Origin of the sequence: Micromonospora sp. NPDC023737 (genome assembly GCF_040639715.1) — a bacterium.
Lineage (GTDB): Bacteria > Actinomycetota > Actinomycetes > Mycobacteriales > Micromonosporaceae > Micromonospora.
In genome coordinates this window covers 171,907-226,955 of sequence record NZ_JBFAAL010000002.1, presented here as the reverse complement: position 1 = coordinate 226,955, position 55,049 = coordinate 171,907, and the positions used below count along the sequence as shown (strand labels likewise).

The following is a 55,049-nucleotide window of genomic DNA, read 5'->3' as shown; positions in this document are numbered from 1 at the left end:
GCTCGGCGACTGCGCGGGCGGCCGTCTCGGTGGCGGCCTCGACCATCACCCGGACCAGCGGCTCGGTGCCGGAGGGGCGCAGGAGCACCCGCCCGGTGCCGCCCAGCTCGTTCTCGGCCCGCTCGACCTCGGCACGCACGGCCGGCGCGGCGGCGCCGACGGTACGGTCGCCGACCGGCACGTTGATCAGCACCTGCGGGAGCTTGGTCACCACGGCGGCCAGCTCGGCCAGCGAACGCCCGGTGGCCGCCATCCGCGACATCAGGTGCAGACCCGTCAGAACGCCGTCGCCGGTGGTCGCGTACGCGGGCATGACGATGTGCCCGCTCTGCTCACCGCCGAGGGCCAGCCCGGACGCGCGCAGCTCCTCCAGCACGTACCGGTCGCCGACCTTGGTCTCGACCAGCCGGATGCCCTCGGCGGACATCGCCAGCCGCAGCCCGAGGTTGCTCATCACGGTCGCGACGAGCGTGTCGTCGGTGAGCGTCCCGGCCTCCCGCATGGCGAGCGCGAGAATCGCCATGACCTGGTCGCCGTCGACCTCGTCGCCGTCGGCGGTCACCGCCACGCAACGGTCGGCGTCGCCGTCGTGCGCGATGCCCAGGTGCGCGCCGTGCTCGACCACCGCGGCGCGCAACGCGTCGAGGTGGTTGGATCCGCAATCGTCGTTGATGTTGAGCCCGTTCGGCTCGGCGTGGATGGCGATCACCTCGGCGCCGGCCTCCCGGTAGGCGACCGGAGCGACCTCGGCGGCTGCGCCGTTCGCGCAGTCGACCACGACCTTGATCCCGTCCAGCCGGTGCGGCACCGTCCCGACCAGGTGCTGCACGTAGTGGTCGGCACCATCGAGCAGGTCGTGCACCCGCCCCACGCCGGCACCCACCGGACGGTCCCAGGCCGAGGTGGCGTTCGCCTCGATCGCGGCCTCGATCTTCATCTCGATCTCGTCGGGGAGCTTGTGCCCCCCGGCCGCGAACAGCTTGATCCCGTTGTCCGGCATCGGGTTGTGCGACGCGGAGAGCATCACGCCCAGGTCGGCCTTGGCCTCGGCGGTCAGGAACGCCACCGCCGGGGTGGGCAGCACACCGACGCGGATCACCGTGGCACCGGCGCTGGTCAGGCCCGCGACGACGGCGGCCTCCAGCATCTCGCCGCTGGCCCGGGTGTCCCGGCCCACCACTGCGACCGGCGGATGACTCCGATCGGTCTCGGCGAGAGTGTGTGCCGCGGCGACGGCCACCGCGAGCGCCAGCTCGGGTGTGAGATCCACGTTCGCCCGTCCGCGGACGCCGTCCGTACCGAACAACCGACCCATACCCGCCAAACCTCCGATGACGCGGCCGACAGAGAAGAAGCGAAACGGCCGGCCCACCTCCCGTCGAAAAGGAGGCGGACCGGCCGTCCGTCAGACGTACAACGCGCGACTGCTGGTCAGCGCTTCGAGTACTGAGGAGCCTTGCGGGCCTTCTTGAGGCCGTACTTCTTGCTCTCCTTGACCCGGGCGTCCCGGGTCAGGAAGCCGGCCTTCTTCAGGGCCGGGCGGTCGTCCGGCTCGTTGACGATCAGCGCCCGGGCGATGGCCAGCCGGAGCGCACCCGCCTGGCCGGTGATGCCGCCACCACGCAGGTTGGCGATGACGTCGAACGCCTCCGGCTTCTCGGCGGTCACCAGCGGATCCTTGATCAGCTGCTGGTGCACCTTGCTCGGGAAGTAGGCCTCGAGGTCGCGGCCGTTGCAGGTGATCTTGCCGGTGCCCGGCACGATGCGGACCCGGACGATGGCCTCCTTGCGGCGGCCCACGGTCTGGATCGGGCGGTCTCCACGAGGCGCGCGGGCGACGGGCGCCGGCGCCTCGGTGGCCTCGGGGGCGACCTCGGTGGCGGTGATGTCGGTCATGCTGATTCCTTCGCCCGCGCTCACTGCGCGATCTGCTTGATCTCGAACGGCACCGGCTGCTGGGCGCCGTGCGGGTGCTCGGCACCGGCGTAGACCTTCAGCTTCTTGATGAGCTTACGGCCGAGCTTGTTGTGCGGCAGCATCCCCTTGACAGCCAGCTCGATGGCCCGCTCCGGACGCTTGGTCAGCAGCTCGTCGTAGCCGACCTGCTTCAGACCACCCGGGTAACCGGAGTGGCGGTAAGCGATCTTCTGCTGACGCTTGTTGCCGGTCAGCGCAACCTTGCCCGCGTTCACGATGACGACGAAGTCGCCCGTGTCGACGTGCGGCGCGAAGGTCGGCTTGTGCTTGCCACGCAGCAACGTGGCGGCGTGGGTGGCCAGGCGGCCCAGCACGACATCAGAAGCGTCGATGACGTGCCACTGACGCTCGATCTCACCCGGCTTCGGGCTGTACGTACGCACAGGTCTACCTTGTCTCGTCGTCGGTCTGGGGTCCGCGCGCCGGGTCACCAGGCGCGCACGAACGACCAAGCGTACCTGATGCGGCACGCCTCTGGATGTCGTACAACAGCAGGCAACGATACCCGGCGCCCGGTGGGCTGGTCAAAGCGGGGTCCCGTCGACGTGCCCTGCGCGAGTCACGGCCCGACCGAAGTCATGACCGGGGACACACCCGCGGCCGGTTCGCACAGCAGCTTACCCGCAGCCGACGGGGTGGGCTCAGAGCTGTTGCAGGATGCGGAGCGCCCGGCCGACCCGGCGCATCGTGTCGATGTCCGCGACGTCCACGCACTCGGTGAACCACTTCTTCATGGGCGAGGAGAGGCGGTCGGGCATCACCACGTAGCCGCCCATGGACACGGCGAGTGGTGAGTCGCGCAGCAGCGCCTGCTCGACCACCTCGGCCACGATGACGATGGGCACCTCGGTCGAGTTGTAGACGTCCGAGCTGATCACCAGCCCGAGCCGTTCCCGGGCGCCCTCGATGCGCCAGACCTCTCCCCTACGCAGCACGCGGTCGCCCGCGGAAAAGCACGTCGTCGACCATGCCCACCTCACGTGCGTCGGCGAGGGCGGCCGATTCGAGATCCATTCCGGCACGGCCGACGGCCGCGGCGTGCTCGGTGAAGACCTCCCGCAACGCCTTCTCCCGGGCGGCCTGGTCGATCCACGCGGAGAGCGACATGCCCTCGCGCTTGGCGAACCGGCGCGCCTCCTCGATCGTCTCGTCGGAGAACGACAGCGTCACCTTGGCGGTCATGCCGCTGAGATTACCCATCGGTATGACCATCAGTCATCCCCACTGGCACGGGTCGACGAACCGGGCACCGCCACCCGCGTGGCGATCCCGGGAACGGACCGGTCGAAACGCGAGCCGGCGCGGGCCCGCCGGACGGCCCGAGCCCGGCCCGACGCTGCCGCGTCGGGCCGGGCGGTCGCACGTCGGAGGCACCCCGCCGCCTCACCCGACCGGCGTCGGGAAGCCCCGGCCCTGCTCGGCCTGGAGCCGCAGCATGGCGTGCTCGGTGACGGTGACCAGCACGTGCTTCACCGAGTCACGCCGCCGGGCATCCGTCATGATCAGCGGCACCTGGGGCGAGATCGCCAGCGCCTCGCGGACCTCCTCCAGCTCGTACCGGGGCGCACCGTCGAAGCAGTTGAGCGCGACCACGTACGGCAGGTTGCGGTTCTCGAAGTAGTCCAGCGGGGCGAAGGCGTCGGTGATCCGGCGGGTGTCGACCAGCACGGCGGCACCCACCGCACCCCGGATGATCTCGTCCCACATGAACCAGAAGCGGGTCTGACCCGGCGTACCGAAGAGGTACAGGATCAGATCCTGGGCCATGGTGATCCGGCCGAAGTCCATGGCGACCGTGGTGGTCTCCTTGCCCGGCACCTTGGACGGATCGTCGATCCCGACGCCGGCCGCGGTCATCACCGCCTCGGTCCGCAGCGGGGTGATCTCCGAGATCGAGCCGACCAGTGTGGTCTTGCCGACCCCGAACCCGCCCGCGATGACGATCTTGGCGGAGACGATCCCGCGGCTCTGCTGACCCCCGGCGGGGTCATAGCCTGCGAAGTCCACTTAGCACCCTTCCAAGCAGTTCCATCCGCTCCTCGAATCCCTCGGCGGGAGCAGCAGTGTTTAGCGTCAGCAGGCCCTCGGCCACCATGTCGGCGACGAGCACCCGGGCGACGCCGAGCGGCATCCGGGTGTACGCGGCGATCTCCGCCATCGACTGCGCCCGGCCCTCGCAGACGGTGGCGATGCGGTGCTTGTCGTGGCCGGCGAACCGGGACTCGGCGGCCTGGGTGGGCGTGGCCATCAGGACCGCCTCCAGGGCGATCTCCTGCCGAGGCTCCGTACGGCCGCGGGTGACCGCGTACGGTCGCACCAGCGCACCGCGCGGGTCACGCCGGGGTTCCATCCGCGATCACCTCCTCTCCGTACCGGCGCCTGGCGGCCCCGGTCCCTTCCTGTCACGTCGTGTGCGCGCGGCCGTCGCGCCCCAGGGTTGTGAACGCACCGCGCCTGCGGCTACGAGCGCACCGCGTCACGCGGCAGCGGTACCAGCGCGGCTCCGACCCGCTCGACCAGCAGAGCCATCTCGTAGCCGACCTGGCCCACGTCGCAGCTGCGGGCGGCCAGCACGGCCATCGACGAGCCGTCGCTGATCGACATCAGGAACAGGTAACCGCTGTCCATCTCGATGACGGTCTGCAGCACGCCTCCGGCGCTGAACATCCGGGCGGCGCCCTCGGTCAGACTCACCACGCCAGAGGTGATCGCGGCGAGCTGGTCCGCCCGGTCCGCGGGCAGGTCCCGGGAAGAGGCGAGCAGCAACCCGTCGGCGGACACTGCCACCACGTGGGCGATACCCGCCACGCTGTCGGCGAAGTTGGTGAGCAACCAACCCATGTCCTGAATGGCCGCTGGCCTGTTCATCGGGTCTCCTTGTCGGAAGTGTGGTTCTGGTCCGTGCCGGCCGACCGGCCGCGCTGCACACCGCGGTGGTAGGCCGACAACAGTCCACGTACGTCGTCCGGGCTGCGCCGGGTGCGCTCCCGGCCGCCGCGGGAGGGTTCGATGCCACCCGGCACGAGTTGTGCCTGCGGCACCCGCTTGGGCAACCCGGAACGGGTGGTCCCGCCGTCCGTCGGCTCGGCCGCCCGGCTGGCGCGCGACCAGCCCTCGTCGGCCGCCGTCCGCCAGGCGTCCGCGGCGGACGCGGTCGGCGCGGCGGACGCCGCCGGTGCGGTCGGCGCGGCGGACGCGGCCGGCGCGGTCGGCGCGGCCGGCGGCGGCGTGTACGAGGGAGGTGGCGGCTGCGACGCCGCGGCCGTGTTGCTGACGCCGGGGGTACGGGTGGGCAGCGGCGCGGTCGGGCTGGTCGTCGCGGACGCCGTCTCGGCCGACGCCCGGGCGCCGAGCGCGGCGGCTGGTGGCTCGTCGAACTTCGGACGGGTGAAGATGGCCGTGGTGTCGTTGCCGTGTGACCGGAACCAGACCGCCTCCATCTCCCGGAAGATCGGGGCCTCCGCCGTCGGCTCGGGGGCAGCCGCGATCGGTGCCGGGGACGGCGCGGCCGGTGCGGCCGCGGGCGGCATGGCGGATGGCGCCGGCGGGGCCGCCGGCGCGGCGAACGACCCGAGCGGTGCCTGCGGGGCGGGCAGGTCGGTGGCCTCGGCTCCCGGCGCACGTCGGGGCAACGGCGCGAGCGTCGGGTGGGCGGCGGTCGGGCTGTCGGCGGCGAGACCGCCCCCGGTGTACGGCCGGGCCGACGGCGTGGTCAGGCCACCGGCGTTGACGACCGGCGCGCTCTCCCTGGCGTCCACCGGCGACTGCCACGGTGCCGGGGCGGGCGTGCTGGTGCGCCACTGATCGGGCAGCGTGGCCGCCGAGGTGAGGGCCGCGGGCGGCTCGGCGAGCGCGACCGGCGTGTGCGGTGCCCGTTCGACCGCCATCGGCTGACGCGGGCGCGGCGGGGTGAGCGCCTGATCCCGACCACGCAGGCTGGGCAGCACGACGGTGGAGTTCGGCAGCGTCACCTGCGCGACGGTGCCGCCCTCGACGTTGCGACGCAGCTCGACGCGGATTCCGTACCGCGAGGCCAGGCGGCTCACCACCGCCAGACCCATCAGCCGGAACGCCGCGACGTCGACGGTCGGCGGTGCGGCCAGTCGGCGGTTCAGCGAGTCCAGCTGCTCGTCGGTCAGCCCGAGTCCACGGTCCTCGATCTGGATCAGCACGTAGTCGCGGATCCGGCGGCCGTCGGCGACCACGACGGTGGTCGGCGGCGAGAACCGGGTGGCGTTGTCGAGCAGCTCGGCGACCAGGCGGACGACGTCGTTGACGGCGTGCGCGGCGACCGAGATATCGGTGTCGACCGTGCCGAACTCGATGCGGTTGTAGAGCTCGACCTCGGACTGGGCGGCGCGGAGCACGTCCACCAGCAGCGCGTCGTCACGACGCGGCACGGCCGAGTCGGCGCCGGCCAGGACCAGCAGGTTCTCGTCGTTGCGGCGCATCCGGGTGGCCAGGTGGTCCAGCTCGAAGAGCTGCGCCAACCGCTTCGGGTCCTCCTCGCCACGCTCGATCGCGTCCAACTCGCCGATCATGCGGTCGACCAGGGTCTGACTGCGGCGGGCCAGGTTGAGGAACATGGCCGAGACGCTGGTACGCAGCGCTGCCTGCTCGGCGGCGACCCGCACCGCTTCCCGGTGCACCACGTTGAAGGCGGACGCCACCTGCCCGACCTCGTCGCGGTTCGACAGGTTGATGGGGTCCCGGACCTGCTGGACGATCTCGTCGACACCGCCCTCGCCGACGCTGCCCATGTTCTGCAGACGCGCGACGGCGTCGGGCAGGTCGTGGTTGGCCACCGAGAGGGCGCCCTCGCGAAGCCTGCGCAGCGATCCGTTGAGCGACCGGGCCAGCACCACGGCGAGCGTGATCGCGATGACCAGGGTCAGCAGGACCAGCACCGACTCGAGCACGGCCTGCTGGATGACGTCCGAACGCAGCTGCTCGGTCTGGGCGACGAGCGAGTGCTCCAACTGCATCTCGGCCCAGCGCATCAGGTCGTTGACCGCACCGATGGCGGCGGTGGCGTCCTGCGCGGTGACCAGCGGACGCTGGCCCACCGAGCGGGTGATGTCGGCCGCCACCCGGTCGGCGAGGCCGACCGCGTCACCGGAGACGGTGCTGTTCACCAGCGCCCGCTTCTCGGGGTCGGCGGCCAGCGAGAAGGCGATCAGCGCCTCCTGCTGGCTGGTCAGGGTGGCCACGAACGAGGAGAACTGCTCCTCGTCGAGCTGTCCGGCGCTGAGCGCCGAGAAGGCGACGGCCTCCTCCTCGGCCACCGAGGACTTCGCGCGGGCGAACGCGGCGACGGCGCGGCGGCTGTCGGAGATGCGCTCGCCGCCGGGAAGCTGGGCGAGTCCGTCCCCGTACGCGACCAGGTCGTCGAGGATCACGCCGTAGCGGAGCATCGCCTCGGCGACCGCCATCTGCCGGCGGTCCACGACCTCCTGCCGGGTGCTGTCCAGCGTGTCCAGGTGGGCGTCGATGGCGACCAGCCGGTCCCGTACCGCCGCCGGCACGTCGCCGATCCGCTTGCGCTCCGCGCGGTACGCATCGACCCGCTGCTGCGTCTGGCGTACGCGCAGGTTGTACGCGTCCGCCTGCCGCTGCGGGGCGGCCAGGTACGCCGCCGCGGCCATCCGTTCGAGGTGCAGGTCCTGGGTGAGGGCGGAGACGTCGACGCCGAGCTGGGTCAGTTCCCGAGCCTGGGTGGCCTCGTACGCGCCCTGACCGACCGAGACGAGCCGGACGGCCGCCAGCGCGACCACCGCGGCGACAGGCACCACCAGGATCAGCGCGAGCTTCGACCGGATCCGGACGTCACGCAGTCGGGGCATTCGCCGACGGGCCGGCCGAGCTTTCGCACGGTTTCCGGGCAGGGTCGTCGGTCCGGTGCTCACGACATCGCCTCCGTCGTTTTTTCCACGCCTGAAAGCCCGAACCGTGCCGGGCGCGATGCGCGGCGGCACGCGCGGCACGGCCGCGATTTCATCAGAGACGCTCCTGTTTGGGAAGCCGCAGGCGGGCAGATATGGGTCGCACCGCGCGGAACCCGTGTTCCGGTCAACTGATACCTTCAATTCCGCAAGCCCGTGAACTGGGCATGTAACTCCAGTGTGGTCACACGTGTATGGAACGTGACCGTTTCCAAACGTCGCTTGGCCCCACGATGTGGGATGGCCGTCCCGAAACGGCGGCCGATGCCCGCGCTTGACCACAGCGCTCGCCGTTGGCAAGGTTTTGCAGGCCTCGTGCACACCGTACGGCACACTCTTCCCGTCTCTCCACTGAGGACGGACTAGCTGCGGCGACCGGGCAGCCCCCGCGCCCGCACCTGGAGGACGACTTGAGCCCCATCCGCTCCACGACCATTGCGGCTCTCGCATCCGTCGTACTGGCCGGCACACTCACGGGTTGCCAGTTCGGCACGGAGAACGCGACGGCGAGTCCGATCGTGATCGCCGCCGACCTCGAACTCTCCGGCGCCGCCGCTCCCGTCGGGAAGGCGTACCAGCGCGCCCTGAAACTGAAGGTCGATCAGCTGAACTCTTCGGGTGCCCTGAACGGCCGGCAAATCAAACTGACGGTGAAGGACAACCGCTCCGACGCGAGCGAATCGCTGCGCAACATTGGCGACTTCAGCAACGATTCCCAGGTCAGCGCGATCATCATGGGCGGCTGCAACGAATGCGCGATCGGCGCGGTGCGGACCATCAACGAGAAGAAGATCCCCACCATCGCCCTCGCCACGTCCAGCACGGTGGCCAACCCCGTGGCGGACCGCCGGTACGTGTTCAAGCTCGGCCCGAACGCCGCCGACAGCGCCTCCGCCCTCGCCGGTGAGCTGAGCCGCAAGGGCGTCCGCAAGGTCGCGATGCTGTACAGCGCGGACGACTACGGTCGCGAGGGGCTCGCCGCCCTGCAACGCGAGCTGGACAAGGCGTCGATCAAGTTGCCACACAAGGCATCGGTCAAGGTGACCGACACCGATGTGAGCCAGCAGGTCCAGTCGCTCGCCTCCCGCAAGCCCGACGCGCTGGTCATCTGGACCCCGCCGGAGCAGGCCGCGCTCGCCGCCACGGCGTCGAAGCAGGCTCACTTCACCGGCTCGCTCTACTTCGACGCCGGCGCCGCCGGAGACCTCTTCCTCGGCGAGTCCGCCCAGGCCACCGAGCGGGCCACGATGATCTTCACCCAGACCATGGCGATCGACGACGTGATCGCCACGACGCCGGCCAAGGCCTCTCGCCGCCAGTGGTTCCAGGACTACACCGCCCAGTTCGGTGGCTACAACGGCGCCTCGTCGTTCGCGGCGGACGCGGTGCAGCTCATCGTGGACGCGCAGACGCGCGCCGGCGGCCCGGCCGACGAGGTGAACCGGGACGGCATCCGGGACGTGCTGGAGACCTCCCAGCTGGACGGCCTCTCCGGCCCGATCCGGATGACTCCGGACAACCACTCGGGGCTCATGCCGCAGGCGCTCACCACGCTGGTGGCGCGCAACGGGCGGTGGCGCCTCGCCGGTTGAGGCGGTGCGGTGTGGTCCGCCGTACCCGGCCCGGACGGTCGGGCTCGGACCCTCTGCCGGGGACGGCGGACCACACCGTGGTGCGGATCCAGGTGGTCAACGGTCGGCGTAGCGGTCAGCGGCTGCTCGTGGTCTCGCGGACCCAGGGAAGGGCGACGCGCTCGATCACCACGAGGGCGCTGTAGAGCAGGATGCTGGCCAGCGCGACCAGCATGATCGCCGCCCACGCGGTGGCGGTGTCCCCGACGCCCGCGTACTGCTGGATGGCGTAGCCCAGGCCACCCTCGCCCGCCTGGAACTCGCCGATCACCGCGCCGATCGCGGCCAGCGGCATGCCGACCTTGAGACCGACGAAGATCTGCGGCAACGCGGCGGGGAACCGCACCTTGCGGAACGCCTGCCAGCGCGAGGCGTTCCAGGAGCGGACCAGCTCGGCGAGGTCGGCCGGCGTGGTGGTCAGGCCCGTCGCCGTGGAGAGCACGATCGGGAAGAAGCAGAGCAGGAACACCATCGTGAGGATGGGCTTCTGCCCCCAACCGAGGGCGACCACCAGCAGCGGCCCGAGTGTGATCTTGGGCACGGCGTTCACCGCGACCAGCAGCGGCGTAAACATCCGCTCCACCAGCCGCGACGAGGCGAGCGCCAGCCCGAGCAGGATGCCGGCCGCCACGGAGAGCGCGAACCCGATGAGGATCTCCAGCGTGGTGTCGCCGGTGTACTCCAACATCTGGGCAGGCTTGTCGACGAACGCGGTCAGCACGTCCCCCGGAGGCGGCAACGCCGCCGGGTGGACCAGCTCCAGCCGGGCGGCGAGCCACCAAACGGCGAGAGCGATCAGCAGACCGACCGTGGGCAGCAGCGCCGTCCCCGCCCCCGCGGCCCGTACCCCGGCCGTCACGCGTCGACCGGCAGTCGGTGCGGTCTCCGCGGTCTCGGGTTCGGTCAACGGCTCGGCCGACCGGACCTCGGTCATGGTCTCCTCCTTCGGGTCGTCCGGCACCGGGCCGGAACGCGAGTCGGGGTGCGCCCCGCCGGAGTCCGGCGAGACGCACCCCAGGCCGCTGCGCTGATCAGGCCTTCGGCGTCAGGCTGAAGTCGATGATCTGCTCGGGCGTGATGTTCTGCTTCAGGGTGCCGGCGCCCTGAAGGATCGCGATGCTCTTGGCCACCCGGCCGCTGTCCAGCGTGCCCAGCGCGGTGCCGGAGTTGCTCGACCGCACGTAGCCGGCCATCAACTGCAGCTCGGCGGCCGCCGAGTCGACGTTGGTGGCGGGCACGTTCTTCTGCAGGATCTTCGCCGCCTCCTGCGGGTTGGCCAGGCTGTACTCCAGGCCCTTCATCAACGCGGCGGTGAACTTCTTGACCATCTCCGGCTTCTCCTTGGCGATCTTCGCCGAGGTGATCAGCACGTTGCCGTAGAGGTCCTGCATCACGTTGCTGTACGGCAGCAGGACGGCCTTCTTCTTCGCCACGCCCTCGATCGTGGGCTGACCGACGACGAACTGGCCGATGCCGTCGACCTGGCCGGTCGCGAGCGTCTGGATCAGGGTCTGCGCGTCACCGTTGACCCAATGCACCTTGGCCGGGTCCACGCCGGCCATCTTCGCGTACGTCGGGAAGAGGTTGCGGACGACGGAGCCGGGGGTGTCGGCGAGCTTCTTTCCCTCCAGGTCCTTCGGAGAGGCGATGGCCTTGCCGTCGAGCGTGGCGATGGCGGCCATGGTGCGCTGCTGGATCGCGGCCACCGCGACGAAGTCCTTGGCCTGGCCGTTGCCGAGCTGCAGCAGGCCACCGGTCAGGTCGATCGGGCCGAAGTCGGCCTTGCCGCTGACGATGGTCTGGATCACCGCGCCGGTGCCCTGACCGGGCTTGATGTCGACGTCGAAGCCGGCCTCGGAGAAGAAGCCCTTCTCCTTCGCGACCCAGGCGTACGCGTCACGGCCGAAGTTGCCAAAGGAGGTGAGGTAGGTCACTTTCTGCTTTGATCCACCGCTGCCGCCCTTGGCGTCGTCGGACGAGTCCGAACCGCCAGAGCAGCCGGCGAGCAGGGCGAGGGTGGTGGCCAGCGCGGCCGCGGCGACCGTACGGGTCAGCCTTCTCATCAGTGCACCATGTCCTTTCCGACCGGGGCCGGCCGGCCGCCGGAGGGGTTGTCTCGGGACGCCGGCGAACGGGGGGCAGGCCGGCATCACCGTCTAGAGGGGACTCTTTCGCGGGCACAGCGTACGAGAACCCCACCTTTGCGCCGCCAGGCGTGCCGCGTTGCGGTACGGAAACAAACTGGTGTCCACCCCGGACGGTGTACGCGCCGCGACGACGAGCTAGCCTGTGGCGGATTTCTGACCGTCCACTCAGGGAGGCGTGCGGGAGATGATCCGACTGTCCGGGGTGTCCCGCACCTTCGACGGCCGCTCCGGCCGGGTCGAGGCGCTGCGCGGCATCGACCTCGAAGTGGCCGAGGGCGAGTTCGTGGCGATCCTCGGCCGCTCCGGCTGCGGCAAGTCCACCATGCTGCGGCTGATCGCCGGCCTGCTACCGGTCAGCGCCGGTGAGATCACCGTCGCGGACACGCCGGTCAGCAAGCCCCGGCAGGACATCGCGATGCTGTTCCAGAAGCCGGCTCTCCTGCCGTGGCGTACGGTGCTCGACAACGTGCTGCTGCCGGTCGAGATCTTCGGCTGGAGCCGGGCGAAGTACCGGGATCGGGCCCGACAGTTGCTCGACCTGGCCGGGCTCGCCGGCTTCGAGAAGCGCTTGCCGCACGAGCTCTCCGGCGGCATGCAGCAGCGGGTCTCGCTCTGCCGGTCGCTGATCGGCGAACCCCGCGTGATGCTCATGGACGAGCCGTTCTCCGCCCTGGACGCGCTCACCCGCGAGGAGCTCTCCGGTGAACTCCAGCGGGTGCACATGGAGAACGCCTCGACGATCGTCTTCGTCACCCACTCGATCGACGAGGCGGTGCTGCTCGCCGACCGGGTCGTGGTGCTGAGTCCCCGCCCCGGCCGGATCCGCAAGGTCGTCGACGTGGACATCCCCCGGCCGCGCACCCTGGGCCGCAACGCGCACCTCGCCGACGTCGCCCGGGTCAGCGCGGACCTGCACGAACTGTTGATGGAGCGGGAACATTCGATGACCGCCGACGCGAGCGGACGATGACCATGCGGGTGACCGTTTTCACCGAGCCCCACCGGGGCGCCAGCTACGACGACCAGCTCCGCTTCGCCCAGACCGTCGAGGCCTGCGGGTTCGAGGGCTACTTCCGCGCCGACCACTACCAGTCCATGGGCGCCGACCCGGGATTGCCCGGCCCGACCGACGCCTGGCTGACCCTGGCCGCCCTCGCCCGGGAGACCAGCCGGATCCGGTTGGGCACGCTGGTCACCTCGGCCACCTTCCGGTTGCCGGGGCCGCTCGCGGTGATGGTCGCCCAGGTCGACCAGATGAGCGGCGGCCGGGTCGAACTGGGCATCGGAGCCGGCTGGTACGAGCGGGAGCACCTCTCGTACGGCATCCCGTTCCCGCCCGTCGGCGAGCGCTTCGACCGGCTGGAGGAGCAGCTCGAGGTGATCACCGGGCTCTGGCGGACCCCGGTCGGCGACTCGTACAGCTTCACCGGCGACCACTACCGCCTGGTCGACGCCCCGGCCCTGCCCAAACCGGTGCAGGTGCCCGGGCCCCCGGTCATCCTCGGCGGTCGCGGCCCGAAGCGGACGCCTGAGCTGGCCGCCCGCTACGCCGACGAGTTCAACATGCCGTTCAAGTCCGTCGGGGAGACCGCCCAGGCGTACGACCGGGTTCGCGAGGCCAGCGACCGGGCCGGCCGGACGGAGTCGGGCCGGGCACCGCTGGTGCTCTCCGCCGGCATCGTGGTGGCGGTCGGCCGCACCGAGGCGGAGGCCGAACGGCGCGCCGCGCCGCTGCACGTGGCGAGCGCGCTACCGCCGGAGGACGCGCTGATCGGCTCACCCGCTCAGCTGGTCGACCGGATCGGCGAGTTCGCCGCCATCGGGGCCACCCGGGTACACCTGCGACTGATCGGCCTCGCCGACCTCGACCACCTCGAGCTGATCGCGAGTGACGTGCTCCCCCAGCTGAACGGAGTGGACGGATGAGCGACGGAATCGAGCTCGGCCCGGTCGGTCAGGAGGTCGTGTACGAGAACGACCGGGTCCGGGTCTGGCACATCCGGCTCGAACCGGGTGAGTCGCAGCCGCTGCACCGGCACGACCACCCGTATCTGGTGGTGGCCGTCCAGGGCGCGAAGAACGTGGTGCAGACGATCGACGGCACCCGGATCGACGCGGACGAGCCGACCGGCGGTGTGGTCTACCGGGACCCGGGCGCGGTGCACATGCTGACCAACGTCGGGAATACGACTTATCTGGCTCGGCTGGTCGAACTCAAGTAGACGCGCCGGGGCACCACCGTCACGCTGCGCGGCGTGCCGGTAGCGATCCGGCGCACCAGGTGCGTAACGTGCCCGATATGGCCATTCGGACCTGGGGCAAACTGCTGCTCACGGCGCTCGGGGTGAGCGTGCTGGCCGGGGCGGGCCAGCTGGGCCTCGCGTACGGCCTCGGCATCGTCCGGCTCACCGGCTCCTTCACCGGCTCGACGGTCAACCAGTGGCCGGCCCAGCTCACCTGGGTCGGCTGGTTCGCCGCGAACGCCGCCGTGGCCGGCGCGGTGCTGACCGAGCGCCTCGCCCGCCGCGACACCGAACCGGCCACGACCGGCCGCGTCCTGGCCGTCGGCACCGCCGCCGCGCTGGGCGCCTTCGTCGTGGCACCACTGTGCATGCAGCCCGCCCGGGCGGCGGAACTCGTCTCCGTCGACCCGGTCTTCGCGGTCGGCATCTGCGCCGTCCTCGGCGCGGTCGTCGGTGCCGGTGCGGCGATCGCCGTACTGCTGACACCGCCACTGGGCTGGAACATCACGGCGGTCGCCGGCGGCGTCTGGCTGCTCGCGCTCATCTCCACGCTGCCGTCGCTCGGCGCGGCCGGGCCGCTGCGCACCGCCCGGCTCGGTGTCCTCGAGCCGACCTGGCTGAGCGCGGACGAGGCACAGCGGCTTTCGCTGTTCCTGCTTCCGCTCCTCGCCCTGCTCGCCGGAGCGGCGACCGCCGCGCTGGCCCGTTGGCGGGGCCAGGCCCCGCTCGTGAGTGGCGCGACCGGGGTGGCCGGGCCGGTGCTGGTGGCCTTCACCTACCTGACAGCCGGTCCGGGCGATGCGGTCGACCGCTACCAGACCACGCCCTACTACGGTGCGCTGATCGCGGTCGCCGCCGGTGTTCTGGGTGCGGCCGCCGCCGCCCTGCTGCGCTGGCCGGTCAGCACGCGTACCGCCGGCGCGCACGCGCTGTCGCCGGCCGCCGCTCCCCGCCCGCTGCCGGCCGGCCCGACGACGCTCGCCGACGTGACCGGCAACGCCCGGTCGACCGGTGCCACCTCGGCCGCCGGCCCCGCCCACACCGTCCCGGCCGCGGGTCCGGCCGCCACACCGCTGACGGTCGCATCGACGCTCGGCCGGCCGGCCGAGCCCCGTGAGGCACCCGCCGCGACCGAGGACCTCGCCGTCGAACCCGGTGCCGCCACGGCGGCTGTCCCGACGGTGGTGGCCGCCGCCGCAGAACCCGACCGTCCCGCCGGTCCGGGTTCGACCGACGGTCCCGCGAGGGTGACGCGGCAGCGTACCGGTGCGGAGCCGGCCGCGAAGGCGGTCATCGACGACGACGCGCCGATGCCGGCCGAGCCGGCTGCCTCGGCCCGGCCGGCGTCCGTCGTCGAGTCGGTGGCCACGGCTCGGGTGACGCAGCGGAAACGGGCGACGGACGAGCCGACGCCCGTGATCGAGGCCGCAGATGAAGCGGGGTCCTCGACCGGTCCGGAGTCCGTGGGCCGACCGCCCGAGGCGGAACGCGCGGCGACCGAACCCATCGGTCAACCGGCCACCCCCGCACCCGCACCGACACCGGCACCCGCCGGGCCGACGTCAGCCGGCGAACCGGCCGTTCCCGCATCCGGCGAGTCGACGCGAGCGCCGAAGTCCCGACGTATCCGCAAGGCCCGGCCGGCCTCGGTCACGACGCCGAACGCGGCAACCGCGCAGGGCGATGACCCGGAATCGCGGGCCACCGCGGCGCGGGATGCGGGCCCGGCCCCGGACCTGCCCGAGCCGGCCACGACAGACGTCGACGGGGCGGGCGTCGACCCGTCGGCGCCCGCCGCCGACCCGGTCGCCTCGTCGTCGGGCGACGAGGAGGCGGCATCCAGCGTCGGTCGACCCCACGGTGACGAGGAGGCGGCGGCCACGGTCGACCGGCCGCACGGCGACGACGGCCCCACACGGCGGCCGGACGCAGCGGACCCTGTAGCCGTGGACGACGGCCCGACGACCGCCCCGGCGGGCGAACCGGAGCCGGAGCGGCAGGACGGTTCCGGTGCCTGGCCGATCGAGGCGGCCTGGCCGGTCCCGCGGCGCACCCGTTCGGACGGCACCGAGGCGGCCCGCCCGCCGGTACCGGCGCAGCCGTCCGACGCGATGCCCCGGGCGCGGCACCGCGCTCCGCTGCCCGACCTCAACCGGGCAGCGAGCTGGGAGGCGCTGGCCGGCGCCCGGCGCGCCGGCCCGGTGTCGACCGACGCGCCCGGCACCACACCGGATTCGGCGTCGGCCGACGCGGCGCCGGCCACCGACGAAGCCGTCGTGGCGTCCGAGGCGACCATCGACCACACCGCCGCAGCACCTGACGTTCCCGAGCAGTCCGCCGGGCGTGCCCGGGGGCGGCTCGGACTGTTCCGGCGTAACCGGCCCCGCGTCGACGCGGAGAGCACGGCCGAGGAGCCGTTGCCGGCGCAGGAAGAGGAGTACGTCGACTGGGTGAACGGCCTGAGCCGACCGCTCCGCGACAACGAGCCCGACCAGGAGAGCGGCCGCCGCTCGCTGCGCTCGTCCGGCCGCCACCACCGGAGCTGAACCCGCCACCCCCGGATGGGGTCGTCGCTGTGGACGGCGACGACCCCACCCGGGGGACGTACGGCCGGGACGCGGAGGGCCAGCCCCGGGCGGCTCAGGCCTGCGGCAGGTACACCCGCCCGCCCGAGGAGACGAACTCCGCCGACTTGTCCTGCATGCCGCGTGCGGCGTACTCCTTGAGGTCCTGGGTGATCTTCATGGAGCAGAACTTCGGGCCGCACATCGAGCAGAAGTGCGCGGTCTTCGCCGGCTCGGCCGGCAGCGTCGCGTCGTGGTACGACCGCGCGGTCTCCGGGTCCAGCGCCAGGTTGAACTGGTCCTCCCAGCGGAACTCGAACCGCGCCTTGGAGAGCGCGTCGTCCCACGCCTGGGCGCCGGGGTGCCCCTTGGCCAGGTCGGCCGCGTGCGCCGCGATCTTGTACGCGATGACGCCGGCCTTCACGTCGTCCCGGTCGGGCAGCCCCAGGTGCTCCTTGGGGGTGACGTAGCAGAGCATCGCGGTACCGAACATGCCGATCATCGCGGCGCCGATGGCCGAGGTGATGTGGTCGTACGCCGGTGCGATGTCGGTGGTCAGCGGCCCGAGCGTGTAGAACGGCGCCTCGTGGCACCACTCCTGCTGGAGGTCCACGTTCTCCTTGATCTTGTGCATGGGTACGTGACCCGGGCCCTCGATCATCACCTGGACGTCGTACCGCCACGCGACCTTCGTCAGCTCGCCGAGGGTCTTCAGCTCGGCGAACTGCGCCTCGTCGTTCGCGTCGGCGATCGAGCCGGGGCGCAGACCGTCACCGAGGGAGAAGGTCACGTCGTAGCGCGCGAGGATCTCGCAGAGCTCCTCGAAGTTCGTGTAGAGGAAGTTCTCCTCGTGGTGCGCGAGGCACCAGGCCGCCATGATCGACCCGCCGCGCGACACGATGCCGGTCACCCGGTCGACGGCCATCGGCACGTACGGCAGCAACACCCCGGCGTGCACGGTCATGTAGTCAACGCCCTGCTCGGCCTGCTCGATGACGGTTTCCCGGAACACCTCCCAGCTCAGCTTCACCGGGTCGCCGCCGACCTTCTCCAGCGCCTGGTAGATCGGCACCGTGCCGATCGGCACCGGCGAGTTCCGCACGATCGCCTCGCGGGTCTCGTGGATCCGCTTGCCGGTGGAGAGGTCCATCACCGTGTCCGCACCCCACCGGGTGGCCCAGGTCAGCTTCTCCACCTCCTCGGCGACCGACGAGCTCACCGCCGAGGTACCGATGTTCGCGTTCACCTTGACCAGGAACGCCTTGCCGATGATCGCCGGCTCGCACTCCGGGTGGTTCACGTTGAGCGGCAGCACCGCCCGGCCGGCTGCGATCTCGTCCCGGACGAACTCCGGTGCCACACCCTCCCGGATCGCCACGAACTCCATCTCCGGCGTCACCACACCCGCCCGGGCGTACGCGAGCTGCGTCGGCCGGCGGCCGTCCACACCGGCGAGCGGGGTACCGGCTCCCCGCACCGGGGCGACGTCGCCCCGCTCGGCGATCCACGGCCCGCGCAGCGGCGCGAGCCCCACCTCGGGGTCGGATCCCGGCCCGGACGTGTCGTAGAGACGGACCGGAGGATTGTCGCCGGTCAGCGTCACCTCGGCGAACGGCACCCGGATCTCGGGCCGGGCCCCCTCCACGTACACCTTGCGTCGTGCCTGCATGACACCCTCCCTGGTGCTCAAGCGGACCATCCGAAGTGGTCCAGCGGGCCACGTCCCGCGCCCAACTTCCAGTGCCGCGCGCCGGTCAGCGCGCGGCTCACGTACTCCTTGGCGGCGGCGACCGCGGTCGGCACCGGATCGCCCAGCGCGAGGCGGACGGCGATGGCCGCCGAGAACGAACAGCCGGTGCCGTGCGTGTGCCGGGTATCGACCCGCGGCCCGCGCAGCAGGGTGGTCACCCCGTTGCCGTACAGCACGTCGACCGCCTCACCGCCGTCGAGATCGCCGCCGGTGACCACCACGTGCGCCGGGCCGCCAGCGGCCAACGCCGTCGCGGCCGTCACCATCTCCTCGACCGTGGTCACCGGGCGTCCGGTGACGGCCGCGGCCTCCGCGCAGTTCGGCGTCGCCACCTCGGCGTACGGCAGCAGCCGCTCCACCGCGGCGACCACACCGAGCGCGTGTCCGCTGGTGGCGACCAGCACCGGGTCGACGACGAGATGCGGCAGCCGGCCGGCCCGAGCTGCCGCGGCGACCGCGTCGGCGACGGCGGGCGTGCCGAGCATGCCGGTCTTGACCGCGCCCACGGTGAAGTCGGTCAGCACGCTCTCGAGCTGATCGGTCACGGCGGTCGGCGGCAGGGGTAGGACGGCGTCGACGCCCCGGGTGTTCTGCGCGGTCACGGCGGTGAGGACACTCGTGCCATACGCGCCGAGCGCCGCGAAGACCTTGAGGTCGGCTTGGATGCCCGCTCCCCCGCCGGAGTCGGATCCGGCGATGGTGAGGACTGTTCTAGGCGTCACTGCTCTCCCCCGGTCGTCTCGGTCGAGGGCTGCGGCCGACCGTGCCGGCTTCGCGGCACCGGGGTGGCCGCCTCTTCGAAGGCGCTGCTCGACGAGGTGATCGGCTGTCGTCGGGCCGCCCTGTCGGCTGCCTCGGTCAGCGTGGTGGCTGCCTTCCGGGGGTCGTCGGAGCGCATGATCGCGCCGAGGACGGCGACGCCGGTGGCGCCGGCCCGGATGCAGGCGGTGACCTGCTCGGGGGTCTCGATGCCGCCGAGGGCGAGGGCCGGGACCGGGCTTCGTCCGATGAGCGCGGCGAGCCCGTGCGGGTGCAGGGGCGGGCCGTAGCCGGGTTTGGTGCGCGTCGGGTGGACGGGCGAGATGGTCACGTAGTCCTCGGTGGTGAGCCGGAGCAGCTCCGCCTCGTCGTGGCAGGAGCGGCCGACCAGCCCGACGCGCGGTGGTGGGTACGGGCCGGCGGCGGGGAGGTGCACGGCGTCACCGTCGAGCGGGTCGGGTCCGGCGACGAGGAGGGTGCCGTGGACGTCGGCCAGGATCGCCCGCAGCTCGGCCGCGAGCGCGGCGCGCTCGGCGCGCGGCAGGTCCTTCTCCCGCAGCACCACCCAGCGCACTCCCCCGGCGACCGCCGCCGCGACCACCTCGGCGAGCGGTCGGCGCGCCTCCATCCGATCGGTGAGCATCACGACTCCGGAGGGCAGGTCCGACCCCCCATCGACCGGGACGCCCGGCGACGAGCCGGTCACAGGTCCGGCCGTCCCTCGTCCGGAGTGGAGGCGAGGGCGTGGTGGCGGCGCGGGATCCGGCCGGCGCCGGCGGCGAGCCGGCCGGCCTGCACCGCGTACCGCATCGCGGTGGCCATCGCCACCGGGTCGGCGGCCCGGGTCACCGCGCTGGCCAGCAACACGGCGTCGCAGCCGAGCTCCATCGCCAGCGCCGCCTCGGAGGCGGTGCCGATACCGGCGTCCAGGATCACCGGCACGTCCACGGCCTGCCGGATCAGCCGGATGTGGTGCGGATTGCTGATGCCCAGCCCGGACCCGATCGGCGCGCCCGCCGGCATGACCGCCGCACAGCCCACGTCCGCGAGCCGCCGGGCGAGCACCGGGTCGTCACTCGTGTACGGCAGCACGGTGAACCCGTCGGCGACCAGCTCCTCGGCGGCGCGCAGCAGCTCCACCCCGTCCGGAAGCAGCGTGCGCTCGTCGCCGATCACCTCCAGCTTGATCCAGTCGGTGTCGAACGCGTCCCGGGCCAGCCGGGCCACCTTCACCGCCTCGACGGCCGTGTAGCAGCCCGCCGTGTTCGGCAGCAGCCGCACACCGCACCGGTCCAGCAGCTCCAGCAGCCCCCCACCCATCCCGGGGGCGGTGTCCACCCGACGCAGGGCGAGCGTGACCAGCCCGGTCCCGGATGCGCGGATGGCCTCCTCCAGCACATGCAGGTTCGCCGCGCCGCCGGTGCCGAGGATCAGCCGCGAGGTGAACTCCACCCCGCCGAGTCGGAACGTCACCGCGCTCACCCGCCCTGGGCGGCGCTGAGCACCTCGACCCGGTCACCGTCACGCAACGGGGTCTCCGGCCAGCCCGTCCGGGGCACCACCTCACCGTTGACCGCGACCGCCACTCCGCGCTGTTGCGGAGCGACCTCGCGTACCAGGTCTGCCACCGTCACACCGCCGGGCATCGTCCGCCCGGCGCCGTTCACCGTCAGTTCCACGGGTCCTCCTCACTCGTCCGGGCGGGTTCGCCCGGGTCTGCGGCCGCCGAGCCGGACGGGCTGGTGAACCGGTCCGGCAGGAAGGGGGCGAGCAACGGATCGGGCACCCCGGTGGTCACGAGGTCGGCGATCAGGTCGGCGGTCACCGGGGTGAGCACGATGCCGTGCCGGTGGTGCCCGGTGGCCGCCAGCACGTCCGGTCGACCCGGCAACGGGCCGAGGATCGGTGCGTTGTCCGGGGTGCCGGGGCGCAGCCCGGCGGCCGTCTCGATCAGGTCGTACTCGGCCAGCTCCGGCACCAGGTCCACGGCGGCCCGGAGCAGGCGGAGCACCGCCCCGGCGGAGACGTCGGTGTCGCGGCGCTCCTCGACGGTGGCGCCCACCACCACCTCGCCACCGGTCCGGGGCACCAGGTAGACCTGCTCGCCGTCGGCGTACCCCCGGATGACGTGCCGGAAGCCCGGCGTGGCGCCACCGGGCGCGCGGAGCCGGAGCACCTGCCCCTTGACCGGGCGGACCGGCAGCCCGGTGAGCGCGGCGGCACCGCAGCCCGCCGCCACCACCGTGACTGCGGCGTCCACGTCGGACAGCGCGCGGACCGGTTCGGGCACCAGCACCGCCCCGGCCCGCTCGGCGGCGGTACGCAGCGCGGGCACCAGCTGTCGCGGATCGACCTGGTGATCGGTCGCGGCGAGCGCGCCGCCGCGCACCCGGGGGGCGAGCGCCGGCTCGCGGTCGCGCAGCTCCGAGGGGCGCAGCGGGGTCACCGGCAGGTCGAGTTCCCGCTGGTACGCCCAGAGCCGCCGGGCCTCGGCCAGGTCGTCGCCGGTCAGCCCGACCAGCAGGGTGCCGTCGGTGCGGTAGCCGAGGTCGACACCGGTCGCCTCGGTCAGCTCGGCCGCGAACGCCGGCCAGCGGGCGGCCGATTCCACCAGCAGCCCGGTCAGGTCCCGTTCACCGAAGTACGCCTCGGCGATCGGGGCGAGCATGCCGGCGGCGACCGCGGAGGCACCCGAGCCCGGGGCGGGATCGTGCAGGGTCACCCGTAGCCCGCGTGCGGCGCAGCGCCAGGCGACGGCGAGACCGATCGGTCCCGCACCCACCACCGCCACGTCCGCCCGGGCCACGTCGCCGGCAGGGGTCGACGTGGACCGGGCGCTCAGCACGTCAGCGCCTCGATCAGCTCGGTCGTGGCGCGGGCCGGGTCGGCCGCCCCCGACAGCGCGCCGACCACCGCCACTCCGTACGCCCCGGCCGCCCGTAGTGCCGGTACGGCGGATGCGGTCACACCACCGATCGCGATCACGGGTACGTCGACCGCCTCGGCCACCGCCCGTACGCCGGCCACGCCGATCGGTGGGGGCAGTCCCTCCTTGGTGCGGGTGGGCCGGCAGGGGCCGACCCCGAGGTAGCTGGCGCCGGCGGTGACCGCCTCGGCGGCGGTGCCCGGCTCCCTCGCGGTGGCGCCGAGCACGGCGGTCGGGCCGAGCACCTGCCGGGCCGCCTCGACGGGCAGGTCGTCCGCGCCGACGTGCCCGCCGGCCGCGCCGACCGCCAGCGCCACGTGCAGCCGGTCGTTGACCAGGCAGGTCGCTCCGTACGGCGCGCAGAGCGCGACGACCCGGCGGGCCAGGTCGTACGTCTCGCGGTCGGTGGCGGAGTCCTCGACCCGGACCTGCACGACCAGGTCCGCGCGGGCCGCGGTCAGGGCGGCCCGGACCACGGTGAGCGGATCACGCCCGGGTCGGGTGTCGGTGATGAGATGCAGTCGTCCCAGGGACGCCACGGCAACACTCCTCCCTGCGCCGGCATTACCCGGATCAGGTTCGACGGTCGGGGGCTGACAGCCCCCCTCTCAGCCCGGTCCACCGGGCTCCCGTGGGTCACTTGCTCCGCCACCGTACGACAGACCCGGCGGCGCTGCCAAGGGTGAGGACGGCTACAGCGGGGGCGGGCTTCCGCCGGGGGCGCTTCATGCGGTCCTGTTCGGAATGTCGCCTGCCGTTGCGAAACCGTTACCGTCCGGCATCTTGCCCGACACGCATCAACGGGAATTAATTTGTTCAGCGATTCGACAAAATGTTGGTGCGGACGCCATGGCCCGGTGCCCGCACCACCCCACCCCCGGGACGGTCTTCGGCGAGCCGGCCCCCGCGATCCCCTGTCCACCGCGACATAGGAGGCGGCGTGTCCCGCACTCGTCGTGCCCGCTCACCCATCACAGCGATCCTGCTCTCCCTCGCCCTCACCTCGACGGCACTGTTCGGCACGTCGGCCGCGCAGGCCGCACCGACCGCCGGCGCGACCACCACGCGAGCCGCTCAGGCCGCCGCGGCCGCGCCGGTGACCCAGGCCCTGCCCAAGGCCGCCGCCGACGAGCCCTTCTCCGTGCTGGTCTTCTCGAAGACGGCCGGGTTCCGGCACGATTCCATCCCCACCGGCATCGCCGCCATCCAGCAGCTCGGCGCGGAGCACGGCTTCACCGTCGACACCACCGAGGACGGCGGCGCGTTCAACGACGCGAACCTCGCTAAGTACCAGGCCGTCATCTGGCTCTCCACGACCGGCGACGTCCTCGACGGCGACCAGCAGGCGGCCTTCGAGCGCTACGTCAAGGCCGGCGGCGGCTACGTCGGCATCCACGCCGCATCGGACACCGAGTACAGCTGGGGCTGGTACGGCGACCTGGTCGGCGCGTACTTCGCCGGCCACCCGTCGCCCCAGCAGGCCACGGTCAAGGTGGAGGACCACGCCCACCCGTCCACCAGTGAACTGCCGGACCGATGGTCCCGGTTCGACGAGTGGTACAACTACCAGTCCAATCCGCGCCCCGACGTGCACGTGCTGGCCAGCCTGGACGAGCGGAGCTACTCGGCGGGCGCCGGCGCGATGGGTGCCGACCACCCGATCGCCTGGTGCCAGGACTTCGACGGCGGCCGGTCGTGGTACACCGGCGGTGGCCACACCCGCGAGTCGTACGCCGAGCCGGAGTTCCTGAGCCACCTGCTCGGCGGCATCCGCACCGCTGCGGGAGCGGCGGGGGCCGACTGCGGCGCCTCGAAGACCGCCAGCTTCGAGAAGGTCACGCTGGACAGCAACACCAGCAACCCGATGGAGCTGGACGTCGCCCCCGACGGGCGGGTCTTCTACGTCGAGCGCGACGGCCGGGTGCAGATCGTCAAGCCGGACACCGGCAACACGGTCACCGCCGTCGACCTGGACGTCTTCACCGGAAACGAGGACGGCCTGATCGGCATCCGCCTCGACCCGGACTTCGCCACCAACAACTGGGTCTACCTGTACTACGCCCCGAACGACGGGATCGCGCGCAACCTGCTGTCCCGGTTCACGGTCACCGGCGACACGATCGACCCGGCGAGTGAGAAGCAGGTGCTGCGGGTCGACACCCAGCGCAACACCTGCTGCCACGCCGGCGGCAGCATGACCTTCGACAGTGCCGGCAACCTCTACCTGGCCACGGGTGACAACACGAACCCGTTCGAGTCGGGCGCGTACACGCCTATCGACGAGCGGCCGGGCCGCCAGGACTACGACGCGCAGCGCACCGCGGGCAACACCAACGACCTGCGCGGCAAGGTGATCCGCATCCACCCGGAGGACGACGGGACGTACACCGTCCCGGACGGCAACCTCTTCCCGCCGGGCACCGAGAAGACCCGTCCCGAGATCTACGCGATGGGCTTCCGCAACCCGTTCCGCATCGGCACCGACCCGAAGACCGGCACCCTCTACGTCGGCGACTACGGGCCGGACGCCAACGCCGACAACCCGAACCGGGGCCCCCGTGGCCTGGTCGAGTGGAACATCGTCACCCCCGGCAACTACGGCTGGCCGTACTGCACGGGCACGAACGAGGCGTACAACGACTACACCTTCCCGTCCGGCCCGAGCGGGTCGAAGTTCGACTGCTCCGCGCCGGTGAACGACTCGCCGAACAACACCGGTCTGACCGACCTGCCGCCGGTCGTGCCGGCCACCGTCGACTACGGGTACGCCGGTGACGCGCGTTACCCGGAGATCGGCGGCGGCGGCGCCCCGATGGGTGGCCCGGTCTACCGGTACGACGCGGACCTCGACTCGGACCGCAAGTGGCCGGCCTACTACGACGGCAAGGCGCTGCTCGGCGAGTGGAACCAGTCGAAGATGTACACGATGCAGCTGACCGCCGACGGCAAGTCGCTGGTGGACATCAACCAGCTGCTCACCGGCATGAGCATGATCCGGCCGATGGACTTCGAGTTCGGCCCCGACGGCGCGCTCTACCTGATCGAGTGGGGCAGCGGCTTCGGCGGCAACAACGACAACTCCGGCGTCTACCGGATCGACTACATCGCCGGTGACCGCGCGCCGATCGCGGTGGCGAACGCCACCCCGACCTCCGGTGCGGCGCCGCTGACGGTGAACTTCTCCAGCGAGGGCTCGCGAGACCCGGACGGCGGCACGCTCACCTACGCCTGGACGTTCGGCGACGGGCAGACCTCCACCGAAGCCAACCCGACGCACACCTACGCGGCGGCGGGCAACTTCGCCGCCCAGCTCACCGTCACCAACCCGAAGGGGCGTACGGCGGTGGCGAACGTGCCGGTCACCGTGGGCAACACCGCCCCGACGGTGACCATCGAGTTCCCACCGGACGGCGGCTTCTTCGACTGGGGTGACCAGGTCCGCTACACGATCAAGGTGACCGACCCGGAGGACGGGGAGATCGACTGCGACCGGGTCCAGCTCCAGGTGCTGCTCGGCCACGACGAGCACGCCCACCCGCTGGAGCAGCACACCGGCTGCACCGGGTTGGTTCAGACGCAGCTGGCCTCCGGGCACGGCGCCGAGGCGAACGTCTTCAGCGTCTTCGAGGCGACGTACACCGACCTCGGTGGCGTCGAGGGCGCCGGACCGCTCACCGGCCGGGCCATCGAGCAGCTCCAGCCGAAGCGGAAGCAGGCCGAGTACTTCACCGCCACCGGCCGTGCGCCGGGCAGCACCGGCGGCGGAGACCCGGGCGTGCAGCGCGAGACCACCGGCGACACCGCCGGCGGCGGCCAGAACATCGGGTTCATCGAGGACGGCGACTGGTGGTCGGTCTCCCCGGCCGACCTGACCGACATCACGTCGATCCGGTTCCGGGTCGCGTCGGACGTCAACGGCGGGCGGATCGACGTCCGCGCCGGAGCGGTCGACGGGCCACTGGTCGCGCAGGCGACCGTGCCCGGCACCGGTGACTGGCAGACGTACACGGACGTGACCGCGCCGGTGACCGGCCCGGGCGCGGGCACGCTGTACTTCATCGCCAAGGACCCGGCCGGCGGCGCCGGCTCGCTGCTGAACGTCAACTGGATGGACTTCATCGGCCGGGGGGTCACCGAGAACGCACCACCGGTGGTCACCGCCACCGCGACCCCGACCACCGGCACCGCGCCGCTCGCCGTCGCCTTCGACGGCACGGCCACCGACGCCGAGGGGGACACCCCGCTGACGTACGCCTGGGACTTCGGTGACGGGGGCACCGCATCCACGCTGGACGCCACCCACACGTACACCAGCCCGGGCACCTTCACCGCCACCCTCACGGTGACGGACAGCAAGGGCGCGAAGTCGTACGCCACGGTTCCGGTGCGGGTGGACGCGCCGAACACGTCCTGCTTCGGGACGCGCTCGGACGACTTCACCGGCACCAGCCTCGACAAGGCACGCTGGAGCGTGGTCCGGGAGAACCAGCTCTACTCGGTCTCCGACGGGGCCCTGCGGCTGCCCACCTCGGTGGGTGACCTCTACGGTGCCCGCAACGACGCCACCAACCTGGTGCTCCAGCCGGCGCCGGCCGGGGCCTGGCAGGCGACCACCCGGGTGACCCTGCCGGTGACGGCGAACTACCAGCAGGCCGGTCTGCTGATTTACGGCGACGACGAGAACTACGCCAAGCTGGACCTGCTGTACAACGGCAGCCGCCGGGTGGAGTTCATCCGGGAGACGGCCGGCACGCCCCGCAACGAGGCTGCCGACAGTGCCGCCGCGCCGGCGGGTGACACCGTGCACCTGCGACTGATCAGTGACGGGACGAACCTGACCGCGGCCGTCTCGGCCGACGGGCAGACCTTCACCCCGGTCGGCCGGTCGGCCGCGCTCGCCGGCATCACCAACCCCCGGATCGGCCTGTTCGCGCTCAACGGCGGGACGGACGCGCCGGTGGTGGAGGCGGCGTTCGACTGGTTCCAGGTGTCTCCGGACGAGCCGGCCGGCCCGGTCGACCCGTCGGACGAGTTCACCGGCGACTCCCTCGACAAGTGCCGGTGGGACGCGATCCTGCGGGAGGACGGGACGGGCTACCGGGTGACCGGTGGCGCGCTGCGGATCGACGTGCCCAACGGTGACATCTACGGCACCGACAACACCGGTCCGGCGAACTTCATCCTCCAGAACGCGCCGACGGGCGACTGGACCCTGGAGACGAAGGTCGACGGCAGCCTGTTGGACGAGCAGTACCAGCAGGCCGGTCTGATCGTGCACGCCGACGACGACAACTACCTGAAGTTCGACTACATCGTGGACAACCAGCCCGGCCAAACGGTGACGCGGCGGATCGAGTTCCGCAGCGAGATCGGCGGGACGGTGCAGAACCCGCAGCCGGAGGCGGCGAACCTGACCGCTTCGGTGTGGTACCTGCGGCTGGCCCGCAGCGGTGACACCTTCACCGCGTCGTACTCGGCGGACGGGACGACCTGGACGGCGTTGGCGGCGCTGACCAACAGCGTGGTCGGGGCAACCCCGAAGGTGGGTCTGTTCACCCTCGGGGCCAACCAGACCGCCTCGAAGACCGCCGTGTTCGACTACTTCCGCCTCACCACCGGGGTCGCCGACGAAACGGCCCCGGTGACCACGGCCACCGTCACGGGCAACCCCGTCGAGGGTTGGCACACCGGGCCGGTGACGGTCACCCTGGCCGCCACCGACGAGGACGGTGGCAGCGGTCTGGCCGGCACCGAGTACCAGCTGGACGGGGCGCAGACCTGGACGGCGTACACCGGGCCGGTCCCGGTGAGCGGGGAAGGCGAGCACGAACTGCGGTTCCGCTCGACCGACCAGGCGGGCAACGTGGAGTCGACGAAGACCGTCGCCGTGAAGATCGACGCCACGGCGCCGGTGACCTCGGCGACGTTCGCTCCGGCAAACGACGAGGGTTGGCACGACGGGACCATCCCGGTCGTACTGACCTCGACCGACGCCGGATCCGGGGTGAAGACGGTCGAGTGGTCGCTCGACGGTGGCGCGTGGACGCCGTACTCGGCGCCGGTCGAGGTGACCGGTGACGGCCAGCACGAGCTGCTGTTCCGGGCCACCGACAGCGCGGGCAACGCGGAGACGCTCAAGTCGGCGGTGCTGCGGATCGACGGCACCAAGCCGACGCTGCTGGTCTCCGGGCTCGCCGACGGCCAGCTCTACGGCGACAGCCAGGACGTCCGGGTGTCCTGGCAGGCGGTCGACCCGACCTCGGGCGTCGCGAGCGTGACCGGCGAGCTGGACGGCCGGCCGTACGCGAGCGGCACGCTGCAGGCGATGTACGAGCTGCCGCTCGGCCTGCACGAACTGACCGTCACCGCGACCGACAAGGCGGGGAACGAGACCACCTCCGCGGTCCGGTTCTTCGTCACCACCTCGTTCCGCGACCTGCAGAACCTGTTGGACCGGTTCAAGGCGACCGGTCGGCTCTCGGCCAAGGCGCACAAGCAGCTGACGGCGAAGCTCGACGCCGCCCGCAAGGCCGAGGCGGCCGGCAACGACAACAAGGCGATCAAGCAGCTGACCGCCTTCCGCGAGCTCGCCACCGACGCCACGCTGGTGGCCGAGGCCGAGATCCGGGACGTGCTGGTCCGCGACGCCGACGCCATGATCGTCCGGCTCGGCGGTGCGGCCAGCAAGGCCGGGGTGAAGGCCAACGACGGTGCACCCGTCGCCGGTGCCGGCCGGTTGGGCGGGGACGCCACACGGCTCGCTCCGGGCCGCCGGCTCTGATCCGATGGCGGCCCCTCTCCGGCGCATCCGCGCCGGGGAGGGGCCGCCTCCGTATCCGCAGTGAGGAGAAGTCCGTGACGCGTACCTGGAAGGCGCTCGCGGCCCTGTTCGCCGGACTGGCCCTGATCGTCCTGGCCGCGGCACCGGCCGCGGCCCACACCGGGAAGCTCAAACTGACCGTGGGCGGTGACGGGGCCGACGGGGTCACCGTGCAGGCGCTCTACGCCGACGGCCACCGGCTCGACAAGCTGGTGCGACTGACCCTGACCGCCGTCGGCCCGGACGGGCAGCGCGTCGGGCCGCTGCAACTGGAACCGGCCACCGAGGGCCAGGGCTTCTACACCAGTGGTCCGCTGCTCTCCCCCGGCCGCTGGCGGGTGACGGTCGCCGCCCCGGCCCCGAACGGGAGCAAGGCCAGCGCTGAGGTGCAGGCCCGCCCCGCCCAGCCGCCGGCGCCGGCGGTGCCGGTTGCGGCCACCGCACCGGCGGCCGGCGCCCGGGCCACCTCGGATGCGGGGAGTGCCTGGTGGTGGCCGGTCGGGTTGGCCGTCGTGGTGATCGCCGCCCTGGCGGTGGCGGTGCCGATGCTGCTCACCCGCCGCCGCACGGACGAATGAGCCGCTCGGGCGGGTGAGCCGCACGGCGCGAGGTCGCCGGGGCTGCTCCGGCGACCCGCGCAAACCCCGGTGAGCCTGATACCTCAGCGGCATCAATATGCCTCTGAGGTATCAGGCCTCTCGGGAACACCGTTGACCGGAACACAGTCGAGCAGCACTTGTGCGCCTCGGCCCGAGCCAGCGGCAGCGGCAGCGGTCAGAGGATCTCGCGCAGGGCGTCCAGGTCCTCGTCGGTCGGCTGCCACGCACCGGCGGCCGCGTTGGCGAGCACCTGCTCGGGGGTGGTCACCCCGGCGATCACCGAGGTCACCGCCGGCTGGGCGGCGAGCCCGCCGATGGCCACCTGGAGCATGCTGAGCCCACGCTCGTCCGCGTACCGTTCGATCGCCTCGATGAGGTCCCACTTCGCCGCGGCGAGCCGCGCGGCGTACCGGCCCCCGCCGGCGAGCCGGCTGCCGGCGGGCGGCGCCTCGCCCCGCTTGTACTTGCCGGTGAGCAGCCCGTTGGCCAGCGGGAAGAACGGCAGCAGCCCCAGCCCGAAGCGCTCACACGCCGGGACCACCTCGGTCTCGACGGAGCGCTCCACCAGGCTGTACTGATTCTGCGCGCTGATGAACCGGGACCGGCCGTTGGAGGAGGCCACCCAGTCGGCGTCCGCGATCTGCCAGCCGGAGAAGTTGGAGTTGCCCAGGTAGCGCACCTTCCCGGCGCGGACCAGGTCGTCCAGGGCGGCGAGAGTCTCGTCGATCGGGGTGGCCGGATCGGGCTCGTGCACCTGGTACAGGTCGATGTAATCGGTGCCGAGCCGGCGCAGCGACGCCTCGACGGCCCGGGCGATGTAGCGCCGGGATCCGCGGGCGCCGTGGTCGGGGCCGTTCAGTCCGTTCATGTCCATGCCGAACTTGGTGGCCACCACCACGTCGTCCCGGCGGCCCTTCAGGGCCTGCCCGAGCAGCTCCTCCGAGCTGCCCTGCGGCTCGCCGTAGATGTCCGCCGTGTCGAAGAAGTGGATCCCAGCGTCCAGGGCGGCGTCCACGACCGCACGGGTGCCGTCGAGGTCGGTCTTGCGGCCGAAGTTGTTGCAGCCGATGCCGACCACGGACACCACGAGCCCGGAGTCGCCCAACCGGCGGTAGGTCATCTCAGTCACGAGATCGACTCTATGCCTGCTGGCGGGTGCGCGGGTGCGCGGCCGGCAGCCCGCGGCCGATCACTTGACATCCCACACCGGTTCGGGTGTCTCCACCACCTCGCCGTCGCCCCGGAAGAGCACGAACCGGTCGAAGGTACGGGTGAACCAACGGTCGTGGGTCACCGCGAGCACCGTCCCGTCGAACGCGTTCAAGCCGGCCTCCAGCGCCTCGGCGCTGGCCAGGTCGAGGTTGTCGGTCGGCTCGTCGAGCAGCAGCAGCGTCGCCCCGGACAGCTCGAGCAACAGCACCAGGAAACGCGCCTGCTGCCCGCCGGAGAGCGTGCCGAACCGCTGGTCGCCCTGCCCGGCCAGCTCGTACCGGGACAGCGCCGCCATGGCGGCGTGCCGGTCCATCCCGGCCCGATGCTCGTCGCCGCGCCAGAGGATCTCGACGAGGGTCTTCGCCATCAGCTCCGGCCGGTCGTGCGTCTGGGAGAAGTGTCCCGGCCGGACGCGCGCGCCGAGTCGGGCGACGCCGTCGTGTGCCACCGGCGCGAGCGTGACCCCGGCGTCCACCGGGCCGTTCGCCGGATCCGGGTCGGTGCCGCCGCGGGCCAGCAACCGCAGGAAGTGCGACTTGCCGGTGCCGTTCGCGCCGAGCACCGCGACCCGGTCGCCGTACCAGATCTCCAGGTCGAACGGGTAGGTGAGGCCGTCGAGTTCCAGCTGCTCGCAGACGATCGCGCGTTTGCCGGTGCGCCCGCCGGTCAGCCGCATCCGGATGTCCTGGTCCTTCGGCGGTACGGGCGGCGGCCCGGCCTCCTCGAACTTGCGCAGCCGGGTCTGTGCCGCCTGGTAACGCGAGGCCAATCCGTCGTTGTACGCGGCTTTCTGCTTGTACATCAGCATCAGCTCACGCAGTTTCTGATGCTCCTCGTCCCAGCGCCGGCGCAGCTCGTCCAGGCGGGCGTGCCGGGCCACCCGTGCCTCGTGCCAGCTCGCGAAGCCGCCCGGGTGTACCCAGGCGCTGCCGCCCTCGACGGCGACCACCCGGTCGGCCGTACGAGCGAGCAACTCGCGGTCGTGCGACACGTAGAGCACCGACTTCGCCGACTCGCGCAGTCGCCCCTCCAGCCATCGCTTGCCGGGCACGTCGAGGAAGTTGTCCGGCTCGTCCAGGAGCAGCACTTCGTCCGGGCCGCGAAGCAGCAGTTCCAGGGCGAAGCGTTTCTGCTGTCCCCCGGAAAGGGTCCGGACCGGACGGTCCCGGGCCGCCTCCCACGGCAGGTCGAGCACGATGGTGGCGACGGTGTCGAAGAGCACCTCGGCGTCGTACCCGCCGGCCTCGCCCCAGGCGGCGAGCGCGTCCGCGTACGCCAGCTGCGCCTTGCCCGCGGCGGTGCTGTACTTGCCGCGTACCTCGGCCTCCCGCATGGCCGCCTCGGTGTCCGCGAGCCGGCGGCCGGCCGCGCGCAGTGCGGGCGGGGCGAGCGAGAGCGCCATGGCGGCGAGCGTGGAATCGTCCCCGATCATGCCGATGAACTGCCGCATCACACCGAGACCACCGGTACGCGCGATCGCGCCGGTCGTCACGGGCAGGTCGCCGGCGACCATCCGGAGCAACGTCGTCTTGCCCGCGCCGTTCGGGCCGACGAGCGCCACCTTCGCGCCCTCACCGACCCGGAAGGACACATCGTCGAAGAGCTCCCGACCGTCCGGCAGGGTGTGCCCGACCGCTGCCACGTCCACGTAACCCACGCCGGGATCCTGCCCTAGCCTCCCGGGCCGGGTACATCCAATTACCGGCCGACGCGCAGCACCCGGAAGCCCTTCTGACTGGCGTACCGCTCGGCCTGCCAGCCCTGGTCGACGAGCCAGCGGTGCAGCGAGTCGCCACCGAGGTGGCGGGCGACGACCAGCCAGGCGACGCCGTCGGGGGCGAGCCGGGGCAGCCAGCGCCGCAGCAGCTCGTGCAGTTCGTCCTTGCCGATCCGGATCGGCGGATTGGACCAGAGCTGGGTGAAGCGGACCTCGGCCGGTACGTCGTCGGGGGCGCGTACCCGCACCCGGTCCGCAGCACCGATCCGCTCGGCGTTGGCGGTGGCCAGTGCCCGCGCCCGTTCGTTGACGTCGACGGCCCACACGGTCGCCGCCGGGGCGTTGTCGGCCAGTACGCAGCTGATCGGACCGAATCCGCAGCCGAGGTCGAGCAGGTCACCTGTGGTGTCGGCGGCGGGCAGTTCGGCCTTGCGCAGCAGCACAGCGGTACCGGGATCGAGCCGGTCGGCGGAGAAGACCCCGGCCGCCGACACGAGTGTGTAGTCGCGGTCGGCGACGTTGAACTCGACCTCCCGCGGGCGCGCGGCGGTCGTGGGTTCAGCGGTGAAGTAGTGGTCGCCGGTCACGCCGGCAATTCTCGCACCGGGGCCGATCCGACCCCGCGACGCCCCGAGGGCTGCTCCGCCGCTCCGGGACCCGATCCGTTACGAACGGGGTCGGCGCGCGTTGTGCAGGTCACCCGACACCGGCCGACCATAGTTTTGCGTAATTACCACCTAAAGGGACGATAACTCCTACTCTTGGCGACATGGTGTATCGGTACGAGTTCGATGAGGACGCTTTCGTGGAGGACCCGGAGCGCGGGTCCGACTCCGTGCTCGGCGCCGGTCCGCCACCTCCGGCCGGGCCCTCTCCGTCCCGCTTCCCCACTCCGGCGCTGCCCCGCGCGACCCGAATGGCACCGCCCGCGCCCGAACCGCAGCCGATGCCGGCCGAGCCGCCCACACCGGCGGAGGCTCCCGCCGCGCCGCCCACACCGGCGGAGGCCCCCGCCGCGCCACCGGTACGGGCCGAGGTCCCGGTCCCGCCGCCCTCGTCCCGGGTCTACGTCTCGGCCGACCCGACGCCGGAGCCGCCCGCGACCACGCCCGTCCCCCGGGCCGGCGGCGGCCGCCTCTGGCAGGTGCTCGTCGGTGGCGCGGCCGTCCTGGTGCTACTCGCGCTCTGCGGGCTCGGCGCCGCCGCCCTGCTCGCCGACCGGACGCCGACGCCGCAGATGACGCCGAGCTACCAGGCCGGCGCGAATCCGTCCGCCGACCCGGCCGAGGAGGAGAACCTCGACTCGCGGGACGTCGACCAGGCGCCGCTGACCGCGAAAGAGGTCTTCGCCGGCAAGGAACTCGTCATCGCCGACGGCCAGCCGGCGTACAAGGTGCTGAAGACGCAGGCCAGCGCCAGCTGCTCGGTCGCCGCCACCGACGAGATCGCCGACCTGCTGGTCCGACTCGGTTGCAACCAGGTCGTCCGGGGCACCCTCCGCACTCCGGACGGCGACCACCTCGTCACCACCGGCCTGTTCAACCTCACCGACCGGGCCAGCGCCGAACGGGTCCGCGACCGCATCCGCCAGCTGCTCGACGAGCGGCAGGGACGATTCCGCGGCATGGCGGCCGGTGAGGACACCGAGGCCATCGCGAGCGCACCGGCCCGCGTCGGCTGGCAGGTCCGCGGCCACTACCTGGCGTACGCCGTCGTCGCGCGCAGCGACGGCGAGGCGATCAAGTCCGGCGACGAGAAGGTCCGCGAGGTCCTGTTCGACATGATCGAGCTGCACCTCAACCGGGGCGTGCTCCAGCGGCGAGCGGACGGCGGCAGCGCGGCGCAGCCCACGACCGGCCCGTCCGCGACCACCGGCGCGCAGGACGGTGTGGACGAGTCGCCGACGGACGACGGATCTCCGGAAGACGACGAGTCAGCGGAAAACTGAGCTACGCCTCCGCGGGCACCCGCAGGCGACGGGTGACCTCCGCGCGCCGGGCGTACTCGGCGGGATCGTCCGGGTAGCCGACGGCCACCAGGGTCAGCCCGTGCGCGGGGGCGACGGTCACGTGGCTGGATCGCTCACGGTGGGAGAGCAGGCTCGCCGGCCACTCCACCGGCCGCCGGCCGTCCCCGGCGACGAGCATGGCACCCACCAGGCTGCGGACCATCGCCTGGCAGAACGCGTCGGCCTGTACGGTGGCGACCAGCAGACCGTCCGGCTCCCGCCGCCAGTCCAGCCGGGTCACCTCGCGCAGCGTGGTGGCGTTCTCCTTGCGTCGGCAGTACGCGGCGAAGTCGTGTTCCCCCACCAGACCGGTCGCGGCGGCGTTCAGCGCGCCCAGGTCCAGCGGTCGTGGCCAGGCCAGGGTCAGGTGACGGTGGAGCGGCTCGGCGCCGTACGGGGCATCGGTCACCCGGTACTCGTAGCGTCGGAACGTGGCCGAGAAACGCGCGTCGAACTCGGCCGGCACCTCGGTGACCGCCCGCACCCGGACGTCGGCGGGGAGCAGCCGGGCCAACCGGCGCAGCAGTGTGGACTTCCGCTCCTGCCAGACGTCGCCGGGCAGGTCCACATGGCACACCTGCCCCGTGGCGTGCACGCCGGCGTCGGTGCGCCCGGCGACGGTCAACCCGGTCGCGGTGCCCGCGCCGAGCAGGAGATCGAGCGCCTCACCCAGTACGCCCGCGACCGTACGCCGGTCCGGCTGCACGGCCCAGCCGGAGAAGTCGGTTCCGTCGTACGACACGTCCAGCCGTAGCCGGGTGCGCCCGTCCACCCTCATACCTCCTGTGACGATTCGGGCCCGACACCCACCAGGGGTGCCGGGCCCGACCAAAGCCTTCGATCAGGCCTTGTTCTCGTTGTTCTCCTCGACGGCGAGGTCGCTGTCCTCGCGTGCCTCGGCGGTGTCACCGGACGCCGAGACCGGCGCCTCGGCGTCCTGGTCGGCCGGCTCGGACCGCGGGGTCTCCTGCTCGGGCGCGAGCGCCTCGACCTTGTCCTGCTGAGCAGCCTTGCGGGCAGCGGTCTTCTTGTTCGCCTTCGGCTCGGCGACCTGCAGCTCCTCGACCAGCTCGATGATCGCCATCGGCGCGGCGTCACCCTTGCGCGGCCCGGTCTTCACGATCCGGGTGTAGCCACCGTTGCGGTTGGCGTACCGAGGCGCGATCTGGTCGAACAGGGCGTAGACCACGTCCTTGTCCTTGACGACGGCGAGCACCCGACGCCGGGAGGCCAGATCACCGCGCTTGGCCTTGGTGATCAGCTGCTCCGCGAGCGGACGCAGCCGCCGGGCCTTGGTCTCGGTGGTCTGGATCTTGCCGTGCTGGAACAGCGACGTGGCCAGGTTGGCCAGCATCAACCGCTCGTGCGCGGGGCTGCCGCCGAGGCGGGGACCCTTGGTGGGCGTGGGCATTCTCGGTGCTCCTCAGATGTGGCGGCAGCGCGATCTAGAGCTGCTCGGTCTCGCGGTAGTCGTCGGTGTCGTAGTCGGCCTCGCCGAAGGTGTCCACGACGTGCGCCGGGTCGAAGTTCGGAGCCGAGTCCTTCAGCCCCAGACCCATCCCGGCGAGCTTCATCTTGACCTCGTCGATCGACTTCTGGCCGAAGTTGCGGATGTCGAGGAGGTCGGCCTCGGTACGCCCGATGAGCTCACCAACGGTGTTGATGCCCTCGCGCTTGAGGCAGTTGTAGGAGCGGACGGTGAGGTCCAGCTCCTCGATCGGCAGGGCCAGGTCCGCCGCCAGCTGGGCGTCCTGCGGCGACGGGCCGATGTCGATGCCCTCGGCGGTCTCGTCCAGCTCCCGGGCCAGCCCGAACAGCTCCACCAGCGTGGACCCGGCGGAGGCCAGCGCGGTACGCGGGCCCATCGACGGCTTGGTCTCGACGTCGATGATCAGCCGGTCGAAGTCGGTCCGCTGCTCGACACGGGTCGCCTCGACACGGTAGGTGACCTTCAGGACCGGCGAGTAGATCGAGTCGACCGGGATCCGGCCGATCTCGGCGCCCGCCTGCTTGTTCTGCGCCGCCGTGACGTAGCCCCGACCCCGCTCGACGGTCAGCTCCATGTCGAGCCGGCCCTTGCCGTTCAGGGTGGCGAGCTTCAGGTCCGGGTTGTGCACCGAGACGCCGGCCGGCGGCTGGATGTCCCCCGCCGTCACGTCGCCCGGGCCCTGCTTACGCAGGTACATGCTGACCGGCTCGTCGTGCTCGGAGCTCACGCAGAGCTCCTTGATGTTCATGACGAGCTCGACCACGTCCTCCTTGACACCGGGGATCGTGGTGAACTCGTGCAGCACGCCGTCGATCTTGATCGAGGTCACGGCCGCGCCGGGGATCGACGACAGCAGCGTACGCCGCAGCGAGTTGCCCAGGGTGTAGCCGAAGCCCGGCTCCAGCGGCTCGATGGTGAACCGGGACCGGGTCTCGTTGATCGACTCCTCGGAGAGAGTCGGTCGCTGGCTGATGAGCATGTCTTCTCTTCTCTTCCGGGGCGCCCGCTATTTGACGCCCACGACACAAACTGTTCCGGTGGTCCGCCCCCGCAGGGGCGGACCACCGCAACGAGCCCTTACTTGGAGTAGAGCTCGACGATCAGCTGCTCCTGCACCTGGGTGTCGATCACCTGGCGGCTCGGGAGCGAGTGCACGAGGATCTTCATCTGGCTGGGGATCGCCTCCAGCCACGCCGGCACCGACTTCGAGCCGGCCTCGGCCTGCGCCACGATGAACGGGGTGAGCTCCTTGCTCTTGCCCCGAACCTCGATGATGTCGTGCTCCTTGACGCGGGCCGACGGGATGTCGACCTTCTTGCCGTTCACCGTGAAGTGGCCGTGCTTGACCAGCTGGCGGGCCATGTCGCGAGACTTGGCGTAGCCGGCCCGGTAGACCACGTTGTCCAGCCGCGACTCGAGGATCTGCAGGAGGACCTCACCGGTCTTGGCCTGCTTGCCAACGGCTTCCTCGTAGTAACCGCGGAACTGCTTCTCCAGCACGCCGTAGACGCGGCGGGCCTTCTGCTTCTCGCGGAGCTGGAGCAGGTACTCCGTCTCCTTGGTGCGGCCGCGGCCGTGCTGCCCGGGCGGGAACGGCCGGGACTCGAACGGGCACTTCGGGCCATCGCACTTGCTGCCCTTGAGGAACAGCTTCATCTTCTCCCGCCGGCAACGGCGGCAGTCAGCACCGGTGTAACGAGCCATCTCTCTCTACCTCTCAGACCCGACGACGCTTCGGCGGACGGCACCCGTTGTGCGGCTGCGGGGTGACGTCGGAGATCTGCCCGACCTCCAGCCCGACGGCCTGCAGCGAACGGATGGCGGTCTCCCGGCCGGAGCCGGGGCCCTTGACGAACACGTCGACCTTGCGCATGCCGTGGTCCATCGCACGACGCGCGGCGGCCTCGGCGGCCAGCTGCGCGGCGAACGGGGTCGACTTGCGGGAGCCCTTGAAGCCAACCTGGCCGGCGGAGGCCCAGGAGATGACCGCACCAGTCGGGTCCGTGATGGAGACGATGGTGTTGTTGAAGGTGCTCTTGATGTGCGCCTGCCCGTGGGCGACGTTCTTGCGTTCCTTGCGCCGGACCTTCTTGACGGCGGCTCCGGCACGAGCCTTCGGTGGCATAAGTCTGTGCGCTCCTGAATGGTTTCTGGCTTGTCGCCCCGTTGATTACGTAGACACCGGTTCCGGTTGGAGCCCGGCCCACTCGGCGGAGAACGACCAGAATTCCGGTTAAAGAATTACTTCTTGCCGGGCTTCTTCTTGCCGGCGACAGTCCGCTTCGGGCCCTTCCGGGTCCGCGCGTTGGTCTTGGTCCGCTGGCCACGCACGGGCAGGCCCCGGCGGTGCCGGATACCCGCGTACGAGCCGATCTCGACCTTGCGGCGGATGTCAGCGGCGACCTCGCGGCGCAGGTCGCCTTCAACCTTGTAGTTGCCCTCGATGTGGTTGCGGAGCTGGACCAGCTCCTCATCCGTGAGGTCCCGGGCGCGCTTGTCCGGCGAGATGCCGGTGGCGGCGAGCGTCTCCAGAGCGCGGGTACGGCCCACGCCGAAGATGTAGGTGAGCGCGATCTCCATCCGCTTCTCGCGGGGGAGGTCGACGCCGACTAGACGTGCCATGTGCGGGCGTGCTCCTCGTGATGTGTGACGGAGGTCTGCACCCGTCCCGCCCCGCTCACGACTGGCTCCTGCCTCCGACGCGCTGTGCGCCGGCGACCGGGAGTCGGTCGCTGCCCGAGCGGGCCCCGGCCTCCGACCGGGGGTCGGCCACGAAGGAGTACGCCTGACGCGTACCGCTCGCGGCTGGGACGAGCATTTGCTGTGTGTTTCGGGACCTGCCGCCCGGGCCGTTCCTCACCGGTCGACGTGACCGGCGGAGGGGCTCAGCCCTGGCGCTGCTTGTGACGCGGGTCGCTGCAGATGATCATGACCCGGCCGTGCCGACGGATCACCCGGCACTTGTTGCAGATCCGCTTGACGCTCGGCTTGACCTTCACGGTTGCCTTACTTCCCATCAGGCCCGGTGACGCGCCACGCGCGACCACGGACATCGAAGACGGACAGGGAACGACCCGGCCGTCGTCAGGACTACTTGTAGCGGTAGACGATGCGCCCGCGGGTCAGGTCGTACGGCGAGAGTTCGACGACGACCCGATCCTCCGGCAGGATGCGGATGTAGTGCTGCCGCATCTTGCCGCTGATGTGAGCCAGCACCTTGTGGCCGTTCGCGAGCTCTACGCGGAACATGGCGTTCGGCAGGGGCTCGATGACCCGACCTTCGATCTCGATGGCTCCGTCTTTTTTCGGCATGTCCTCCGCTGTCCTGACGTCGGTTGCTCCGGACGGCTCACAACGTCTTACACGGGTGACTGATCAAGATCAGGCAGCCCGCGCCAGCCGCGGCTCCAGCACCCATCGAAGCGCTGATGGGCATGCCGGAGTGGACGCTGTGCGCCGATCAAACAGTGTACGCCCGTCTACGTCCGGCCGCCAAACCGACCACCAGCGGATTCCGCGTACGGATGAAAGCCGGTGCCCGCCCGCGTGGCCCGGACCGCCCGACTACCGTCTCCGCTCCCGCTTCGCCCGCTTGCGCCGGCGCCTGCGCTCCCGCTTCTCGGCCCACCGGTGCGGCTCTCCACCGGCGAGACCACCGACCGTGCGGACCACCAGGAGCGCGCCCCACGGACCGGCCACCCAGCCGGGCCAGAAGTAGAGCAGATCGCCGGCGACCGCCGATGCGATCGCCCAGACCGCCAGCACGATCGGCACCACCTGGAGATACGGCAGCCAGACCCGGAGCAGCCAGCGGGCGGTCGCCGGGCGGCCGACCGGCGGCGTCCCGGACACCACCGGCCGAGCCTCGGGCACCGCCATCTGCGCGGCCGCCGGGGGCGTGACACCGGGAAGGTCGGTCAGCAGCGCGTCCAGTTCCCCGTACGTCCGGGCCGCGTAGGCCCGCCGCAGGCGCTCGTCGTACTCGTGCAGATCCAGCCGGCCCTCGTCCAACGCCACCCGCAGCCGCTCGGCCACCCCCTGACGGTCGGCGTCCGCGGCCCGCATCTCGTCCCGCCGCTCCACGCCCGAGAGCATGCCACCCCCACGCCACCCGCACGAGGCCCGAAAGCCCCATGCGGCCGGACACCGGTTCAGGCCAGCGGATGCGTTCGGAAACCGCCCAGCCGGTCACAGACGACCGTTCGGCAAACGCGACCCGACAACTCCCCGGTGCGGTGCGACCACAACGGGAGCAGGCTCGGTTCAGGCGGCAGGGGCAGGCTGCCGGGCCGTGACGAGGTCGCCCAGGCGGGCGCGGCCACCGTCCTCGGCGGTCAGCACCCACACCCCGTCGGGCAGCAGCGCCATCGTGTGCTCGACGTGCGCCGCCATCGAACCGTCCCGGGTCACGACGGTCCAGCCGTCCGACAGTTCGGCGGTACGGGGCGAGCCCATGGTGATCATCGGTTCGATCGCCAGCGCCATCCCGGTCACCAGCCGCGGGCCCTTGCCCGGTCGCCCGTGGTTGAGCACGTGCGGGTCCTGGTGCATCTCGGTGCCGATGCCGTGGCCGCCGTAGCCGTCGACGATGCCGTACCGGCCACCCCGGCGGATCGCGTCCTCCACCGCGTGCGAGATGTCGGTGAGCCGCCCCTTGCCACTGGCCGCACCGCGGGCGGCAGCGGCGATCCCCGCCCACATCGCGTCCTCGGCCACCGCGGCCATCTTGAGCAGCGCCGGGTCGACGTCCCCGACCCCGACCGTGATCGCTGAGTCGCCGTGCCAGCCGTCGAGCACGGCACCGCAGTCGATGGAGATGAGATCGCCGTCGCGGAGCACCTGGGCGGGCGCCGGGATGGCGTGCACCACCTGCTCGTTGACGGAGGAGCAGATCGAGGCCGGGTAGCCGTGGTAGCCCTTGAACGACGGGACGGCACCCGCCTCACGGATCGTCGACTCGGCGATGGCATCCAGGTCGGCCGTGCTCACCCCGGGAGCCACCGCCTCCCGCATCCGACGCAGCGCTTCGGCGACCACCAGACCGGCGGCCCGCATCTTCTCGATCTGCTCGGGGGTCTTCAGCTGGATGTCCAGCTGGGGACGGCGCATGGAGCAATTACCTTTCGTTGCCGAAACAGCGGGGCACGCCGGACGTACCCCGCTGTTCGCACTCTATCCACCGGCGATCCGGCGGAACCTCAGCCGCCGTACGACCGCAACGCGTCGATGGCGCGGACGGTGACGTCTTCCACCGGTCCCGTGGCGTCGATCCCGACCAGCTTGCCCTGGGCGCCGTAGTAGTCGACCAGCGGCGCGGTCTTCTCGGCGTACTCCCGGAGCCGCGTGGCGATGGTCTCCGGCTTGTCGTCGTCGCGCTGGAAGAGCTCACCGCCACACCGGTCGCAGATGCCCTCGCGAGTGGTGGCGTCGAACTCGACGTGCCAGATCTTGCCGCAGCCCCGGCAGGTCCGGCGGCCGGAGAGCCGCCGGATCACCTCGTCGTCGTCGACGACCAGTTCGAGCACCAGATCCAGGGCGGTGCCCAGGTCCGCGAGGAGCTTGTCCAGCGCGGCGGCCTGCGGGGTCGTACGGGGAAAGCCGTCGAGCAGGAAGCCCTCGCTCGCGTCCGGTTCGGCCAGCCGGTCCCGGACCATGTTGATGGTCACCTCGTCCGGTACCAGCTCACCGGCGTCCATGTACCGCTTCGCCTCGATGCCCAACGGGGTGCCCTGGGACACGTTCGACCGGAAGATGTCGCCCGTCGAGATCTTCGGCACCGCGAGATGGGCGGCGATGAACTCGGCCTGCGTGCCCTTACCCGCTCCCGGCGGGCCAACCAAGACGAGTCTCATCTACCGCAGGAACCCTTCGTAGTTCCGCTGCATCAGTTGGCTCTCGATCTGCTTCACGGTCTCCAGGCCGACGCCGACCATGATCAGCACAGCCGTACCACCGAACGGGAAGTTCTGGTACTGCTGGTTGTCGAGCCAGATGAAGAAGAAGTTCGGCAGGATCGAGACGATGCCCAGGTACAGCGCGCCCGGAAGGGTGATCCGGCTCAGGATGAAGTCCAGGTAGTCGGCCGTCGGCTTGCCGGGGCGGATGCCCGGCACGAACCCGCCGTACTTCTTCATGTTGTCCGCGACCTCGGTCGGGTTGAACGTGATCGAGACGTAGAAGTACGTGAAGAAGATGATCAGCAGGAAGTAGACCGAGATGTAGATCGGGCTGTCCGGCGCCACCAGGTTGTTCTGGATCCAGGCCTGGGTCTTGCCCGGGTTGGTCTGGTCGAAGAACTGCAGCGCCAGCTGCGGCAGGTAGAGCAGTGACGAACCGAAGATGACGGGGATGACACCCGCCTGGTTCACCTTCAGCGGGATGTAGGTCGAGGTGCCGCCGTACATCCGCCGGCCGATCATCCGCTTGGCGTACTGCACCGGGATCCGGCGCTGCGCCTGCTCGATGAAGGTGACCGCGGTGATGACGACCAGGACCAGAGCGATGACGAGGAAGAACTTCCACCAGCCCTGGGAGGTCTTGATCTGCCAACCCTCGCTGGGGAGGCGGGCCGCGATCGAGGTGAAGATCAGGACGGACATGCCGTTGCCGACGCCGCGGTCGGTGATCAGCTCGCCGAGCCACATGACCACACCGGTACCGGCGGTCATCGTCATGACCAGGACGCTCAGCGTCAGCCAGTCCGGGATGCCGACACCGTCGGGGATGATCGGGAACTGGTCGCAGCGGTTCTGGAAGAGCTGACCGGAGCGGGCCAGCGCCACGAACGCCGAGGCCTGCAGCACACCGAGACCGAGGGTCAGGTAGCGGGTGTACTGGGTGATCTTCGCCTGGCCGGCCTGGCCCTCCTTACGGAGTTGCTCCAGCCGCGGGATCACCACGGTCAGCAGCTGCAGGATGATGGACGCCGTGATGTAGGGCATGATGCCCAGCGCGAAGACTGACAGCTGCAGCAGCGCCCCGCCCGAGAACAGGTTGAGCAGGTTCAGCACGCCGGTGGTGTCACCCTGGATGGAGTCGAGGCACTTCTGCACGTTGCCGTACGAAACGCCTGGGCTGGGCAGGGTGGCGCCGAGCCGGTAGATCGCGATGATGCCGACTGTGAACAGCAGCTTCTTGCGCAGGTCAGGCGTTCGGAACGCACTGAGAAAGGCGGACAGCAACTTCTTCCTCCTGCGCGAGGCGGGCCGCCGGTTGTCCCTGGCGGTTCGGGGTGGGTGCCGGGCGAGTGCCCGATATCCATGGCTGGGAAGGGACTCTAACAGCCCGATCCCGGTCCGGGCAGACGTGCCCGGCTACATAAACCGAATCCGATATTACTTGGCGTGAACGTCCCAGGTAGACCATGGCGCCCGCCAGTTGGTCACAACTGGACGGGCGCCATGGGTCATACGCCTTACAGCTCGGTGATCGAGCCACCGGCGGCGGTGATCTTCTCCTTGGCCGACGCGCTGAACGCGTGCGCCGACACCTGGAGGTTCACCCCACCGAGTTCCCCGGTACCGAGGACCTTCACCGGCTGGCCCTTGCGGACCGCGCCGGCGTCGACCATCTCCTGCGGGCCGACCTGGCCGCCGTTCGGGAAGAGCTCGGCGAGCCGGTCCAGGTTGACCACCTGGAACGTCACCTTGAACTTGTTCTTGAAGCCCTTGAGCTTCGGCAGGCGCATGTGGATGGGCATCTGCCCACCCTCGAACGCCGCCGAGATGTTCTTCCGGGCCTTGGAACCCTTGGTACCGCGGCCGGCGGTCTTGCCCTTGGAACCCTCACCGCGACCCACACGGGTCTTCGCGGTCTTGGACCCCGGCGCCGGGCGCAGGTGGTGGACCTTGATCGTCATTACTCGACCTCCTCGACCTTCACGAGGTGGCTCACAGTGAAGATCATGCCGCGGATCTCGGGCCGGTCCTCCTTGACCACCACGTCGTTGATCCGCTTGAGACCGAGCGAACGCAGCGAATCACGCTGGTTCCGCTTGGTCCCGATCTCGGACCGGACCTGGGTGACCTTCAGACGCGCCATCAGGAAGCCACCCCCGCCCGCGTCGCCAGCATGGCGGCCGGCGCGACGTCCTCCACCGGCAGACCACGACGGGCGGCCACGGCCTCCGGCGACTCCAGCGACTTCAGAGCCGCCACAGTGGCGTGCACGATGTTGATCGGGTTCGACGATCCGAGGCTCTTGGAGAGCACATCGTGGATACCCGCGCACTCCAGCACGGCACGCACCGGTCCACCGGCGATGACACCGGTACCGGCCGAGGCCGGCTTGAGCAGCACGACGCCGGCGGCGTCCTCGCCCTGAACCGGGTGCGGGATCGACTGACCGATCCGCGGCACCTTGAAGAAGTGCTTCTTGGCCTCCTCGACGCCCTTGGCGATCGCCGCGGGCACCTCCTTGGCCTTTCCGTAGCCCACGCCGACCGTGCCGTCGCCGTCGCCCACGATCACCAGGGCGGTGAAGCTGAAGCGACGACCACCCTTCACGACCTTGGCGACGCGGTTGATCGCGACGACCCGCTCAAGGTGCGGGGTCTTCTCGACGGGCGCGTTTCCGCGGCCGCCCTCACGGCGGTTGTCGCGGCGACCACCCTCGTTGCCACCGGACCCGCCGCCACGGCGCTGTTGACCTGGCATCAGCAGCCTTCCTTCTCTCTCGTGACGGGGTTACTAGAACTCGAGCCCGGCTTCGCGGGCGGCATCGGCAAGCGCGGCGACCCGCCCCGCGTACCGGTTGCCACCGCGGTCGAAGACGACCTTGGAGACGCCGGCGGCCTTGGCCCGCTCGGCGAGCAGGGCGCCCACCTTGCCGGCGAGGGCGCTCTTGTCGCCCTCGGCACCGCGCAGCGAGGCGTCCATGGTCGACGCCGACGCCACGGTGTGACCCTTGGTGTCGTCGACGACCTGGGCGACGATGTGCCGCAGCGAACGGGTGACGACCAGGCGCGGACGCTCGGCGGTGCCACTGACGTTCTTGCGGACCCGGAAGTGCCGACGCGCACGCCCGACGGCGCGCTTGGCGGCGACGCCGCGGCGGCGCTTGAGCAGCGTGGCGCTCACTTCTTACCTGCCTTTCCGGCCTTGCGGCGGATGACCTCGCCCTGGTACTTGATGCCCTTGCCCTTGTAGGGCTCCGGCGGGCGGATCTTCCGAATGTTGGCGGCGATCTCGCCGACCTGCTGCTTGTCGATGCCGGCGATGTGGAACAGCGTCGGGCGCTCCACCGTGAAGGTGATGCCCTCCGGCGCGGCCACGGTGACCGGGTGCGAGAAGCCGAGCGCGAACTCCAGGTCCTTGCCCTTGGCGGTGACCCGGTAACCGGTGCCCGCGATCTCCAGGCTCTTCCGGTAGCCCTCGGTGACGCCGACGATCATGTTGGCGACCAGGGTGCGGCTGAGGCCGTGCAGTTCCTTCGACTTGCGCTCATCGTCCGGGCGGTTGACGGACAGCTGGCCGTCCTCGCTCCGCTCGATGCTGATCGGCTCGGCCAGGGTGTGCGACAGCTCGCCCTTCGGGCCCTTGACCTTGACGGTCCGGCCGTCGATCGTGATGTCGACGCCGGATGGCACCGGGATCGACTTACGTCCAATACGCGACATTTCTACCTGTCTCCCGTTACCAGACGAAGGCGAGGACTTCCCCGCCAACGCTCCGCTTGCGGGCCTGCCGGTCGGTGAGCAGCCCCTGGGACGTCGAAATGATCGCCACGCCCAGCCCACCGAGCACCCGGGGGAGCCCGTCCGACTTGGCGTACACCCGGAGACCGGGCTTGGACACGCGCTTGACGCCGGCCAGGCTCCGCTCCCGGTTCTGGCCGTACTTCAGCTCGACGACCAGTCGCTTGCCGACGGCGCCCTCCTCGGGCTCCTCGACCGACCAGGTGGCGATGTAACCCTCGGCCTTCAAGACCTCGGCGATGTTCGCCTTGATCTTGGAGTAGGGCATCGTCACCCGGTCGTGGTACGCCTGGTTGGCGTTACGCAGACGCGTGAGCATGTCTGCGATCGGGTCGGTCATCGTCATGGATTTCGTCAACCTTTCTCGCCGGGGTTCCCGCGTTCGCCCGCAGGCCTACGGCGAAGAGACAGTGCAGCTGACGCGCGGAGCGCGCCGGGCTATTACCAGGAAGCCTTGGACACGCCGGGCAGCTCACCGCGGTGGGCCATCTCCCGGATGCACACCCGGCAGAGACCGAACTTGCGGTAGACCGCCTTCGGACGCCCGCACCGCTGGCAGCGCGTGTACGCGCGAACCGAGAACTTCGGCTTCGCGGCCGCCTTCAGGATCAGCGCCTTCTTGGCCATCTCAGTTCTCCTTGAACGGGAAGCCCAGGAGCTTGAGCAGCGCCCGGCCCTCGTCGTCGGTCGTGGCGGTGGTGACCACCGTGATGTCCATGCCCCGCTGGCGATCGATCTTGTCCTGGTCGATCTCGTGGAACACCGACTGCTCGGTCAGGCCGAACGTGTAGTTGCCGTGCCCGTCGAGCTTGCGGCCGTCGAGACCGCGGAAGTCGCGGATACGCGGCAGCGCGATGGACAGCAGCCGGTCCAGGAACTCCCACATCCGGTCGCCGCGCAGGGTCACCTTCGCGCCGATCGGCATGCCCTCACGGAGCTTGAACTGGGCGATGGACTTGGTCGCCCGCCGCACCTGCGGCTTCTGGCCGGTGATCGTGGCCAGGTCGCGGACGGCGCCGTCGATCAGCTTGGCGTCGCGAGCGGCCTCGCCGACACCCATGTTGACGACGATCTTGACCAACCGCGGCACCTGCATCGGGTTGCCGTAGGTGTACTGCTCGCGCAGCTTGGCCACGATCTCGTTGCGGTACCGCTCCTTGAGGCGCGGCGTGGTCTTGGTTTCGGTAGCCGTGGTCATCACAGGTCCTTACCGGTGCTACGCGCGATGCGGACCTTCTGGCCGTTGTCGTCGATCCGGTAACCGACGCGGGTCGGCTTGCCGTCGGAGTCCAGGACCATCACATTCGAGATGTGGATCGGGGCCTCCTGAGTGACGATGCCACCGGTCTTGGCGCCGCGCTGGGTGGTGCTGATGCGGGTGTGCTTCTTGACCCGGTTCACGCCCTCGACCAGGACCTTGTCCTGCCGCGGGTAGGCCGCGATGACCTTGCCCTTGGCACCCTTGTCCTTGCCGGCGATGACGACGACCGTGTCGCCCTTCTTGACCTTCACGGTCACAACACCTCCGGCGCGAGGGAAATGATCTTCATGAACCGCTTGTCCCGCAGCTCCCGACCGACCGGGCCGAAGATACGGGTACCGCGCGGGTCGCCACCGTCCTTGATGATGACGGCGGCGTTCTCGTCGAAGCGGATGTACGACCCGTCCGGACGCCGCTTCTCCTTGGCGGTGCGAACGACGACGGCCTTGACGACGTCGCCCTTCTTCACACCGGCACCCGGGATCGCGTCCTTGACGGTGGCCACGATGACGTCGCCGATGCTCGCGTAGCGCCGACCGGAGCCACCGAGAACCCGGATGCACAGGATCTCCCGGGCACCCGTGTTGTCGGCGACGCGCAGTCGCGACTCCTGCTGAATCACGTCTATCTCCTATGTCTGCCGGTTCTCCGGCCGCCGTAGCGGCCGGAGCCTGGCGGAACCTGCGCCCGACTCGACGCCGGGCGAGCTCGAAGCCTTCGCTACTTGGCCTTTTCCAGGATCTCCACGAGCCGCCAGCGCTTGGTGGCGGAGAGCGGCCGGGTCTCCATGATCAGGACCCGGTCGCCGATGCCGGCGCTGTTCTGCTCGTCGTGCACCTTGAGCTTGCTGGTACGACGCATGATCTTGCCGTACAGCGCGTGCTTGACCCGGTCCTCGACCTCGACGACGACGGTCTTGTCCATCTTGTCGCTGACCACCAGGCCCTCACGGACCTTGCGGCGGCCACGCGTGGTGGTGGCGGTCGTGGTGTTCTCGCTCATCCTGCAGTCACCTCAGTCGGCGCGGCCGAGAGCCCCAGCTCGCGCTCGCGCATGATCGTGTAGATCCGGGCGATCTCCCGACGGATGACCTGCAGCCGCCGGTTGTTGTCCAGCTGACCGGTTGCGGCCTGCACGCGGAGGTTGAACAGCTCCGCCTTGGCCTCCCGCAGCTTCGTGACCAGCTCCTCCTCGGAGAGCTCACGCAGCTCGGAGGCCTTAACGCCCGCTGCCATCAGGACTCACCCACTTCGCGCGTCACAATGCGGCACTTCATCGGGAGCTTGTGAATCGCGCGACGCATCGCCTCTCGCGCGATCTGCTCGTTCGGGAAGGACATCTCGAAGAGAATCCGCCCCGGCTTGACGTTGGAGACCCACCACTCGGGCGAGCCCTTACCGGAACCCATTCGGGTTTCCGCCGGCTTCTTGGTGAGGGCCTGGTCCGGGAAGATCGTGATCCAGACCTTGCCGCCACGCTTGATGTGACGGGTCATCGCGATACGCGCCGACTCGATCTGCCGGTTGGTCACGTACGCCGACTCGAGAGCCTGGATCCCGAACTCGCCGAACACCACCCGGTTGCCGCCCTTGGACGCGCCGTGGCGGTCCGGGTGGTGCGGCTTGCGGAAGCCCTTCGGGGGCTTGCGCGGCATCAGCATCTGTCAGCCCTCCTGCTGCGTTTCTGCCGCGGCGGCGACGGCGGCGGGATCCACCGCGTCACCACTCGGCGTCTCGGCCTGCTGCGCGAGCGTGGTCGCGGCAGCCCGGCCGGCCTCGGTACCGCCGGCGGTCGTGCCGGACGAACCCGACCGACCACGGCGCGGCCGCTCGGGCCGGTCGCCACGGTCACGGCGCGGGCGGGACGGACCGGTCTCGGCCGGAGCCTCCCGGCCCGGGACCGCGTCGCCCTTGTAGATCCAGACCTTCACACCGATCCGGCCGAAGGTGGTACGGGCCTCGAAGAAGCCGTACTCGATGTTGGCCCGCAGCGTGTGCAGCGGAACCCGGCCCTCACGGTAGAACTCCGTCCGGCTCATCTCGGCGCCGCCGAGGCGACCCGAGACCTGAACCCGGATGCCCTTGCAGACCGGGTTCTTCATGGCCGACTGCATCGCCTTGCGCATCGCCCGGCGGAAGCTGACCCGGCTGGACAGCTGCTCGGCCACGCCCTGCGCGACGAGCTGCGCGTCCGACTCGGGGTTCTTCACCTCGATGATGTTGAGCTGGACCTGCTTGCCGGTCAGCTTCTCGAGCCGGCCGCGGATCTTGTCGGCCTCCGCACCCTTACGGCCGATGACGATGCCCGGCCGGGCGGTGTGGATGTCGACGCGGACCCGGTCCCGGGTGCGCTCGATGTCGACCTTGGAAATCCCGGCGCGCTCGAGGCCCTGGGACATCATCCGGCGGATCTTGACGTCCTCGCCGATGTAGTCCTTGTAGAGCTTGTCCGCGAACCAGCGGGACTTCCAGTCGGTCGAGATACCGAGCCGGAACCCGTGCGGGTGAACCTTCTGACCCATTACTCCGCGCCCTCCGTGTTGCTCTGCGCCTCGGCCGGCGCGGCCTTCTTCGCCGGAGCCGTCTTCTTCGCGGCCTTACGCGGTGCGGCCGGCGCGACGGCCTCGACCGCCACCGTGATGTGGCAGGTGCGCTTGCGGATCCGGTACGCCCGGCCCTGCGCCCGCGGCTGGAACCGCTTCATGGTCGGGCCCTCGTCCACGAACGCCTCGCTGACGAGCAGCGCGTCGGGGTCCAGCCGCTCGTTGTTCTCCGCGTTGGCGATCGCGCTCGCGAGCACCTTGTACACCTGCTCGCTCGCAGCCTGCGGCGCGAACTGCAGCACCGTGAGCGCCTCCTTCGCGGGCAGGCCGCGGACGAGGTTGACCACCCGGCGCGCCTTCATCGGCGAGATGCGCACGTGCCGCGCAACCGCCCGCGCGCCCGGAAGCACCGGAGCGTCGCCCTTTCCTGGCATCGCTGTAACCCCTTGATCCTCTATCCGTATGCCCGCGGCGTCAGCGCCGACGGCTCTTCCGGTCGTCCTTCTCGTGACCCTTGAACGTACGGGTCAAAGCGAACTCGCCGAGCTTGTGCCCGACCATCGCCTCGGTTACGAACACCGGGACGTGCTTGCGCCCGTCGTGCACGGCGATCGTGTGCCCGAGCATCTCCGGGATGATCATCGAGCGCCGCGACCAGGTCTTGATGACGTTCTTGGTGCCCTTGTCGTTCTGCGTCTCCACCTTCTTCATCAGGTGGTCGTCTACGAACGGGCCCTTCTTCAGGCTGCGAGGCATAAGTCAGCTCTCCTGTTAGCCGCGCTTGCGGGTGGCGTAGCGACGGCGGACGATCAGCCGGTCACTCGGCTGGCCCTTACGGCGGGTGCGGCCCTCGGGCTTACCCTGCGGGTTGACCGGGTGGCGACCACCGGAGGTCTTACCCTCACCACCACCGTGCGGGTGGTCGACGGGGTTCATGGCGACACCACGGACGGTCGGGCGCTTGCCCTTCCACCGCATACGGCCGGCCTTACCCCAGTTGATGTTCGACTGGTCGGCGTTGCCGATCTCGCCCACGCTCGCGCGGCAGCGCACGTCGACCCGCCGGATCTCACCGGACGGCATGCGCAGGGTCGCGTACGCGCCCTCCCGGCCGAGCAGCTGGATGCCGACGCCGGCCGAGCGGGCCAGCTTGGCGCCGCCACCCGGACGCAGCTCCACGTTGTGCACGGTGGTACCGACCGGGATGTTGCGCAGCGGCAGGTTGTTGCCCGGCTTGATGTCGGCGCTCGGACCCGACTCGACGGTGTCGCCCTGCTTCAGGTCCTTCGGCGCGATGATGTAACGCTTCTCGCCGTCGGCGTAGTGCAGCAGCGCGATGCGCGCGGTGCGGTTCGGGTCGTACTCGATGTGGGCGACCTTCGCCGGCACGCCGTCCTTGTCGACCCGCTTGAAGTCGATCAGACGGTACTGGCGCTTGTGCCCGCCACCGTGGTGCCGCGTGGTGATCCGGCCGTGGGCGTTGCGTCCGCCCTTCTTCGGCAGCGGAGCCAGGAGCGACTTCTCGGGCGTCGATCGGGTGATCTCGGCGAAGTCGGCGACGCTGGAGCCGCGCCGGCCCGGCGTCGTCGGCTTGTACTTACGGATAGCCATTGTCTACACCCCTCAGCTGACCGGGCCGCCGAAGGCCTCGATACGGTCACCGTCAGCCAGCTTCACCATCGCCCGCTTGGTGTCCTTGCGCTTACCGAACCCGGTACGGGTGCGCTTGCGCTTGCCCTCGCGGTTGAGCGTGTTGACCGTCAGGACACGGACGTTGAAGATCTGCTGGATAGCGATCTTGATCTCGGTCTTGTTCGCGTCCGGGTGCACCAGGAAGGTGTACCAGTTGCGGTTCAGCTCGCTGTAGCTCTTCTCCGAGACGACCGGCGCCACGATGATGTCGCGCGGGTCGGCGATCGTGCTCACTTGCCACCCTCCTCGGTGGTCTCGGCGGGAACGCCCAGGAACTCGTCCAGAGCGTCCTTGGTGAAGACCACGTCGTCGGCCACCAGCACGTCGTACGTGTTCAGCTGGCCGGCCTCGATCAGGTGCACCCGCGGCTCGTTGCGCAGCGACACCCAGTTCAGCTCGTCGGTGCTGCTCAGCACGACCAGGACCCGACGGGCCTCGGTCAGCTTCGCCAGGGTGGCCAGGGCCGCCTTGGTCGACGGCTTCTCGCCCGAGACGAACGCCTCGACGACGTGCACCTGCCCGGCGCGCGCCCGGTCGGAGAGGGCGCCACGCAGCGCGGCGGCCTTCATCTTCTTCGGGGTCCGCTGGCTGTAGTCGCGCGGCACGGGGCCGTGCACGACGCCACCACCGGCGAACTGCGGCGCGCGGATCGAGCCCTGGCGGGCGCGACCGGTGCCCTTCTGCTTGTAGGGCTTCTTGCCGCCACCGGCGACCTCGCCGCGGGTCTTGGCCTTGTGCGTGCCCTGTCGGGCCGCCGCCAGCTGCGCCACCACGACCTGGTGCATCAGCGCGACGTTGGCCTGCACGTCGAAGATGTCGGCCGGCAGCTCGACCGAGCCGCTCTTCGCCCCTTCGACGTTGAGGACGTCAACGGTGCTCACTTGGCCACACCGCCCTTCTTCGCCTTGGTCTTGGCCGCCGTGCGGACCAGAACCACCGCGCCCTTGGGACCGGGGATGGCGCCACGGACGAGCAGCAGGTTGTTCTCGGTGTCGACCGCCTGGACGGTCAGGTTCTGGACGGTGTAGCGCACGCCACCCATCCGGCCCGCCATCCGGGTGCCCTTGAAGACACGACCCGGGGTGGCGCAGGCGCCGATCGAGCCGGGCGAGCGGTGCTTGCGCTCGACACCGTGGCTGGCGCGCAGACCGTGGAAGCCGTGCCGCTTCATCGGGCCGGCGTAGCCCTTGCCCTTGGTCCGGCCGGTCACGTCGATCGACATGCCCGCCGGGAACTCCTCGACCGTGACCTCCTGGCCGAGCGAGTAGTCGGCGGCGTCGCTGGTGCGCAGCTCCACGATGTGCCGGCGCGGCGCGATGTCCGCCTTGGCGTAGTGCCCGCTGATCGGCTTCTTGACCTTGCGCGGGTCGATCGTGCCGTACGCCAGCTGGACCGCCGAGTAACCGTCCTTGCCGGCGTCGCGAATCTGGCTGATGACGCAGGGGCCGGCCTCGACCACGGTCACGGGCACAACGCGGTTGTTGTCCCAGACCTGGGTCATGCCGAGCTTTGCGCCCAGGATCCCCTTAACTTGCCTGTCCATTTGTCCGGTCCCTACAGCTTGATCTCGATGTCGACGCCAGCCGGCAGGTCGAGGCGCATGAGCGAGTCGACCGTCTTGGGGGTCGGGTCGATGATGTCGATCAGCCGCTTGTGCGTACGCATCTCGAAGTGCTCGCGCGAGTCCTTGTACTTGTGCGGCGAGCGGATGACGCAGAAACGGTTGATCTCCGTGGGCAGCGGCACCGGGCCAGCGACCTGCGCCCCGGTACGCGTCACCGTCTCGACGATCTTCCGAGCCGAGGAGTCGACGACCTCGTGGTCATAGGCCTTGAGCCGGATGCGGATCTTCTGTCCCGCCATGGTGGCTTCTGTTCCTTCTCTCGATGCCGCTGTGTTGCGGGCACCTGTACCGGCTGGTACAGGTCCACTTCGCCGACCCCCGCGGTCGGGCGTGTCGCGCCCTCGGGCCAGGCTCCGCCCCGGGCTCCGGGGCGTTCCGACCTCGCGGTGGGTCAAGGCGCCGATCGCGATATCGCGACCTGAACGCCGTGCGAGGGTGGTTGACGGCCAGACCGCCAACCACCCTGCGCTCGACTGTCTCACCGTCCGGAGGTTCAGCTCAGCTGAACACGGACGGCCAACTGCCGTTACGCAACCTGATTAGTATGCCGCACGACCAGCGGGCGGTCTAATCGGGGTACCTAGTTCACTTGATGATCTTGGTGACGAACCCGGCGCCGACGGTGCGGCCACCCTCGCGGATCGCGAACTTGAGGTTCTCCTCCATGGCGATGGGCTGGATCAGCTTCACCGACATGGTGGTGTTGTCACCCGGCATGACCATCTCGGTGCCCTCGGGCAGCGTGACGACGCCGGTGACGTCCGTGGTCCGGAAGTAGAACTGCGGACGGTAGTTCTGGAAGAACGGGGTGTGCCGGCCACCCTCCTCCTTGGAGAGGATGTAGACGGTCGCCTCGAACTCCGTGTGCGGGGTCGTCGTGCCCGGCTTGATGACCACCATGCCGCGCTCGACGTCCTCGCGCTTGATGCCACGCAGCAGCAGACCGACGTTCTCACCCGCGCGGGCCTCGTCGAGCAGCTTGCGGAACATCTCGATACCGGTGCAGACCGTCCGCTGCGACTTCTCGCGGATACCGACGATCTCCACCTCCTCGTTCGGCTTGAGCACGCCGCGCTCCGCGCGACCGGTGACGACGGTGCCACGACCGGTGATCGTGAAGACGTCCTCGATCGGCATCAGGAACGGCTTGTCGGTCTCGCGCTCCGGCTGCGGGATCGCGGTGTCGACCGCGGTCATCAGGTCCAGCAGCTTCTGGGTCCACTCGGGGTCGCCCTCGAGGGCCTTCAGCGCCGAGACCCGGACGACCGGCAGGTCGTCACCCGGGTACTCCTGCGAGGAGAGCAGCTCGCGAACCTCGAGCTCGACGAGCTCCAGGAGCTCCTCGTCGTCGACCATGTCGCTCTTGTTGAGCGCCACGACGATGTACGGCACGCCAACCTGGCGGGCCAGCAGCACGTGCTCGCGGGTCTGCGGCATCGGGCCGTCGGTCGCCGCGACCACCAGGATCGCGCCGTCCATCTGCGCGGCACCGGTGATCATGTTCTTGATGTAGTCGGCGTGACCGGGGCAGTCGACGTGCGCGTAGTGCCGCGCCTCGGTCTGGTACTCGACGTGCGCGATCGAGATCGTGATGCCGCGGGCCTTCTCCTCCGGCGCCTTGTCGATCTCGTCGAACGGCGTGTACGGGTTCAGGTCCGGGTACTGGTCGTGCAGGACCTTGGTGATGGCCGCCGTCAGCGTCGTCTTACCGTGGTCGATGTGACCAATGGTGCCGATGTTGACGTGCGGCTTAGTCCGCTCGAACTTCGCCTTCGCCACTGGTGTCCTCCTGTGGACTGTTTGGTTCGTACGCCCGGCGCGCCGTTCGGCGCTTAGGACTCTGTCGACAGCCTTTCCGGCCTTTCGGCCGGAGAGCTTCTCGTGGGTTCTGCGGCGATGAAGCCTACAGGCCCGGTCTCACGCAGCCCTACCGCGGTGGTCGCGGGCGGGGAGAGCCCTCCCGCGACCACTCACGGTCATCGGCTCAGGTGAGTGTCACTCACCCGTCGCCTTGGCGATGATCTCCTTGGCCACGTTGGTCGGAACCTCGGCGTAGGAGTCGAACTGCATGCTGTAGCTAGCCCGGCCCTGGGTCTTCGACCGCAGGTCGCCGACGTAGCCGAACATCTCCGACAACGGCACCAGGGCGCGGACGACGCGGGCACCGCCGCGCTCCTCCATCGCCTGGATGATGCCGCGGCGGGAGTTGAGGTCGCCGATGACGTCACCCATGTTCTCCTCAGGAGTGGTGACTTCAACGGCCATCATCGGCTCGAGCAGCGCCGGGTCGGCCTTGCGAGCCGCCTCCTTCAGCGCCATCGAACCAGCGATCTTGAACGCCATCTCGGACGAGTCGACCTCGTGGTACTGACCGTCCACCAGCGTCAGCTTGACACCCACCAGCGGGAAGCCGGCGAGGATGCCGTACTGCATCGCGTCCTGGGCACCCGCG

Annotated in this window: 64 protein-coding genes and 1 riboswitch (2 of these 65 only partly in view); of the genes, 8 read left to right on the top strand and 56 right to left on the bottom strand. The window is 70.7% G+C overall.

Annotation, left to right across the window (positions count from 1 at the left end):
- The 9 genes from glmM to AB0F98_RS06435 all read right to left on the bottom strand — a co-directional run.
- Positions 1-1,315 carry the 5' portion of a phosphoglucosamine mutase gene (gene glmM / locus AB0F98_RS06475; protein WP_357729623.1) on the bottom strand. Its footprint begins 44 nt before the window's first position, so the window shows 1,315 of its 1,359 coding nt (coding positions 1-1,315); the start codon lies at positions 1,313-1,315; its stop codon lies beyond the left edge, outside the window.
- Positions 1,316-1,431: 116 nt separating this feature from the next.
- Complete coding sequence (rpsI, locus tag AB0F98_RS06470; RefSeq protein WP_076466623.1) at positions 1,432-1,896, bottom strand: 30S ribosomal protein S9; 465 nt, start codon at positions 1,894-1,896, stop codon at positions 1,432-1,434.
- Positions 1,897-1,916: 20 nt separating this feature from the next.
- Positions 1,917-2,360, bottom strand: a complete 444-nt coding sequence (gene rplM / locus AB0F98_RS06465) for a 50S ribosomal protein L13 (RefSeq protein ID WP_018720634.1) — start codon at positions 2,358-2,360, stop codon at positions 1,917-1,919.
- Between the two features lie 258 nt (positions 2,361-2,618).
- A complete protein-coding gene (locus AB0F98_RS06460; protein WP_076466624.1) occupies positions 2,619-2,912 on the bottom strand; it encodes a hypothetical protein in 294 nt (97 codons plus the stop codon).
- Complete coding sequence (locus tag AB0F98_RS06455; RefSeq protein WP_357729619.1) at positions 2,902-3,189, bottom strand: DUF6364 family protein; 288 nt, start codon at positions 3,187-3,189, stop codon at positions 2,902-2,904. The genes AB0F98_RS06460 and AB0F98_RS06455 overlap by 11 nt, the downstream gene beginning before the upstream one ends.
- Before the next feature lie 171 nt (positions 3,190-3,360).
- On the bottom strand, positions 3,361-3,984 hold the full coding sequence (locus AB0F98_RS06450) for an ATP/GTP-binding protein (RefSeq protein WP_076466626.1): 624 nt from the start codon (positions 3,982-3,984) through the stop codon (positions 3,361-3,363).
- Complete coding sequence (locus tag AB0F98_RS06445) at positions 3,965-4,327, bottom strand: DUF742 domain-containing protein (RefSeq protein ID WP_076466627.1); 363 nt, start codon at positions 4,325-4,327, stop codon at positions 3,965-3,967. The genes AB0F98_RS06450 and AB0F98_RS06445 overlap by 20 nt, the downstream gene beginning before the upstream one ends.
- 110 nt (positions 4,328-4,437) lie before the next feature.
- Positions 4,438-4,845 carry a roadblock/LC7 domain-containing protein gene (locus tag AB0F98_RS06440; RefSeq protein ID WP_076466628.1) on the bottom strand — a complete coding sequence of 136 codons (408 nt, stop codon included), beginning with the start codon at positions 4,843-4,845 and terminating at the stop codon, positions 4,438-4,440.
- Positions 4,842-7,883: a nitrate- and nitrite sensing domain-containing protein gene (locus tag AB0F98_RS06435; protein WP_357729613.1), complete on the bottom strand. Its 3,042-nt coding sequence runs from the start codon at positions 7,881-7,883 to the stop codon at positions 4,842-4,844. The genes AB0F98_RS06440 and AB0F98_RS06435 overlap by 4 nt, the downstream gene beginning before the upstream one ends.
- A 446-nt stretch (positions 7,884-8,329) precedes the next feature.
- Between AB0F98_RS06435 and AB0F98_RS06430 the strand changes: the two genes are divergently transcribed.
- Positions 8,330-9,511, top strand: a complete 1,182-nt coding sequence (locus tag AB0F98_RS06430; protein ID WP_357729609.1) for an ABC transporter substrate-binding protein — start codon at positions 8,330-8,332, stop codon at positions 9,509-9,511.
- A gap of 115 nt (positions 9,512-9,626) precedes the next feature.
- On the opposite strand, the gene AB0F98_RS06425 is transcribed toward AB0F98_RS06430, so the two are convergent.
- Together AB0F98_RS06425 and AB0F98_RS06420 are read right to left on the bottom strand one after the other, a co-directional pair.
- Positions 9,627-10,484 (bottom strand): ABC transporter permease, encoded by an 858-nt coding sequence (locus AB0F98_RS06425; RefSeq protein ID WP_357729606.1) that lies wholly within the window; start codon positions 10,482-10,484, stop codon positions 9,627-9,629.
- A gap of 97 nt (positions 10,485-10,581) precedes the next feature.
- Positions 10,582-11,613: an ABC transporter substrate-binding protein gene (locus tag AB0F98_RS06420; RefSeq protein WP_357729603.1), complete on the bottom strand. Its 1,032-nt coding sequence runs from the start codon at positions 11,611-11,613 to the stop codon at positions 10,582-10,584.
- Positions 11,614-11,881: 268 nt separating this feature from the next.
- On the opposite strand from AB0F98_RS06420, the gene AB0F98_RS06415 reads away from it, so the two are divergent.
- From AB0F98_RS06415 to AB0F98_RS06400, 4 genes are all read left to right on the top strand, one after another.
- Complete coding sequence (locus AB0F98_RS06415) at positions 11,882-12,667, top strand: ABC transporter ATP-binding protein (protein WP_357729600.1); 786 nt, start codon at positions 11,882-11,884, stop codon at positions 12,665-12,667.
- A gap of 2 nt (positions 12,668-12,669) precedes the next feature.
- Positions 12,670-13,623, top strand: coding sequence for an LLM class F420-dependent oxidoreductase (locus AB0F98_RS06410; RefSeq protein WP_357730866.1), 954 nt, complete (start codon positions 12,670-12,672; stop codon positions 13,621-13,623).
- Positions 13,620-13,919, top strand: coding sequence for a cupin (locus AB0F98_RS06405; protein WP_357729596.1), 300 nt, complete (start codon positions 13,620-13,622; stop codon positions 13,917-13,919). The genes AB0F98_RS06410 and AB0F98_RS06405 overlap by 4 nt, the downstream gene beginning before the upstream one ends.
- 77 nt (positions 13,920-13,996) lie before the next feature.
- Positions 13,997-16,486, top strand: coding sequence for a hypothetical protein (locus AB0F98_RS06400; RefSeq protein ID WP_357729593.1), 2,490 nt, complete (start codon positions 13,997-13,999; stop codon positions 16,484-16,486).
- A 94-nt stretch (positions 16,487-16,580) separates the two neighbouring features.
- On the opposite strand, the gene thiC is transcribed toward AB0F98_RS06400, so the two are convergent.
- The 7 genes from thiC to thiE all read right to left on the bottom strand — a co-directional run bounded on the left by thiC (position 16,581) and on the right by thiE (position 22,478).
- A complete protein-coding gene (thiC, locus tag AB0F98_RS06395) occupies positions 16,581-18,173 on the bottom strand; it encodes a phosphomethylpyrimidine synthase ThiC (protein WP_357729590.1) in 1,593 nt (530 codons plus the stop codon).
- A 17-nt stretch (positions 18,174-18,190) separates the two neighbouring features.
- Positions 18,191-18,976 carry a bifunctional hydroxymethylpyrimidine kinase/phosphomethylpyrimidine kinase gene (gene thiD / locus AB0F98_RS06390; protein ID WP_357729587.1) on the bottom strand — a complete coding sequence of 262 codons (786 nt, stop codon included), beginning with the start codon at positions 18,974-18,976 and terminating at the stop codon, positions 18,191-18,193.
- Positions 18,973-19,656: a thiamine phosphate synthase gene (locus AB0F98_RS06385; RefSeq protein ID WP_357729583.1), complete on the bottom strand. Its 684-nt coding sequence runs from the start codon at positions 19,654-19,656 to the stop codon at positions 18,973-18,975. The genes thiD and AB0F98_RS06385 overlap by 4 nt, the downstream gene beginning before the upstream one ends.
- Positions 19,657-19,715: 59 nt before the next feature.
- Positions 19,716-20,495, bottom strand: a complete 780-nt coding sequence (locus AB0F98_RS06380; RefSeq protein ID WP_357729580.1) for a thiazole synthase — start codon at positions 20,493-20,495, stop codon at positions 19,716-19,718.
- Positions 20,492-20,692, bottom strand: coding sequence for a sulfur carrier protein ThiS (gene thiS, locus AB0F98_RS06375; protein WP_357729577.1), 201 nt, complete (start codon positions 20,690-20,692; stop codon positions 20,492-20,494). The genes AB0F98_RS06380 and thiS overlap by 4 nt, the downstream gene beginning before the upstream one ends.
- Positions 20,683-21,855: a glycine oxidase ThiO gene (gene thiO, locus AB0F98_RS06370; RefSeq protein ID WP_357730863.1), complete on the bottom strand. Its 1,173-nt coding sequence runs from the start codon at positions 21,853-21,855 to the stop codon at positions 20,683-20,685. The genes thiS and thiO overlap by 10 nt, the downstream gene beginning before the upstream one ends.
- A complete protein-coding gene (gene thiE, locus AB0F98_RS06365; RefSeq protein ID WP_357729574.1) occupies positions 21,852-22,478 on the bottom strand; it encodes a thiamine phosphate synthase in 627 nt (208 codons plus the stop codon). The genes thiO and thiE overlap by 4 nt, the downstream gene beginning before the upstream one ends.
- Positions 22,473-22,581, bottom strand: a riboswitch (TPP riboswitch). (Overlaps the previous gene by 6 nt.)
- Positions 22,582-22,879: 298 nt before the next feature.
- Here thiE and AB0F98_RS06360 point away from each other — a divergent pair.
- Together AB0F98_RS06360 and AB0F98_RS06355 are read left to right on the top strand one after the other, a co-directional pair.
- Positions 22,880-28,720 carry a ThuA domain-containing protein gene (locus tag AB0F98_RS06360; RefSeq protein ID WP_357729571.1) on the top strand — a complete coding sequence of 1,947 codons (5,841 nt, stop codon included), beginning with the start codon at positions 22,880-22,882 and terminating at the stop codon, positions 28,718-28,720.
- Positions 28,721-28,794: 74 nt separating this feature from the next.
- Positions 28,795-29,337 (top strand): hypothetical protein, encoded by a 543-nt coding sequence (locus tag AB0F98_RS06355; protein ID WP_357729568.1) that lies wholly within the window; start codon positions 28,795-28,797, stop codon positions 29,335-29,337.
- A gap of 196 nt (positions 29,338-29,533) precedes the next feature.
- Here AB0F98_RS06355 and AB0F98_RS06350 read toward each other — a convergent pair whose 3' ends face one another.
- From AB0F98_RS06350 to AB0F98_RS06340, 3 genes are all read right to left on the bottom strand, one after another.
- Positions 29,534-30,478: an aldo/keto reductase gene (locus tag AB0F98_RS06350; protein ID WP_357730860.1), complete on the bottom strand. Its 945-nt coding sequence runs from the start codon at positions 30,476-30,478 to the stop codon at positions 29,534-29,536.
- Positions 30,479-30,547: 69 nt separating this feature from the next.
- Positions 30,548-32,227 (bottom strand): ATP-binding cassette domain-containing protein, encoded by a 1,680-nt coding sequence (locus tag AB0F98_RS06345; protein WP_357729565.1) that lies wholly within the window; start codon positions 32,225-32,227, stop codon positions 30,548-30,550.
- 41 nt (positions 32,228-32,268) lie between these two features.
- The gene (locus tag AB0F98_RS06340; RefSeq protein WP_357729562.1) at positions 32,269-32,874 is read right to left on the bottom strand and encodes a methyltransferase; all 606 of its coding nucleotides are present in this window, start codon (positions 32,872-32,874) and stop codon (positions 32,269-32,271) included.
- 182 nt (positions 32,875-33,056) lie between these two features.
- Here AB0F98_RS06340 and AB0F98_RS06335 point away from each other — a divergent pair, with 182 nt between their 5' ends.
- Positions 33,057-34,235, top strand: a complete 1,179-nt coding sequence (locus AB0F98_RS06335; RefSeq protein ID WP_357729559.1) for a hypothetical protein — start codon at positions 33,057-33,059, stop codon at positions 34,233-34,235.
- A 1-nt stretch (position 34,236) separates the two neighbouring features.
- On the opposite strand, the gene truA is transcribed toward AB0F98_RS06335, so the two are convergent.
- The 35 genes from truA to fusA all read right to left on the bottom strand — a co-directional run.
- Entirely contained in the window at positions 34,237-35,067 is an 831-nt protein-coding gene (gene truA / locus AB0F98_RS06330; protein ID WP_357729556.1) for a tRNA pseudouridine(38-40) synthase TruA, read from the bottom strand.
- A 69-nt stretch (positions 35,068-35,136) separates the two neighbouring features.
- Positions 35,137-35,706 (bottom strand): 50S ribosomal protein L17, encoded by a 570-nt coding sequence (rplQ, locus tag AB0F98_RS06325; RefSeq protein WP_357729553.1) that lies wholly within the window; start codon positions 35,704-35,706, stop codon positions 35,137-35,139.
- 34 nt (positions 35,707-35,740) lie between these two features.
- Positions 35,741-36,763: a DNA-directed RNA polymerase subunit alpha gene (locus AB0F98_RS06320; protein ID WP_076466647.1), complete on the bottom strand. Its 1,023-nt coding sequence runs from the start codon at positions 36,761-36,763 to the stop codon at positions 35,741-35,743.
- Between the two features lie 98 nt (positions 36,764-36,861).
- Positions 36,862-37,488, bottom strand: a complete 627-nt coding sequence (gene rpsD, locus AB0F98_RS06315; protein WP_076466648.1) for a 30S ribosomal protein S4 — start codon at positions 37,486-37,488, stop codon at positions 36,862-36,864.
- Positions 37,489-37,501: 13 nt separating this feature from the next.
- Complete coding sequence (rpsK, locus tag AB0F98_RS06310) at positions 37,502-37,909, bottom strand: 30S ribosomal protein S11 (RefSeq protein WP_076466649.1); 408 nt, start codon at positions 37,907-37,909, stop codon at positions 37,502-37,504.
- 116 nt (positions 37,910-38,025) lie between these two features.
- The gene (gene rpsM, locus AB0F98_RS06305; protein ID WP_076466650.1) at positions 38,026-38,406 is read right to left on the bottom strand and encodes a 30S ribosomal protein S13; all 381 of its coding nucleotides are present in this window, start codon (positions 38,404-38,406) and stop codon (positions 38,026-38,028) included.
- Between the two features lie 263 nt (positions 38,407-38,669).
- Entirely contained in the window at positions 38,670-38,783 is a 114-nt protein-coding gene (rpmJ, locus tag AB0F98_RS06300) for a 50S ribosomal protein L36 (protein ID WP_088982067.1), read from the bottom strand.
- Between the two features lie 91 nt (positions 38,784-38,874).
- Positions 38,875-39,096 (bottom strand): translation initiation factor IF-1, encoded by a 222-nt coding sequence (gene infA, locus AB0F98_RS06295; RefSeq protein ID WP_007073013.1) that lies wholly within the window; start codon positions 39,094-39,096, stop codon positions 38,875-38,877.
- Positions 39,097-39,348: 252 nt separating this feature from the next.
- A complete protein-coding gene (locus AB0F98_RS06290; protein WP_357730857.1) occupies positions 39,349-39,849 on the bottom strand; it encodes a DUF1707 domain-containing protein in 501 nt (166 codons plus the stop codon).
- Between the two features lie 198 nt (positions 39,850-40,047).
- Entirely contained in the window at positions 40,048-40,893 is an 846-nt protein-coding gene (map, locus tag AB0F98_RS06285; protein ID WP_357729547.1) for a type I methionyl aminopeptidase, read from the bottom strand.
- A gap of 89 nt (positions 40,894-40,982) precedes the next feature.
- Positions 40,983-41,636: an adenylate kinase gene (locus AB0F98_RS06280; protein WP_357729543.1), complete on the bottom strand. Its 654-nt coding sequence runs from the start codon at positions 41,634-41,636 to the stop codon at positions 40,983-40,985.
- Positions 41,637-42,965 carry a preprotein translocase subunit SecY gene (gene secY / locus AB0F98_RS06275; protein ID WP_076466654.1) on the bottom strand — a complete coding sequence of 443 codons (1,329 nt, stop codon included), beginning with the start codon at positions 42,963-42,965 and terminating at the stop codon, positions 41,637-41,639.
- Positions 42,966-43,198: 233 nt separating this feature from the next.
- Positions 43,199-43,642, bottom strand: a complete 444-nt coding sequence (gene rplO / locus AB0F98_RS06270; RefSeq protein ID WP_357729540.1) for a 50S ribosomal protein L15 — start codon at positions 43,640-43,642, stop codon at positions 43,199-43,201.
- Positions 43,642-43,824, bottom strand: coding sequence for a 50S ribosomal protein L30 (rpmD, locus tag AB0F98_RS06265; RefSeq protein WP_091335633.1), 183 nt, complete (start codon positions 43,822-43,824; stop codon positions 43,642-43,644). Before rpmD ends, rplO begins: the two co-directional genes overlap by 1 nt.
- Positions 43,824-44,438: a 30S ribosomal protein S5 gene (gene rpsE / locus AB0F98_RS06260; RefSeq protein WP_076466656.1), complete on the bottom strand. Its 615-nt coding sequence runs from the start codon at positions 44,436-44,438 to the stop codon at positions 43,824-43,826. Before rpsE ends, rpmD begins: the two co-directional genes overlap by 1 nt.
- 33 nt (positions 44,439-44,471) lie before the next feature.
- Positions 44,472-44,861, bottom strand: a complete 390-nt coding sequence (gene rplR, locus AB0F98_RS06255) for a 50S ribosomal protein L18 (RefSeq protein WP_076466657.1) — start codon at positions 44,859-44,861, stop codon at positions 44,472-44,474.
- The gene (gene rplF / locus AB0F98_RS06250; RefSeq protein ID WP_076466658.1) at positions 44,858-45,400 is read right to left on the bottom strand and encodes a 50S ribosomal protein L6; all 543 of its coding nucleotides are present in this window, start codon (positions 45,398-45,400) and stop codon (positions 44,858-44,860) included. The genes rplR and rplF overlap by 4 nt, the downstream gene beginning before the upstream one ends.
- 16 nt (positions 45,401-45,416) lie before the next feature.
- Positions 45,417-45,824, bottom strand: coding sequence for a 30S ribosomal protein S8 (gene rpsH / locus AB0F98_RS06245; protein WP_076466659.1), 408 nt, complete (start codon positions 45,822-45,824; stop codon positions 45,417-45,419).
- A gap of 95 nt (positions 45,825-45,919) precedes the next feature.
- The gene (locus tag AB0F98_RS06240) at positions 45,920-46,105 is read right to left on the bottom strand and encodes a type Z 30S ribosomal protein S14 (protein ID WP_007073023.1); all 186 of its coding nucleotides are present in this window, start codon (positions 46,103-46,105) and stop codon (positions 45,920-45,922) included.
- Between the two features lies 1 nt (position 46,106).
- Entirely contained in the window at positions 46,107-46,676 is a 570-nt protein-coding gene (gene rplE, locus AB0F98_RS06235) for a 50S ribosomal protein L5 (protein ID WP_357729534.1), read from the bottom strand.
- Entirely contained in the window at positions 46,676-46,996 is a 321-nt protein-coding gene (gene rplX, locus AB0F98_RS06230; RefSeq protein ID WP_175649074.1) for a 50S ribosomal protein L24, read from the bottom strand. The genes rplE and rplX overlap by 1 nt, the downstream gene beginning before the upstream one ends.
- Positions 46,993-47,361, bottom strand: a complete 369-nt coding sequence (gene rplN, locus AB0F98_RS06225; protein ID WP_007073026.1) for a 50S ribosomal protein L14 — start codon at positions 47,359-47,361, stop codon at positions 46,993-46,995. The genes rplX and rplN overlap by 4 nt, the downstream gene beginning before the upstream one ends.
- Before the next feature lie 98 nt (positions 47,362-47,459).
- Positions 47,460-47,741, bottom strand: a complete 282-nt coding sequence (gene rpsQ / locus AB0F98_RS06220; protein WP_076466661.1) for a 30S ribosomal protein S17 — start codon at positions 47,739-47,741, stop codon at positions 47,460-47,462.
- Positions 47,738-47,974, bottom strand: coding sequence for a 50S ribosomal protein L29 (gene rpmC / locus AB0F98_RS06215; protein WP_076466662.1), 237 nt, complete (start codon positions 47,972-47,974; stop codon positions 47,738-47,740). The genes rpsQ and rpmC overlap by 4 nt, the downstream gene beginning before the upstream one ends.
- Positions 47,974-48,399, bottom strand: coding sequence for a 50S ribosomal protein L16 (gene rplP, locus AB0F98_RS06210; protein WP_355148424.1), 426 nt, complete (start codon positions 48,397-48,399; stop codon positions 47,974-47,976). Before rplP ends, rpmC begins: the two co-directional genes overlap by 1 nt.
- A 3-nt stretch (positions 48,400-48,402) precedes the next feature.
- Complete coding sequence (gene rpsC / locus AB0F98_RS06205; RefSeq protein ID WP_076466664.1) at positions 48,403-49,260, bottom strand: 30S ribosomal protein S3; 858 nt, start codon at positions 49,258-49,260, stop codon at positions 48,403-48,405.
- Complete coding sequence (gene rplV, locus AB0F98_RS06200) at positions 49,260-49,715, bottom strand: 50S ribosomal protein L22 (RefSeq protein ID WP_076466665.1); 456 nt, start codon at positions 49,713-49,715, stop codon at positions 49,260-49,262. Before rplV ends, rpsC begins: the two co-directional genes overlap by 1 nt.
- Before the next feature lie 40 nt (positions 49,716-49,755).
- Positions 49,756-50,037: a 30S ribosomal protein S19 gene (gene rpsS, locus AB0F98_RS06195; protein WP_076466666.1), complete on the bottom strand. Its 282-nt coding sequence runs from the start codon at positions 50,035-50,037 to the stop codon at positions 49,756-49,758.
- A gap of 15 nt (positions 50,038-50,052) precedes the next feature.
- The gene (gene rplB, locus AB0F98_RS06190; protein WP_076466667.1) at positions 50,053-50,892 is read right to left on the bottom strand and encodes a 50S ribosomal protein L2; all 840 of its coding nucleotides are present in this window, start codon (positions 50,890-50,892) and stop codon (positions 50,053-50,055) included.
- A gap of 12 nt (positions 50,893-50,904) precedes the next feature.
- Positions 50,905-51,207, bottom strand: coding sequence for a 50S ribosomal protein L23 (rplW, locus tag AB0F98_RS06185; RefSeq protein WP_076466668.1), 303 nt, complete (start codon positions 51,205-51,207; stop codon positions 50,905-50,907).
- Positions 51,204-51,854 (bottom strand): 50S ribosomal protein L4, encoded by a 651-nt coding sequence (gene rplD, locus AB0F98_RS06180; protein ID WP_076466669.1) that lies wholly within the window; start codon positions 51,852-51,854, stop codon positions 51,204-51,206. Before rplD ends, rplW begins: the two co-directional genes overlap by 4 nt.
- Positions 51,851-52,516, bottom strand: coding sequence for a 50S ribosomal protein L3 (gene rplC / locus AB0F98_RS06175; RefSeq protein ID WP_076466670.1), 666 nt, complete (start codon positions 52,514-52,516; stop codon positions 51,851-51,853). The genes rplD and rplC overlap by 4 nt, the downstream gene beginning before the upstream one ends.
- 11 nt (positions 52,517-52,527) lie before the next feature.
- Positions 52,528-52,836 (bottom strand): 30S ribosomal protein S10, encoded by a 309-nt coding sequence (gene rpsJ / locus AB0F98_RS06170; protein WP_007073037.1) that lies wholly within the window; start codon positions 52,834-52,836, stop codon positions 52,528-52,530.
- Positions 52,837-53,182: 346 nt separating this feature from the next.
- Positions 53,183-54,376, bottom strand: a complete 1,194-nt coding sequence (tuf, locus tag AB0F98_RS06165; RefSeq protein ID WP_357729523.1) for an elongation factor Tu — start codon at positions 54,374-54,376, stop codon at positions 53,183-53,185.
- A 216-nt stretch (positions 54,377-54,592) separates the two neighbouring features.
- A protein-coding gene (gene fusA / locus AB0F98_RS06160; protein WP_357729520.1) for an elongation factor G crosses the window boundary here: on the bottom strand, positions 54,593-55,049 show its 3' portion. It continues 1,640 nt past the right edge of the window; the window shows 457 of its 2,097 coding nt (coding positions 1,641-2,097); its start codon lies off the right edge, out of view; it ends in the stop codon at positions 54,593-54,595.

What these genes read in the sequence shown, in the direction of transcription:
- rpmC (WP_076466662.1), bottom strand. Translation starts at nt 47,974, where the DNA reads ATGGCAGCGGGCGTTAAGGCCTCCGAGCTGCGTGAGCTCTCCGAGGAG.
- AB0F98_RS06335 (WP_357729559.1), top strand. Translation starts at nt 33,057, where the DNA reads ATGGTGTATCGGTACGAGTTCGATGAGGACGCTTTCGTGGAGGACCCG.
- rplQ (WP_357729553.1), bottom strand. Translation starts at nt 35,706, where the DNA reads ATGCCCACGCCCACCAAGGGTCCCCGCCTCGGCGGCAGCCCCGCGCAC.
- rplC (WP_076466670.1), bottom strand. Translation starts at nt 52,516, where the DNA reads ATGGACAGGCAAGTTAAGGGGATCCTGGGCGCAAAGCTCGGCATGACC.
- rplO (WP_357729540.1), bottom strand. Translation starts at nt 43,642, where the DNA reads ATGACGATCAAGGTCCACCACCTGCGCCCGGCGCCGGGGTCCAAGACC.
- AB0F98_RS06455 (WP_357729619.1), bottom strand. Translation starts at nt 3,189, where the DNA reads ATGGTCATACCGATGGGTAATCTCAGCGGCATGACCGCCAAGGTGACG.
- AB0F98_RS06425 (WP_357729606.1), bottom strand. Translation starts at nt 10,484, where the DNA reads ATGACCGAGGTCCGGTCGGCCGAGCCGTTGACCGAACCCGAGACCGCG.
- AB0F98_RS06445 (WP_076466627.1), bottom strand. Translation starts at nt 4,327, where the DNA reads ATGGAACCCCGGCGTGACCCGCGCGGTGCGCTGGTGCGACCGTACGCG.
- thiC (WP_357729590.1), bottom strand. Translation starts at nt 18,173, where the DNA reads ATGCAGGCACGACGCAAGGTGTACGTGGAGGGGGCCCGGCCCGAGATC.
- AB0F98_RS06400 (WP_357729593.1), top strand. Translation starts at nt 13,997, where the DNA reads ATGGCCATTCGGACCTGGGGCAAACTGCTGCTCACGGCGCTCGGGGTG.
- map (WP_357729547.1), bottom strand. Translation starts at nt 40,893, where the DNA reads ATGCGCCGTCCCCAGCTGGACATCCAGCTGAAGACCCCCGAGCAGATC.
- infA (WP_007073013.1), bottom strand. Translation starts at nt 39,096, where the DNA reads ATGCCGAAAAAAGACGGAGCCATCGAGATCGAAGGTCGGGTCATCGAG.
- AB0F98_RS06420 (WP_357729603.1), bottom strand. Translation starts at nt 11,613, where the DNA reads ATGAGAAGGCTGACCCGTACGGTCGCCGCGGCCGCGCTGGCCACCACC.
- AB0F98_RS06280 (WP_357729543.1), bottom strand. Translation starts at nt 41,636, where the DNA reads ATGAGACTCGTCTTGGTTGGCCCGCCGGGAGCGGGTAAGGGCACGCAG.
- rpsJ (WP_007073037.1), bottom strand. Translation starts at nt 52,836, where the DNA reads ATGGCGGGACAGAAGATCCGCATCCGGCTCAAGGCCTATGACCACGAG.
- AB0F98_RS06290 (WP_357730857.1), bottom strand. Translation starts at nt 39,849, where the DNA reads ATGCGGGCCGCGGACGCCGACCGTCAGGGGGTGGCCGAGCGGCTGCGG.
- AB0F98_RS06385 (WP_357729583.1), bottom strand. Translation starts at nt 19,656, where the DNA reads ATGCTCACCGATCGGATGGAGGCGCGCCGACCGCTCGCCGAGGTGGTC.
- rpsH (WP_076466659.1), bottom strand. Translation starts at nt 45,824, where the DNA reads ATGACGATGACCGACCCGATCGCAGACATGCTCACGCGTCTGCGTAAC.
- AB0F98_RS06415 (WP_357729600.1), top strand. Translation starts at nt 11,882, where the DNA reads ATGATCCGACTGTCCGGGGTGTCCCGCACCTTCGACGGCCGCTCCGGC.
- AB0F98_RS06320 (WP_076466647.1), bottom strand. Translation starts at nt 36,763, where the DNA reads ATGCTCATCAGCCAGCGACCGACTCTCTCCGAGGAGTCGATCAACGAG.
- AB0F98_RS06410 (WP_357730866.1), top strand. Translation starts at nt 12,670, where the DNA reads ATGCGGGTGACCGTTTTCACCGAGCCCCACCGGGGCGCCAGCTACGAC.
- rpsQ (WP_076466661.1), bottom strand. Translation starts at nt 47,741, where the DNA reads ATGAGCGAGAACACCACGACCGCCACCACCACGCGTGGCCGCCGCAAG.
- rplP (WP_355148424.1), bottom strand. Translation starts at nt 48,399, where the DNA reads ATGCTGATGCCGCGCAAGCCCCCGAAGGGCTTCCGCAAGCCGCACCAC.
- AB0F98_RS06350 (WP_357730860.1), bottom strand. Translation starts at nt 30,478, where the DNA reads ATGACCTACCGCCGGTTGGGCGACTCCGGGCTCGTGGTGTCCGTGGTC.
- AB0F98_RS06240 (WP_007073023.1), bottom strand. Translation starts at nt 46,105, where the DNA reads ATGGCCAAGAAGGCGCTGATCCTGAAGGCGGCCGCGAAGCCGAAGTTC.
- rplV (WP_076466665.1), bottom strand. Translation starts at nt 49,715, where the DNA reads ATGCCAGGAAAGGGCGACGCTCCGGTGCTTCCGGGCGCGCGGGCGGTT.
- rplF (WP_076466658.1), bottom strand. Translation starts at nt 45,400, where the DNA reads ATGTCGCGTATTGGACGTAAGTCGATCCCGGTGCCATCCGGCGTCGAC.
- rpsM (WP_076466650.1), bottom strand. Translation starts at nt 38,406, where the DNA reads ATGGCACGTCTAGTCGGCGTCGACCTCCCCCGCGAGAAGCGGATGGAG.
- rpsD (WP_076466648.1), bottom strand. Translation starts at nt 37,488, where the DNA reads ATGGCTCGTTACACCGGTGCTGACTGCCGCCGTTGCCGGCGGGAGAAG.
- rpsI (WP_076466623.1), bottom strand. Translation starts at nt 1,896, where the DNA reads ATGACCGACATCACCGCCACCGAGGTCGCCCCCGAGGCCACCGAGGCG.
- rpmD (WP_091335633.1), bottom strand. Translation starts at nt 43,824, where the DNA reads ATGGCGCGTCTGAAGGTCACCCAGGTCCGGTCCGAGATCGGGACCAAG.
- rplB (WP_076466667.1), bottom strand. Translation starts at nt 50,892, where the DNA reads ATGGCTATCCGTAAGTACAAGCCGACGACGCCGGGCCGGCGCGGCTCC.
- rplE (WP_357729534.1), bottom strand. Translation starts at nt 46,676, where the DNA reads ATGACCACGGCTACCGAAACCAAGACCACGCCGCGCCTCAAGGAGCGG.
- AB0F98_RS06440 (WP_076466628.1), bottom strand. Translation starts at nt 4,845, where the DNA reads ATGAACAGGCCAGCGGCCATTCAGGACATGGGTTGGTTGCTCACCAAC.
- rpsS (WP_076466666.1), bottom strand. Translation starts at nt 50,037, where the DNA reads ATGCCTCGCAGCCTGAAGAAGGGCCCGTTCGTAGACGACCACCTGATG.
- AB0F98_RS06405 (WP_357729596.1), top strand. Translation starts at nt 13,620, where the DNA reads ATGAGCGACGGAATCGAGCTCGGCCCGGTCGGTCAGGAGGTCGTGTAC.
- rpsK (WP_076466649.1), bottom strand. Translation starts at nt 37,909, where the DNA reads ATGCCACCGAAGGCTCGTGCCGGAGCCGCCGTCAAGAAGGTCCGGCGC.
- rpsC (WP_076466664.1), bottom strand. Translation starts at nt 49,260, where the DNA reads ATGGGTCAGAAGGTTCACCCGCACGGGTTCCGGCTCGGTATCTCGACC.
- rpsE (WP_076466656.1), bottom strand. Translation starts at nt 44,438, where the DNA reads ATGCCAGGTCAACAGCGCCGTGGCGGCGGGTCCGGTGGCAACGAGGGT.